The sequence below is a fragment of the Maricaulis sp. CAU 1757 genome, assembly GCF_054482675.1.
The window spans coordinates 117,503-173,745 of record NZ_JBTLRI010000005.1; the positions used below are offsets into that span (position 1 = coordinate 117,503).

General features: G+C 66.8%; 49 protein-coding genes and 1 tRNA gene (1 of these 50 cut by a window edge). 27 read left to right on the forward strand and 23 right to left on the reverse strand.

Annotation, left to right across the window (positions count from 1 at the left end; translation table 11 throughout):
* Positions 1-104 precede the first annotated feature (104 nt).
* A complete protein-coding gene (locus ACXYMR_RS13165; protein WP_458943351.1) occupies positions 105-548 on the forward strand; it encodes a YybH family protein in 444 nt (147 codons plus the stop codon).
* A gap of 6 nt (positions 549-554) precedes the next feature.
* On the opposite strand, the gene ACXYMR_RS13170 is transcribed toward ACXYMR_RS13165, so the two are convergent.
* Both ACXYMR_RS13170 and ACXYMR_RS13175 read right to left on the reverse strand, forming a co-directional pair.
* A complete protein-coding gene (locus ACXYMR_RS13170; RefSeq protein ID WP_458943352.1) occupies positions 555-1,550 on the reverse strand; it encodes a calcium/sodium antiporter in 996 nt (331 codons plus the stop codon).
* Between the two features lie 96 nt (positions 1,551-1,646).
* Positions 1,647-1,737 (reverse strand) — tRNA-Ser (locus ACXYMR_RS13175).
* Positions 1,738-1,879: 142 nt separating this feature from the next.
* On the opposite strand from ACXYMR_RS13175, the gene ACXYMR_RS13180 reads away from it, so the two are divergent.
* On the forward strand, positions 1,880-2,647 hold the full coding sequence (locus tag ACXYMR_RS13180) for a hypothetical protein (protein WP_458943353.1): 768 nt from the start codon (positions 1,880-1,882) through the stop codon (positions 2,645-2,647).
* 271 nt (positions 2,648-2,918) lie between these two features.
* Here the strand turns inward: ACXYMR_RS13180 and ACXYMR_RS13185 are convergent, their stop codons facing one another.
* Together ACXYMR_RS13185 and ACXYMR_RS13190 are read right to left on the reverse strand one after the other, a co-directional pair.
* On the reverse strand, positions 2,919-4,139 hold the full coding sequence (locus ACXYMR_RS13185) for an acyl-CoA dehydrogenase (protein ID WP_458943354.1): 1,221 nt from the start codon (positions 4,137-4,139) through the stop codon (positions 2,919-2,921).
* Complete coding sequence (locus tag ACXYMR_RS13190) at positions 4,136-4,945, reverse strand: enoyl-CoA hydratase/isomerase family protein (RefSeq protein WP_458943355.1); 810 nt, start codon at positions 4,943-4,945, stop codon at positions 4,136-4,138. Before ACXYMR_RS13190 ends, ACXYMR_RS13185 begins: the two co-directional genes overlap by 4 nt.
* A 117-nt stretch (positions 4,946-5,062) precedes the next feature.
* On the opposite strand from ACXYMR_RS13190, the gene ACXYMR_RS13195 reads away from it, so the two are divergent.
* From ACXYMR_RS13195 to ccmI, 6 genes are all read left to right on the forward strand, one after another.
* Positions 5,063-6,532: a sodium/proline symporter gene (locus ACXYMR_RS13195; protein ID WP_458943356.1), complete on the forward strand. Its 1,470-nt coding sequence runs from the start codon at positions 5,063-5,065 to the stop codon at positions 6,530-6,532.
* Positions 6,529-7,155 carry a peptidylprolyl isomerase gene (locus tag ACXYMR_RS13200; protein WP_458943357.1) on the forward strand — a complete coding sequence of 209 codons (627 nt, stop codon included), beginning with the start codon at positions 6,529-6,531 and terminating at the stop codon, positions 7,153-7,155. The genes ACXYMR_RS13195 and ACXYMR_RS13200 overlap by 4 nt, the downstream gene beginning before the upstream one ends.
* A 380-nt stretch (positions 7,156-7,535) precedes the next feature.
* Entirely contained in the window at positions 7,536-9,530 is a 1,995-nt protein-coding gene (locus tag ACXYMR_RS13205) for a heme lyase CcmF/NrfE family subunit (protein ID WP_458943358.1), read from the forward strand.
* Entirely contained in the window at positions 9,527-10,057 is a 531-nt protein-coding gene (locus tag ACXYMR_RS13210) for a DsbE family thiol:disulfide interchange protein (protein WP_458943359.1), read from the forward strand. Before ACXYMR_RS13205 ends, ACXYMR_RS13210 begins: the two co-directional genes overlap by 4 nt.
* A complete protein-coding gene (locus ACXYMR_RS13215) occupies positions 10,054-10,527 on the forward strand; it encodes a cytochrome c-type biogenesis protein (protein ID WP_458943361.1) in 474 nt (157 codons plus the stop codon). The genes ACXYMR_RS13210 and ACXYMR_RS13215 overlap by 4 nt, the downstream gene beginning before the upstream one ends.
* Complete coding sequence (gene ccmI / locus ACXYMR_RS13220) at positions 10,524-11,369, forward strand: c-type cytochrome biogenesis protein CcmI (RefSeq protein WP_458943363.1); 846 nt, start codon at positions 10,524-10,526, stop codon at positions 11,367-11,369. The genes ACXYMR_RS13215 and ccmI overlap by 4 nt, the downstream gene beginning before the upstream one ends.
* Positions 11,370-11,378: 9 nt before the next feature.
* On the opposite strand, the gene ACXYMR_RS13225 is transcribed toward ccmI, so the two are convergent.
* Positions 11,379-11,576 carry a hypothetical protein gene (locus ACXYMR_RS13225; RefSeq protein WP_458943366.1) on the reverse strand — a complete coding sequence of 66 codons (198 nt, stop codon included), beginning with the start codon at positions 11,574-11,576 and terminating at the stop codon, positions 11,379-11,381.
* Positions 11,577-11,851: 275 nt separating this feature from the next.
* Here ACXYMR_RS13225 and ACXYMR_RS13230 point away from each other — a divergent pair, with 275 nt between their 5' ends.
* The gene (locus tag ACXYMR_RS13230; protein ID WP_458943368.1) at positions 11,852-12,763 is read left to right on the forward strand and encodes an acyl-CoA desaturase; all 912 of its coding nucleotides are present in this window, start codon (positions 11,852-11,854) and stop codon (positions 12,761-12,763) included.
* 291 nt (positions 12,764-13,054) lie between these two features.
* On the opposite strand, the gene ACXYMR_RS13235 is transcribed toward ACXYMR_RS13230, so the two are convergent.
* Positions 13,055-13,267 (reverse strand): cold-shock protein, encoded by a 213-nt coding sequence (locus ACXYMR_RS13235; protein WP_458943369.1) that lies wholly within the window; start codon positions 13,265-13,267, stop codon positions 13,055-13,057.
* A gap of 458 nt (positions 13,268-13,725) precedes the next feature.
* Here ACXYMR_RS13235 and ACXYMR_RS13240 point away from each other — a divergent pair, with 458 nt between their 5' ends.
* The 8 genes from ACXYMR_RS13240 to ACXYMR_RS13275 are packed head-to-tail and all read left to right on the forward strand — an operon-like array spanning position 13,726 to position 22,297.
* A complete protein-coding gene (locus ACXYMR_RS13240) occupies positions 13,726-14,895 on the forward strand; it encodes an acyl-CoA dehydrogenase family protein (protein WP_458943370.1) in 1,170 nt (389 codons plus the stop codon).
* 27 nt (positions 14,896-14,922) lie between these two features.
* Positions 14,923-16,062, forward strand: coding sequence for an acyl-CoA dehydrogenase family protein (locus ACXYMR_RS13245; RefSeq protein ID WP_458943371.1), 1,140 nt, complete (start codon positions 14,923-14,925; stop codon positions 16,060-16,062).
* Between the two features lie 7 nt (positions 16,063-16,069).
* Positions 16,070-16,885: an SDR family oxidoreductase gene (locus ACXYMR_RS13250; protein WP_458943372.1), complete on the forward strand. Its 816-nt coding sequence runs from the start codon at positions 16,070-16,072 to the stop codon at positions 16,883-16,885.
* Between the two features lie 37 nt (positions 16,886-16,922).
* Positions 16,923-18,158, forward strand: coding sequence for an acyl-CoA dehydrogenase family protein (locus tag ACXYMR_RS13255; RefSeq protein WP_458943373.1), 1,236 nt, complete (start codon positions 16,923-16,925; stop codon positions 18,156-18,158).
* A complete protein-coding gene (locus ACXYMR_RS13260; RefSeq protein ID WP_458943374.1) occupies positions 18,158-19,873 on the forward strand; it encodes a class I adenylate-forming enzyme family protein in 1,716 nt (571 codons plus the stop codon). The genes ACXYMR_RS13255 and ACXYMR_RS13260 overlap by 1 nt, the downstream gene beginning before the upstream one ends.
* Positions 19,873-20,343, forward strand: coding sequence for a MaoC family dehydratase (locus ACXYMR_RS13265; RefSeq protein WP_458943375.1), 471 nt, complete (start codon positions 19,873-19,875; stop codon positions 20,341-20,343). The genes ACXYMR_RS13260 and ACXYMR_RS13265 overlap by 1 nt, the downstream gene beginning before the upstream one ends.
* A gap of 33 nt (positions 20,344-20,376) precedes the next feature.
* Complete coding sequence (locus tag ACXYMR_RS13270) at positions 20,377-21,297, forward strand: SDR family NAD(P)-dependent oxidoreductase (RefSeq protein WP_458943376.1); 921 nt, start codon at positions 20,377-20,379, stop codon at positions 21,295-21,297.
* Between the two features lie 25 nt (positions 21,298-21,322).
* On the forward strand, positions 21,323-22,297 hold the full coding sequence (locus tag ACXYMR_RS13275; RefSeq protein WP_458943377.1) for an NADPH:quinone oxidoreductase family protein: 975 nt from the start codon (positions 21,323-21,325) through the stop codon (positions 22,295-22,297).
* On the opposite strand, the gene ACXYMR_RS13280 is transcribed toward ACXYMR_RS13275, so the two are convergent.
* Complete coding sequence (locus ACXYMR_RS13280; RefSeq protein WP_458943378.1) at positions 22,294-22,737, reverse strand: DUF805 domain-containing protein; 444 nt, start codon at positions 22,735-22,737, stop codon at positions 22,294-22,296. The two genes, ACXYMR_RS13275 and ACXYMR_RS13280, sit on opposite strands and share 4 nt — an antisense overlap.
* Before the next feature lie 137 nt (positions 22,738-22,874).
* Between ACXYMR_RS13280 and ACXYMR_RS13285 the strand changes: the two genes are divergently transcribed.
* Positions 22,875-24,248 carry a M28 family metallopeptidase gene (locus ACXYMR_RS13285; RefSeq protein ID WP_458943379.1) on the forward strand — a complete coding sequence of 458 codons (1,374 nt, stop codon included), beginning with the start codon at positions 22,875-22,877 and terminating at the stop codon, positions 24,246-24,248.
* A gap of 315 nt (positions 24,249-24,563) precedes the next feature.
* On the opposite strand, the gene ACXYMR_RS13290 is transcribed toward ACXYMR_RS13285, so the two are convergent.
* From ACXYMR_RS13290 to ACXYMR_RS13315, 6 genes are all read right to left on the reverse strand, one after another.
* A complete protein-coding gene (locus ACXYMR_RS13290) occupies positions 24,564-25,049 on the reverse strand; it encodes a hypothetical protein (protein ID WP_458943380.1) in 486 nt (161 codons plus the stop codon).
* A 16-nt stretch (positions 25,050-25,065) separates the two neighbouring features.
* Positions 25,066-25,521 carry a large conductance mechanosensitive channel protein MscL gene (gene mscL, locus ACXYMR_RS13295; RefSeq protein ID WP_458943381.1) on the reverse strand — a complete coding sequence of 152 codons (456 nt, stop codon included), beginning with the start codon at positions 25,519-25,521 and terminating at the stop codon, positions 25,066-25,068.
* Positions 25,522-25,860: 339 nt separating this feature from the next.
* The gene (locus tag ACXYMR_RS13300; protein ID WP_458943382.1) at positions 25,861-26,178 is read right to left on the reverse strand and encodes a hypothetical protein; all 318 of its coding nucleotides are present in this window, start codon (positions 26,176-26,178) and stop codon (positions 25,861-25,863) included.
* Positions 26,179-26,247: 69 nt separating this feature from the next.
* Positions 26,248-27,417, reverse strand: coding sequence for an SO2930 family diheme c-type cytochrome (locus ACXYMR_RS13305; protein WP_458943383.1), 1,170 nt, complete (start codon positions 27,415-27,417; stop codon positions 26,248-26,250).
* On the reverse strand, positions 27,414-28,649 hold the full coding sequence (locus ACXYMR_RS13310) for a parallel beta-helix domain-containing protein (protein WP_458943384.1): 1,236 nt from the start codon (positions 28,647-28,649) through the stop codon (positions 27,414-27,416). Before ACXYMR_RS13310 ends, ACXYMR_RS13305 begins: the two co-directional genes overlap by 4 nt.
* A gap of 255 nt (positions 28,650-28,904) precedes the next feature.
* The gene (locus ACXYMR_RS13315) at positions 28,905-29,369 is read right to left on the reverse strand and encodes a winged helix-turn-helix transcriptional regulator (RefSeq protein WP_458943385.1); all 465 of its coding nucleotides are present in this window, start codon (positions 29,367-29,369) and stop codon (positions 28,905-28,907) included.
* Between the two features lie 272 nt (positions 29,370-29,641).
* On the opposite strand from ACXYMR_RS13315, the gene ACXYMR_RS13320 reads away from it, so the two are divergent.
* From ACXYMR_RS13320 to ACXYMR_RS13330, 3 genes are all read left to right on the forward strand, one after another.
* Entirely contained in the window at positions 29,642-30,589 is a 948-nt protein-coding gene (locus tag ACXYMR_RS13320; protein ID WP_458943386.1) for a bile acid:sodium symporter family protein, read from the forward strand.
* The gene (locus tag ACXYMR_RS13325; protein WP_458943387.1) at positions 30,558-32,351 is read left to right on the forward strand and encodes an N-acyl-D-amino-acid deacylase family protein; all 1,794 of its coding nucleotides are present in this window, start codon (positions 30,558-30,560) and stop codon (positions 32,349-32,351) included. The genes ACXYMR_RS13320 and ACXYMR_RS13325 overlap by 32 nt, the downstream gene beginning before the upstream one ends.
* A 93-nt stretch (positions 32,352-32,444) precedes the next feature.
* Positions 32,445-33,566, forward strand: coding sequence for a hemolysin family protein (locus tag ACXYMR_RS13330; protein WP_458943388.1), 1,122 nt, complete (start codon positions 32,445-32,447; stop codon positions 33,564-33,566).
* On the opposite strand, the gene ACXYMR_RS13335 is transcribed toward ACXYMR_RS13330, so the two are convergent.
* The 5 genes from ACXYMR_RS13335 to ACXYMR_RS13355 form a co-directional block, all read right to left on the reverse strand.
* Positions 33,563-35,602, reverse strand: a complete 2,040-nt coding sequence (locus ACXYMR_RS13335) for an amidohydrolase family protein (protein ID WP_458943389.1) — start codon at positions 35,600-35,602, stop codon at positions 33,563-33,565. The two genes, ACXYMR_RS13330 and ACXYMR_RS13335, sit on opposite strands and share 4 nt — an antisense overlap.
* Positions 35,603-35,704: 102 nt before the next feature.
* Positions 35,705-36,463 carry an SDR family NAD(P)-dependent oxidoreductase gene (locus ACXYMR_RS13340; RefSeq protein WP_458943390.1) on the reverse strand — a complete coding sequence of 253 codons (759 nt, stop codon included), beginning with the start codon at positions 36,461-36,463 and terminating at the stop codon, positions 35,705-35,707.
* Between the two features lie 7 nt (positions 36,464-36,470).
* The gene (locus ACXYMR_RS13345; protein ID WP_458943391.1) at positions 36,471-37,892 is read right to left on the reverse strand and encodes a coniferyl aldehyde dehydrogenase; all 1,422 of its coding nucleotides are present in this window, start codon (positions 37,890-37,892) and stop codon (positions 36,471-36,473) included.
* Positions 37,893-37,916: 24 nt separating this feature from the next.
* Positions 37,917-39,542, reverse strand: coding sequence for a GMC family oxidoreductase (locus ACXYMR_RS13350; RefSeq protein WP_458943392.1), 1,626 nt, complete (start codon positions 39,540-39,542; stop codon positions 37,917-37,919).
* A complete protein-coding gene (locus tag ACXYMR_RS13355; RefSeq protein WP_458943393.1) occupies positions 39,539-40,768 on the reverse strand; it encodes a serine hydrolase domain-containing protein in 1,230 nt (409 codons plus the stop codon). Before ACXYMR_RS13355 ends, ACXYMR_RS13350 begins: the two co-directional genes overlap by 4 nt.
* A 244-nt stretch (positions 40,769-41,012) precedes the next feature.
* On the opposite strand from ACXYMR_RS13355, the gene ACXYMR_RS13360 reads away from it, so the two are divergent.
* From ACXYMR_RS13360 to ACXYMR_RS13370, 3 genes are all read left to right on the forward strand, one after another.
* A complete protein-coding gene (locus ACXYMR_RS13360; protein WP_458943394.1) occupies positions 41,013-43,718 on the forward strand; it encodes a TonB-dependent receptor in 2,706 nt (901 codons plus the stop codon).
* Between the two features lie 78 nt (positions 43,719-43,796).
* Positions 43,797-44,222 (forward strand): hypothetical protein, encoded by a 426-nt coding sequence (locus ACXYMR_RS13365; protein WP_458943395.1) that lies wholly within the window; start codon positions 43,797-43,799, stop codon positions 44,220-44,222.
* Complete coding sequence (locus ACXYMR_RS13370) at positions 44,219-45,202, forward strand: sterol desaturase family protein (RefSeq protein ID WP_458943396.1); 984 nt, start codon at positions 44,219-44,221, stop codon at positions 45,200-45,202. The genes ACXYMR_RS13365 and ACXYMR_RS13370 overlap by 4 nt, the downstream gene beginning before the upstream one ends.
* On the opposite strand, the gene ACXYMR_RS13375 is transcribed toward ACXYMR_RS13370, so the two are convergent.
* The 3 genes from ACXYMR_RS13375 to ACXYMR_RS13385 form a co-directional block, all read right to left on the reverse strand.
* Positions 45,142-47,046 carry a tetratricopeptide repeat protein gene (locus tag ACXYMR_RS13375; RefSeq protein WP_458943397.1) on the reverse strand — a complete coding sequence of 635 codons (1,905 nt, stop codon included), beginning with the start codon at positions 47,044-47,046 and terminating at the stop codon, positions 45,142-45,144. The genes ACXYMR_RS13370 and ACXYMR_RS13375 overlap by 61 nt on opposite strands.
* Positions 47,047-47,128: 82 nt before the next feature.
* Entirely contained in the window at positions 47,129-49,027 is a 1,899-nt protein-coding gene (locus tag ACXYMR_RS13380; RefSeq protein ID WP_458943398.1) for a tetratricopeptide repeat protein, read from the reverse strand.
* A gap of 58 nt (positions 49,028-49,085) precedes the next feature.
* Positions 49,086-50,957, reverse strand: a complete 1,872-nt coding sequence (locus ACXYMR_RS13385) for a hypothetical protein (protein ID WP_458943399.1) — start codon at positions 50,955-50,957, stop codon at positions 49,086-49,088.
* Positions 50,958-51,145: 188 nt separating this feature from the next.
* Here ACXYMR_RS13385 and ACXYMR_RS13390 point away from each other — a divergent pair, with 188 nt between their 5' ends.
* The gene (locus tag ACXYMR_RS13390; RefSeq protein WP_458943400.1) at positions 51,146-52,234 is read left to right on the forward strand and encodes a ferritin-like domain-containing protein; all 1,089 of its coding nucleotides are present in this window, start codon (positions 51,146-51,148) and stop codon (positions 52,232-52,234) included.
* 22 nt (positions 52,235-52,256) lie between these two features.
* On the opposite strand, the gene ACXYMR_RS13395 is transcribed toward ACXYMR_RS13390, so the two are convergent.
* Together ACXYMR_RS13395 and ACXYMR_RS13400 are read right to left on the reverse strand one after the other, a co-directional pair.
* Positions 52,257-53,156 (reverse strand): YihY/virulence factor BrkB family protein, encoded by a 900-nt coding sequence (locus ACXYMR_RS13395; protein ID WP_458943401.1) that lies wholly within the window; start codon positions 53,154-53,156, stop codon positions 52,257-52,259.
* 80 nt (positions 53,157-53,236) lie between these two features.
* Positions 53,237-54,661: a helix-turn-helix domain-containing protein gene (locus ACXYMR_RS13400; protein ID WP_458943402.1), complete on the reverse strand. Its 1,425-nt coding sequence runs from the start codon at positions 54,659-54,661 to the stop codon at positions 53,237-53,239.
* Between the two features lie 154 nt (positions 54,662-54,815).
* On the opposite strand from ACXYMR_RS13400, the gene aceA reads away from it, so the two are divergent.
* Both aceA and aceB read left to right on the forward strand, forming a co-directional pair.
* Complete coding sequence (gene aceA / locus ACXYMR_RS13405) at positions 54,816-56,102, forward strand: isocitrate lyase (protein ID WP_458943403.1); 1,287 nt, start codon at positions 54,816-54,818, stop codon at positions 56,100-56,102.
* 60 nt (positions 56,103-56,162) lie between these two features.
* Positions 56,163-56,243, forward strand: the 5' end (the start) of a protein-coding gene (aceB, locus tag ACXYMR_RS13410) for a malate synthase A (protein ID WP_458943404.1). Its footprint extends 1,563 nt past the window's final position; 81 of the gene's 1,644 nt are visible here — the first part of the coding sequence; it begins with the start codon at positions 56,163-56,165; the stop codon falls past the right edge of the window.

The window sequence follows — 56,243 nt, forward strand, 5'->3', positions numbered from 1 at the left end:
CTCCCTTCCCCCCCCCCTGCCCCGCTACCGGGGCAGCGTGAATGCTGTCCTGTCCCGCGCCGGGCTGTGCTAGACTGGCCCCATCGAAAACGCGGGAGGATGCCGTGCCGGTTCTGGAAAAACCTCGTTACGATACCGTCGGCGAATTGCTGGACGACTGGATGGCGGCGACCCGCCGCGGTGACCTGGACGCCGTCCTTGCCTGCTATGCGCCCGATGTGCGGGCCTTCGATGCCATCGGCGAGCAGCAGTATGACGGGCTGGAGGCCTATGCGGCGCACTGGCGGCGCTGTTTCTCGATGGTGCATGGCGAGATGATCTTCGAGCCGCACGATTTGCGCACGGACAGCGCGGGCGACCTGGCGCTGGTTCATTACCTGGCCCGGTGCGGCTGCGAGGGCGCGGACGGAGCGCTGCAGGTGGGCTGGATGCGGGCGAGCGTCTGCCTGCGACGAGCGGGTGGCGAGGGCTGGCGCATCGTGCACGAGCATTATTCCATGCCGATGGATCCGGAAACCAACCAGGCCGTCATGGGCGGTCCGGAATAGCCAGCCTCATGGCCAGGTGACCCAGACATAACCGACATAGCCGGCCAGCAATATCGCGCCCTCCCAGCGGGCGATGGACAGCCGCGTCCAGGCGAAGGCCACGAGCAGCAGGGCGGCGCCGATCATGACCAGATTGTCGAAGCGCACGATTTCGGCCGGCACCGGGCTCGGGGCGATCAGGGCGGTGACGCCGCCAATGCCGAGAATGTTGTAGATGTTCGAGCCGACGATATTGCCGAAGGCCATGTCGCCCTGCCGCCGCAGCGCCGCCATCACTGACGTGACCAGTTCCGGCAAGGAGGTGCCGACGGCGACGATGGTCAGGCCGATCACGGTCTGCGAAATGCCGAAGGACCGGGCCAGCGCCACGGCGCCGTTCACCAGCAGGGTGCCGCCGGCGACGATCAGGGCGAGGCCGAGAAGCGTCAGCAGGAGTGGCGCGACGATCGGGCCGCGCGGCGCTTTGGCGTCGTCTGTGGCCGGCACGGTGGCCGGGTCGGCGGCCTGCAGGGCGAGACTCTTGTCGAGCAGGGCACCGGGGGGGCTGTCGGCCGGGCGGCGTTCCTGGCGGAAGGCCAGATAGACATAGGCCACCAGCAGCACCACGAAGCCGGCGCCGATCAGTCGGCCCATCGGCAGCAGCGCCGCGAGGGCGGCAAAGACGAGGCTGACGGCGATCATCACCAGGCCGTCGCGGCGCAGGGCCGGGGCGGTGACCAGGATCGGGCACAACAGGGCCGAGCCGCCGACAATGAGCAGCACATTGGCGATGTTGGAGCCGACGATATTGCCGAAGGCGATGCCCGGGGCGCCGATCAGGGCCGCCTGCACCGAGGTCACGAGTTCCGGGGCCGAGGTGCCGAAGCCGACCAGGGTCAGGCCGATGACCAGCGGCGACACGCCGAGCCGGCCGGCCACCTGCACGCCGCCGCGCACCAGGAGGTCGCCGCCCACGATCAGGAGAAGCAGTCCGCCGGCCAGCGGCAGCCATGTGTCAAGCATGATGCAATCCTATCCGCCAGCGCGCCTGCGGCCGGGCATGGGGCCTGCCAGCATCCACATCGCATGGGGTATTGTCACGGAATTTCAGAAGGGTAGTGGCGGAGAGGATGGGATTCGAACCCACGGTGCGCTTTTGACGCACACTCCCTTAGCAGGGGAGCGCCTTCGACCACTCGGCCACCTCTCCACCGCCGGGTTTAGAGCGGGCGGCGGGCGGCATCAAGTGCGAGTTGCGGCTGGTGGCGGTCGGGTTGCAGGTGGGCGTCCGGAAGAGGAGGGCTGCGCGGCCGCGCGCGAGCCGCTATCACCGGTGTGGGGGAGGGCGCCAAATGATTCTGCGTCGGTTGATGAAGCACGTGTCGGACCAGAACTGGTTCGCGGTCGGGCTGGACTTCCTGATCGTGGTGTTCGGTGTGGCCGCCGGCTTCCAGCTCAACGGCATGTATGCCGAAAGCCAGCGCCGCCATGCCGAGCAGGACTATCTGGCCGGCATCGCCACGGATTACGGCATCTATGAAGGCCTGCTGGTGTGCCGGACCGACCAGACCGCGCAGATCATTGCCGGTCTGGACCTGGTGATCGCGGCCATTGACGGGGCGGAGCTCGACGCGGCCGAGGCCCGGCAGGCGCGGGCGGCGCTCGACCTGGCGCAGTTCGTCTCGGCCGGCTTTCCGCTGGAGGGCAATACCAGCGCCCTGGTCGGCGGCGACCTGGTGGCGACGATCAGTGACAAGACGCTGCGTGGCCTGATCCTGGCGGCGCAGAGCCTGTCCAGCGTCAATGTGACGACGCTGGCGCAATGGGGCCAGTATGCGACGACGCTGCCGCGCTATGACCGCTTTGTCAGCCGGGTGGAGACGCCGGAGGTCGGCTTCTATACCGTGTCGCAGATCGACCTGGCGGCGATGCGGGCGGATCCGGATGTGCGCAACACGCTGATCAACTGGTCCAACCTGCACCGCGGGACGCGCAATGCGGACTTCATCCTGACGGGGGCGGTGCAGCAGGTGCTGGAGCGGCTGGTGGTGCTGGAGGTGATCGCACCGCGGACGGAGCCGGCAAGGTGTCCGTATGGGCCGGCGGCGGGCGGGGAGTAGGGGGCTAAGTTCCTGTCTCAACCTCAATGTTTTCCCCGCCTTCATGGCGGGGCCTTCAAACTTTTATCGCGGGCGAGGAGTTTCCCATTGCGGGTGCGGACGGGATTCGAGGCCCCGCCATGAAGGCGGGGAAAGCGGTGGGGTGGTGCGGGCGCGGTGCGCTGCAGGGGCGGGCGAGAGTCCTTGTGGCCCGCTTCGCGGGCGCCCCTCATCCCCCTTCGGGACCTTCTCCCCGGTTGGGGAGAAGGGGTGATTTCCTCGAGGTCGCCCCCTAGAAAAACGCCTGCAATCCCGTCTGCGCCCGTCCCAGGATGAGGGCGTGGACGTCGTGGGCGCCTTCGTAAGTGTTGACGGTTTCCAGGTTGACCATGTGGCGGATGACCTGGAATTCCTCGGAAATGCCGTTGCCGCCGTGCATGTCGCGGGACTGGCGGGCGATGTCGAGGGCCTTGCCGCAATTATTGCGCTTCATCAGCGAAATCATTTCCGGGGCGGCGGCGGCCTCGTCCATCAGGCGGCCGACGCGCAGGGAGCCCTGCAGGCCCAGCGTGATCTCGGTCTGCATGTCGGCGAGCTTCTTCTGGTAGAGCTGGGTCTGGGCCAGCGGCTTGTTGAACTGCTTGCGGTCGAGGCCGTACTGGCGGGCGGCGTGCCAGCAGAACTCGGCGGCGCCCATGACGCCCCAGGAAATGCCGTAGCGGGCCCGGTTGAGGCAGCCGAACGGGCCCTTGAGGCCGGACACGTGCGGCAGCAGGGCGTCCTCGCCGACCTCGACATTGTCCATGACGATCTCGCCGGTGATCGAGGCGCGCAGCGACAGCTTGCCGCCGATCTTGGGGGCGCTGAGGCCCTCCATGCCCTTGTCCAGGATAAAGCCGCGGATCTTGCCGTCATGCGCTTCCGACTTGGCCCAGACGACGAAGACGTCGGCGAAGGGCGAGTTGGAGATCCAGGTCTTGGAGCCGGTCAGCCTGTAGCCGCCTTCGGTCTTGACGGCGCGCGTCTTCATGCCGGCCGGGTCGGAGCCGGCGTCCGGCTCGGTCAGGCCGAAACAGCCGATATATTCGCCGCTGGCCAGCTTGGGCAGGTATTTGCGGCGCTGCTCTTCCGAGCCGTAGGCATAGATCGGGTACATGACGAGGGAGGACTGGACCGACATCATCGACCGGTAGCCGCTGTCGATGCGCTCGATCTCGCGGGCCACCAGGCCATAGGCGACATAGCCCAGGCCGGCACCGCCGTATTCTTCGGGCAGGGTGCAGCCGAGCAGGCCGTTCTCGCCCATTTCGCGGAAGATGGCCGGATCGGTCTTCTCCTCGCGATAGGCCTCGATGACGCGGGGCTGCAGCTTGTCCTGGGCATAGGCGCGGGCGCTGTCGCGGACCAGGCGCTCTTCCTCGGTGAGCTGGTCGTCGAGGCGGAAGGGATCGGCCCAGTCGAAGGAGGAGAGGTCCGGGGCGTCCTTGGCTTTCAGGGCGGGTTTGTCACTCATGATTCGGTCTTCGTCCTCGTCTGGCCCCGCGCGGTGCGGGTGAAATCCGGTGTGCGCTTGTCGAGGAAGGCCTGGTAGCCCTCCTTGAAATCGGCACTGGTGAAGGCGCCGGCAAAGCGTCTTCTGGTGTCTTCATTATCGCGATCCTGCCCGGCAAGCACGGCGGCGATCATGGCTTTTGTCAGTTCGGCCGATTGCGGCGACAGGTCAAGCAGGCCGGCGACATAAGCGTCGATCTCGGCGTCCAGCGCGTCAGGCGCGGCGAGCCGGTCGACCAGACCGCGGGCGAGGGCTTCCTCGGCTTCGACGGTGCGGGCGGAGAACAGCATGTCGCGGGCCATGGGCGCGCCGACCGTGTCGACCAGGCGCTTGGTGTCGTTGAACGGGTAGACCAGGCCCATCTTGGCCGGGGTGATGGCGAGGCGGGCCGAGTGGTCGGCGAAGCGCAGGTCGCAGGCCAGGGCGATGCCGCAGCCGCCACCGACGCAGGCCCCGCGCACGGCGGCGATGGTCGGATGGGGGAAGCCGGCGAGGGCGTCCAGGGCGTCGCTGATGAGGCCGGAATAGGCGGCGCCGCGTGCCGGCGTGGCGTAGATCTCGGCGAACTCGGAAATGTCGGCGCCAGCGGCGAAATGGTCGCCTTCACCACGCACGACGAGGACGCGGCAGGACGAGGCCAGCTCGGCCAGGAGTGCCGGCAGGTCGCGCCACATGGCCTCGGTGAGCGCATTGCGGCGCTGCGGCCGGTTGAGCACCAGCTCGGCGCGGTCGCCGTCGCGGCGGATCAGCAGGGATTGAGAGGACATCACCGGCCCGGCGACTATTGGAGAAACACGAAAAACCAGCTTAGACCTGTGGCACGGGGAATAAAGCGGGGCGCTGCAATTGGTCGCGGTGCCGGCCGCCGGACGGGGGAGCGCACCATGACGGCAAACGCAACGGGCGACACGGTGATCGTGCTGGCCACGCTGGTGGTCTACAAGCTGGTCCTGGTGGCGGTGGGGCTGTGGGCGTCGCGGCGCACGCGTACCGAGAGCGACTTCTTCATCGCCGGGCAGGGGCTGGGGGCCTGGGTGGCCGGCCTGTCCTATGCCGCCTCGACCTCGTCGGCCTGGGTGCTGCTGGGGTTCTCCGGCTTCGTCTATGTCAACGGGCTGTCGGCGCTGTGGATGGTACCGGGGATTTGGGCCGGCTATGTGGCGGTCTGGGTGTTGTTCGGACGCCAGTTGCGGCGCGAGACGCAGGCGGAAGGACACGTCACGCCGAGTGATTTCCTGACTGCCCGGCAGACACCCCGGGCCAAGGCGGTGATCGCCGGGCTGGCGGCACTGATGATCGTGTTCTGCTTCGTGTTCTACATCGCGGCCCAGTTTGGCGCCGCGGCGGCGGCCTTCGAGACCCAGTTCGGTCTCGGCCAGACCGAGGCGGTGCTGATCGGCGCCGGCGTGGTGCTGGCCTATGCGCTGCTGGGCGGGTTCTGGGCGGTCAGCGTGACCGACATGCTGCAGGGCGCTCTTATGCTGGTGGTGGCCCTGGCCCTGCCGCTGGTGACGCTGGTCGCGGCTGGCGGGCCGGGCGGCGTGATGGCGGCGCTGCAGGCGAGCGCGCCGGCGGGCTATCTGGACTGGACCGGCGGGCAGGCGGGCTTTGTGTTTGCCGGCTTCGTGCTCGGCGTATGGGGTGTCGGGCTGGGTGCTCTGGGACAGCCGCAGCTGCTGTCTCGCCTGATGGCGGTCAAGGACGAGGCGGCGCGGCGCACCGGCTTTGCCATCGCCATCGCCTGGGCAGTTGCCGTGTTTACCGGGATGGCCATCCTGGCGCTGGCCGGGCGGGCCCTGGTCGGCGGCCAGGTGGGCGGGGAGGACCTGTTCTACGTGCTGGCCGGGGATCTGCTGCCGCCGGTCCTGGCCGGGCTGGTGATCGCCGCGGTGCTGTCGGCGGTGATGTCGACGGCGGATTCCATCCTGCTCGCAGCGTCCGCCGCGGTGGCGCACGATCTCCGGCTGGCGCGGCGCTGGCCGGGGCGGGAAGTCCTGGTGTCGCGGCTGGTCATGCTGGCCATTGCCGCGGTGGCGGTGTGGATGACGCTGGCCCTGCCGTCGACGATCTTTGCCCGGGTGCTGTTCGCCTGGGCGGCGCTGGGCGCGGCCTTCGGGCCGATCGTGCTGATGCGGGTGATGGGCGTGGAGAGTTCGGCTCGGGCGACGGGTGGGGCCATGGTGACGGGGTTTGGGCTGACGGTGGTGTTCAGCGCGCTGGGCGCGCTGGATTTGGGGACGGGCGGCATGCTGGAGCCGCTGATTGGCCTGGCCCAGCTGCCCGGGGATCCGTTCGAGCGGGTGCTTCCCTGGGTGCCGGCGCTGGTCATCCTGTGGTGGGGAAGGGTGAAATGAACGGGTTTGCTCGGGTCCTGACGGGGGGCTTGCTGGTCGTCGGCCTGGTGCTGGGCGGGTGTACCGGGGCGAACGAGGCGGAGCCGGGCGTTGTCGAGGTGGTGTTGGAGACCGAAGCGGGCGTGGTCCGGGCGGAGATCAATCTCGCCGCGGCGCCGGTCACGGGCGGTGCCTTTCTCGACTGGGTGGATCGCGGCGCCTACCGGGCGGACAGCGCCGGGTTCTACCGGGCGGTGTCGCCGGCCAATGATCATGGCACGCCGCTGATCACAGTGCTGCAGGGGGGCGTCCTGCCGGTCCCGGACGAGGTCGACGGGATCGGCCATGAATCGACGGAGCAGACCGGGCTGGCGAATGTTGCCGGCACGCTGGCGCTGGCGCGCGGCGAGCTGGGCACGGGCAGTCCGGCCTATTTCTTCGTCAACCTGACGGACAATCCGGGGCTTGATGCCGGTGGCACGCGCAACCCGGACGGCGAGGGCTTCGCCGTGTTCGGACGGGTGGTCTCGGGGATGGCGGTGCTTCGGGCCATTCATGCGATGCCGGTGGAGAGCGGTGACGGGTATACCGGCGGGCAGATGCTGGCCGAGCCGGTGCGGTTTGCGGTGCGGCGGGCGGAGTGAGGGTGTTTCTGGCCGCTTCGCGGGCGCCCCTCATCACCTTTCGGGACTTTCTCCCCGGTCGGGGAGAAGGGGTTCGGCGCCCTCTGTCTTTCGTCATCCCACGGGGCCGCGCAGCGGCATCCGGGGGACCTCGGCTATCAGGTTGGCGGGAGGAGCGAAATTATTGCGGCGGACCTGTTGGGTGAGGTCCCCCGGATCCCGGCTGGCGCCGGGACCGTGGGATGACGGTGTTTAGGATTGGAAACATTGCGCTCGGCAAGAGATGAATGGGCAGGAGCGGGCGCGGTGCGTCCGCTTTGGTCTACCAGATTGCGACGCGATTGCCGCCTGCGACACCCGCGCACCTTGACCTTTGGCCCTGCGCATAAGATGTCCGCAGCATGATTGCTGAGCTCGGGCAGTTTGCCCTGATCCTGACATTGATGGTGGCACTGGTGCAGGCGGGGGCGACCGGGGTCGGCCTGCGCACCGGGGACGGGGTGATCCACGGCTGGGCGCGGGCCGGGGCGGTGGTGCAGTTTTGCCTGGTGCTGGTGTCCTTCGCGGCCCTGACCTGGGGCTTCGCGGTGTCGGACTTCTCGCTGCTCGTGGTGGCGGACAACTCGCATACCGACAAGCCCTTCCTCTACAAGCTGACCGGGGTGTGGGGCAATCACGAGGGCTCGATGCTGCTGTGGGCCCTGATCCTGACCGGCTATACGGCGGCGCTGGCGTTTTCGGCCAAGCCGGTCGAGGCGCGGCTCATCTCGCTGACCTTCGCGGTGCAGTCGGCGGTAACGGCGGCCTTCGTGGCCTTCCTGGTGTTCACCTCCAATCCGTTCGAGCGGCTGTGGCCGGCGCCGCTCAATGGCGCGGACCTCAACCCGCTGCTGCAGGACCCGGGCCTGGCCTCGCATCCGCCCATGCTCTACGCCGGCTATGTCGGCTTCTCGATCACCTTCTCCTTTGCCGTGGCGGCGCTGATCCAGGGGCGTGTCGACGCGCGCTGGGCCCGCATCGTGCGGCCCTGGGCACTGGCCGCCTGGACCTTCCTCACCATCGGTATCGCGCTGGGTGCGAGCTGGGCCTATTACGAGCTCGGCTGGGGCGGCTGGTGGGCCTGGGACCCGGTCGAGAACGCCTCGCTGATGCCGTGGCTGGCCGGCACGGCCTTCATCCACTCGCTGCGGGTGATGGAGAAGCGCGACACCTTGAAGGCGTGGACCATCCTGCTGGCACTGCTGACCTTCTCACTGTCGCTGGTGGGCACCTTCCTGGTCCGCTCGGGGGTCATCACCTCGGTGCACGCATTTGCCGTCGATCCGACGCGCGGCGTCTTCATCCTGGCCATCATGCTGGCCGTCATCGGCGGCTCGCTGGCCCTGTTCGCGTTTCGGGCCGGGCATTTGCGGCCGACCGGCGTATTCGCGGCAGTGAGCCGGGAGAGCACGCTGCTGGTGAACAATCTGGTGCTGGTCTCGGCCTGCGGCCTGGTGTTCTTCGGCACTTTCTATCCGCTTTTCATAACCACCGTGTCGGACGAGACCATCACTGTCGGCGCGCCGTTCTACAATGCCACCTTCAACCCGATGATGGGGGCGCTGCTGGTGCTGGTTCCGGTGTCCGGCATGCTGGCCTGGAAGCGCGGCAAGCTGGGTCCGCTGGCGCGCAAGCTGGCGCCGGCCGCGATGGCGGCACTGGCCGCCGGACTGATCGCGGCCTGGCTGGCCGACCGGACGATCGTGGCCGGTGCGCTGGGCGCGGCGCTGGCGGTGTGGATCGCCGCCGGTGTGCTGGTCGACCTCGCGGGTCGCATCAAGCTGGGCGAGATCGACGGGGCAGCGGTATGGGCCCGGGCCAAGCGGCTGCCGCTGGGCATCTGGGGCATGGTGGTGGCGCATCTGGGTCTCGCTGTGCTGGTCTTCGCGATCACCGGCGTGAGCGCGTGGAAACAGGAGACCAGCGCCTTCCTGATGCCGGGCCAGTCGGTCACGCTGGGCGGCTATGATGTCCAGCTCAGCGATGTGCGCCGGCTCGAGGGACCCAATTTCCGGGCCGAGGAAGGGCGTTTCGACGTCACGCGCGGCCAGCGCCAGCTCGGCGAGATGGTGGCCGAACGGCGCTTCTATAATGTGCGCGGCATGAGTACCACGGAATCGGCGATCCGGGCCCGGCCGACCGGTGATCTCTACGTGACCATCGGCGAGCCGGTCGTGGATCGCGGTTGGCCGGTGTTTGTCTACGTCTATCCATTCGCCATGTGGCTGTGGATCGGTTCGGCGATAATCGCGCTGGGCGGCGTGCTGTCGATGGCCGACCGGGGCCGCCGGCGTCTCGCCACGCCGCGCAGGGCAGCCGTGGCGAGCGAGGCGGCAGCCGGGGGCGCGGCGGAATGATGCGCTTCATCCTGTTCGTGCCGCTGGCGCTTTTCGCGGTGATGGCGGTGTATTTCGGCCTCGGACTGCGCGAGGACCCGTCTGACATTCCCAGCCAGTTGATCGACCAGCCGCTGCCTGCGTTCGACCTGCCGCCGATCGAGGGGCATGAGCGCGGCCTGTCGAGTGCCGAACTGGCCGGTGATGTGGCCCTGCTCAACGTGTTCGGATCCTGGTGCCCGCCCTGTGTCATCGAGCACCCGATGCTGATGCGGATCGCGGCCTCGGGCGTGGTGGACATCTACGGCATCGACTGGAAGGACCCGCCGGGCGCCGGCGCGGCGTGGCTCGAGCGGCATGGCAATCCCTATGTCGCCGTGGGGGATGATGCGGCCGGGCGGGTGGCCATCGACCTGGGCCTGACCGGGGCGCCGGAGACCTTTGTCATCGATGCCGAAGGGCGGGTTCGCTACCGTCATGTCGGCATTATCACCGAGGCCGACTGGAACAACACCCTGCGTCCGATGATCGAGGCATTGCGGCCATGATGCGGTTATTCTTCATCGTGCTGGCCGTCCTGATGAGCGGGTCTCTGTCCGGGCCGGGGCTGGCAGCCTCGCCGGGCCCCGACGAACGGCTGGAGGATCCGGTGCTAGAGGCCCGCGCGCGCGGTCTGTACCGCGAGCTGCGCTGCGTGGTGTGCCAGAGCCAGAGCGTCGATGAATCCAACGCGCCGCTGGCAGAAGACATGCGCGTGGTGGTGCGCGAACGCCTGCTGCTGGGCGAGAGCGATGCGGAGATCCGCGCCTACATGCAGTCACGTTATGGCGATTACGTGCTGATGATGCCGCCGCTGCAGGCCAATACGCTGGGCCTCTGGCTGGCGCCGCTGGTGCTGTTGCTTCTGGGCGCCGTGGTGCTGGTCGTGTTCGTGCGCCAGCAGGGACGGGCGGCGTTCGAGGACGAGGCCGATGCGGCCCGGGCCGCGGCGCTCGATGATGAGGAGGGGCGGCGATGATCTGGCTGCTGATCGCCGGGATGGCCAGTGTGGTGACACTGCTCCTGGTGTGGCCGGTCCTGCGCCGGCGTGATGTCGAGCTGGCGGACGGCATGGGCGCGTTCGACAGCCAGGCGGACGAATTGCAGCGCGACCGCGAACTGGGATTGCTGAGCGCCGAGGAGGCGCGCACCGCGGAACGCGAGATCGAGCGCCGCAGGGCGCAGGCCGAAGGCCAGGGAATGGCGCCGGGGACGGGGGCCGGTCAGCGTTCCGAGCGGCTGCGCGTGGGCCTTATCGCGACCAGCGCGCTGGCGGCCTTTGCTGCAGTAGCGATCTATATCGAGATCGGCCGACCGGAACTGGTCGGGGCGCGGCCGGGACATCCCGAGACGATGCCCCCCGGCATGGCCGAGGTGATGGCGGAGATCGATGCGCTGGCGGAAACCCTGATCGCCGAGCCGGATGATCCGCAGGGCTGGCAGGTGCTGGGCGAGGCCTACAACGCCCTTGGCCGGCATGAGGAGGCGGTTGTGGCGCTGCAGAATGCTGTCGAGCGCGCGCCAACGGGTGCGACCGGCAATGCCAGCGCCTGGGCCGGTCTCGCCGAGGCGCGTTTCCTGGCCGCCGGCGGCACGGTGACACCGGAGGCGCGCGAGGCGGTGGTGACGGCGCTGGAGATCGATCCGGACAATGTCCGGGCGCGCTTCTTTGCCGCGGAGTTCGTGTTCCAGGCGGGGCAGGCGGAAGCGGCAATCGCGGCCTGGCAGGAGCTGCTGGCGACGACGCCGCAGAACGCCGGCTACCGGCCGATGATCGAGGCGCGTATCGCCGCGGCCGAGGCAACGCTGGCGACGCCGTAGGTCCGGCGACTAGCGCTCGGTCTCGCGATTGAACTGCTTGCGCTGGTCCGGGTCGCGCGCCCAGGCTACGAAGGTGTCGATCTGGCGTTCCGCCGAGACATAGGCCGCTTCGGGCAGGTCGGCCCGCTCGGCGAGATCCTGGCGCAGTCCCTTGGGACAGGCGACGGCCAGCGAGGCCAGCGCCACGGCACCGACGATCAGGAACATTCCGCTTCTCATGTTTCGGCCCCCCAGCCGTGAATCGAAGGTTTGGTATCCTTACCAAAGCGTAATGGCCGGCCAGGGTCTATCGCGACAAACGATAAAAATGGCCGAAACAGGGCAGTCTATCGAACAATTTCCGGGAACAACGGGCCAGCGTATTGAGTTATGACTGGTGGCAATTGCGCGGCTCCGTACATTGGGTACACTGCCGACGCTGGCCTCCGGAAGCGATTCCCGGTCGGTTCACACACGAATTGCATTCATTGGAAGTACCCTTCATGACCCTGAATCCCCGTCTCGTCGCGCGCTCGGAAGCGATCCTGAAATCGTGGAGCAATCTGAACTGGGGCAGCGCCTTTTCGGCGATCATCTATCCGGCGCTCGGCGTGACCCTGCTGACCGTGATGCTCGTGCTCGGCCTGGCCCTGGGCGGGCTGACCCTGCACTGGTGGTATGCGCCGCTCTGCCTGGGCGCCACGGCGCTGTCGATTTTCCTGTGCAATATGGGCATCGGCCCGTTGCACCGGGTCTGGCAGCACCGCGCCGGCGAGATCAAGTGGCCGGCCCAGATCCTGATCGCGTTCAATTGCATCCTGGCCATGCAGGGCTCCCTGCGTGACTGGGTGAACTACCACTCCCAGCACCATCGCTTTGCCGACCAGCCGGGCGATCCGCACAATCCGTTCGAGTCCAAGTTCTGGGCCTGGATCGGTTGGATCCTGTGGCGCGACGAAAATGACCTCAAGCGCCCGATGCCGATGTGGCTGAAGGACAATCCGGTCGTGCGCTTTGCCGACCAGTTCCATTACTCGCTGTCCCTGGTCATGCACCTGATCGTACCGGCGGTGATCTATCTGATCGTGGCCCTGAGCGGTGGATCGCTGATCCTGACGGCGCTGCTGCACGCCAGCGTGGTCATCGGCCGGGCCATCCAGTTCCACGCAACGACGCTCGGCGTGAATGTGTTTGGCCACATGAAGACGCCGAAATGGTTCGACTATGTGCTGGCCCTGCTGACCGGTGGCGAAGCCCTGCACGACCATCACCACGATTTCCCGCGTTCCGCGCTGCACCTGCCGCGCAAGGGGATCTGGAACCGCATCGTCGATTACAACGGCACCGCGCTCCTGGTCATGCGCAAGCTGGGCCTGGCCAAGGATCTGCAGATCGCGCCGCAATTCGCCGACTGAGGCGGCTTGCGCCAGATCGTGAGGAGGCCCCGGTCGGACGATCGGGGCCTTTTTTCGTTTGGCGCGCTGTCCGGGTCGTCCGTTGATCCCGTCGTCATTTTCCAGGATCCCCGCCGTCATTCTCCGGGGGGCTCGGGCATACGGGGAGCGTGGAGCAGGTCCCTGCATCGCGACCCGGTGATGGGGCGGCGGACCGCGCCGATCGGGCCAAAAAGAAAAGGCCGGGCAGATGCCCGGCCTTTCCGATCGTCGATCCGTTCGGCTGACTGGCAGCCTTCGGGATGCTGGCGCTTAATCGGCCAGCTGGACGTTGTCAGCGGCGTTCTTGCCCGAACGCTTGTCCTGGACGATGTCGAAGGTGACCTTCTGGCCATCGTCGAGACCGCGGATGCCCGAACGCTCGAGGGCAGAGATGTGCACGAACACGTCGGTGCTGCCATCTTCCGGTTGGATGAAGCCGAAGCCTTTGGTGGTGTTGAAGAATTTAACGGTGCCTGTGGTCATGACGATTTCCTTTCAATCGGTCACGGAGTTGTAGGGCGTCCAGACCGAGTGCCTGAGAGCCCTGTGTGTCGATTTTGGAAGGGAATAAAGTCAGGAACGCGAGAGACCCGCGCCAGAAGAATTCGTCTATCAACATCGATGAGGTGCTTGTACAGGATTCTTGCGGCAAAAAAAGGGCAGAGTGCGGAAAATCCGACTGCAGGCATAAAAGTCCGCGTGGGGACGGCGTGCCGGCAAGAGATAAAGGGAGAGGCGCCGGCACTGCGCATCCCAAGTTTCCTTACCGGTCCTGCGATTGGCGGCGGTCTGCCTTGTCCCGGCGCTTTGAGCGTGCCAGCGCTGTGTGAGCCGCCGTCCCGTCTTTTTGCTGCAATCTCCCTCTGCCCCCATGGACCCGCCCGCAGATCGGCGTTAGCGTCACCTTATCGTCATACCCAATGTTCGATAAAGGGGAGAGCATGGCTGATCTGGAGGCGTTTCGCGCTGAGGTCCGTGACTGGCTGGAGGCGAATTGCCCGGCCGAGATGCGGGTGCCGATGTCCGGCGAAAGTGACATTGTGTGGGGTGGCAAACGCTTCGAGTACAAGCATCCCTCCCAGAAGCTATGGCTCGACCGGATGGCGGCGAAAGGCTGGACGGTGCCGGAGTGGCCGCGCGAATATGGTGGCGCCGGGCTTTCCAAACCGGAAGCTAAAATTCTCAAGGACGAGATGAAGCGCATCAAGGCGCGCGCGCCGCTGCAATCCTTCGGTATCTGGATGCTCGGGCCGGCGCTGCTGAAGTATGGCACGCACGAACAGAAGCTGGAGCATTTGCCGCCGATCGCGCGCGGCGAGATCCGCTGGGCCCAGGGCTATTCGGAGCCTAATGCGGGTTCCGACCTGGCCTCGCTGATGACGCGCTGCGAGGACAAGGGTGATCATTACGAGATCACCGGGCAGAAGGTGTGGACCTCCTATGCTGACCAGTCTGACTGGATTTTCGTGCTTGTGCGCACCGATTTCGAGGCGCCCAAGCATGAGGGGATTTCCTTTGTCCTCGTCGACATGGACCAGGATGGCGTGTCGACCAAGCCAATCAAGCTGATCTCCGGCAGGTCGCCGTTCTGCGAGACCTTCTTCGACCAGGCGCGGTGCGAGAAGCGCAATCTGGTGGGCGAGAAGAACAAGGGCTGGTCGGTCGCCAAATACCTGCTGACGCACGAGCGCGAGATGATCGGCGGCATGGGCTCCGGCGCCATGCGGCCGATGGGCGATGTGGCGCTGCAGATGCTGGGCCGGGACGAGCACGGAAAGCTGGCCGATCCGATGCTGCGGACCGATGTGGCGCGCGCCGAGATCGACGGGCTCGCCTTCATGGCGACCCTGGAGCGCGTGGCCGACGAGGCCAAGGCCGGCCAGGGTGTCGGCGCCAATTCCTCGATGCTGAAATACTACGGCACCGAACTCAACAAGCGGCGTCTCGAGCTGATGATGGATTCGGCGGGCCATGACGGGCTGGAATGGGGCGGCGAGGACGACGCGGCGCGTCACTGGCTGCGCTCGAAGGGCAATTCCATCGAGGGCGGCACGTCGGAAGTGCAGCTCAACATCATTGCCAAGCGCATTCTGGAACTGCCGTCGGACTAGGTCCGGCGGGGAAGGGGAGACACAGACATGGCCATGCTGCTCGACGAAGATGCCGTGATGCTGAAGGACGCCGCCAAGGGGTGGCTGGGCAAGAACGCGCCGGTGTCGCAATTGCGCGCCTTGCGCGACAGCGCGGACGAGACCGGGTTCGACCGCAAGAGCTGGGCCGAGATGGCCGAGATGGGCTGGGCCGGGGTGCTGGTGCCGGAAGAGCACGGCGGGGTGGCGATGGGCCATGTCGCCGCCGGCGTGATCGCCGAGGAAATGGGGCGCAATCTGACCGCGTCGCCCTTCCTGTCGACGGCGATTCTGGGCGCCACGGCGCTGACCCGGTCGGGATCCGAGGCGCAAAAGCAGGCCTGGCTGCCGCGCATCGCGGCCGGCGAGGCGATCACCGCGCTGGCCGTTGACGAGGGACGCAAGCACGCGCCGGCGCATGTCGAGACCCGGGCGGAGCGGGCCGGCAACGGGTTCAGGCTGTCCGGGGCCAAGGGCTTCGTGGCCGAAGGCAGTTCAGCCGACGTGCTGATCGTCTCGGCGCGTACCGGAGGCGGAATCGACGAGGTTGAGGGCGTCACGCTCTTCCTGGTGCCGCGCGAGGCCAAGGGCGTGGATGTGGAGCGCATTGACAGCGTCGACAGCCGCGGATTTGCGCGCGTCCGGTTCGGCGGCGTGGAGCTCGATGCCGATGCGGTCCTGGGCGAGGTCGACCAGGGGTTCGGGGCGCTGGGCGTCGTGCTTGATGCCGGACGGGCCGGGCTGGCGGCGGAGATCTCCGGCGCCTCGCAGCAATGCTTCGAGACCACCGTGGCCTATCTCAAGGAACGCACCCAGTTCGGGCGCATCATCGGTACCTACCAGGCACTCCAGCATCGCGCCGCGCATCTCTACTCGGAGATCGAATTGCTCAAGTCGGCGGTGCTCAAGGCGTTGCAGACGCTCGACGCGGCACCGGAGCATGCAGCGATGATGGTGGCCGCGGCCAAGGCCAAGGCCGGACAGGTCGGCCAGCTGGCGGCGCAGGAGACCCTGCAGATGCATGGCGGCATCGGCATGACCGACGAATACGATGTCGGTTTGTACATGAAACGCATCCGGGTCGCCGAAGCGATGTACGGTGATGCCAATTATCAGGCTGACGCCTTCGCCCGCCTGCGGCAGTATTGAGGCCGGGATGAGCGAGGCACGGGCGGACCAGATGGATTATTCGGGCAAGGTGGTGGCCATTACCGGTGGCGCGCGCGGCATCGGCCTGGCCATGGGCGAGGCCTTTGCGGCCCGGGGAGCCAAGGTGGCGCTGGCCGATCTGGACGGCGCCGAGGCGGCGGCGGAAAAGCTGGGTGGTTATGGCGCCCGGGTCGATGTGACGCGCGAGAGCGAGATCGAGGCCTTCCTTGCAGCCGTCGAGGCCAAGCTGGGCCCGGTAGACGTCTTCGTGTCCAATGCCGGCATCCTGCGCACCGACGAGCCGAGCTGGGATGCGGCGGGGGCCGATGACCAGGCCTGGCAGGACAGTTTCGAGGTCAATGTGATGGGCGCCGTGCGCTCGGCGCGCCAGGTTTGGCCGGGCATGAAGCGGCGCGGCGGCGGGGTGTTCGTTATCGTTGCCTCGGCGGCCGGCCTGCTGGCCCAGATCGGGGCTGCCTCCTACACCGCGACCAAGCACGCGGCGGTCTCCTTTGCGGAAAGCCTCGCCATCGCGCATGGTGACGAAGGACTGCAGGTGGTGTGCGTGTGCCCCCAGGCGGTACGCACCGACATGCTGGGCGGCTCGGAGGATGGCGGCATAGCCGGCGCCGACGGCATCGTCGAGCCGGCCGATGTCGCGGCGGCGACACTCAAGGCCATCGAGGACAAGCATTTCCTGGCCCTGCCGCATCCGAATGTGGGGCAGTACGAGCTGGCGCGCGCCTCGCAGCGTGATCGCTGGCTGGGTGGCATGCGAAAGTTTCGCCGCGGCATGGTCGCGGCTCGCGGGCGGCCGGTCTGACACGGACGGCGCCCGGCAACACGGATTGGGGAGAGACATGGACCTTGGACTGAGCGAACGCGTTAAGCCGCTGGTTGATCAGGTGCGCACCATGGTGCGCGACGAGATCATGCCGCTCGACGACGAGTATCACGCGGAGGTCGGCAAGGCTGGCAGCCGTTTCGAATTCACCAAGCGCCAGATCGAGATCCGCGAGGGCCTCAAGGCCAAGGCGCGCGAGCGCGGCCTGTGGAATTTCTGGCTCACCGGGTCCAAGCACGGCTACGGGCTGTCGACGGTGGAGTACGCCTACCTGGCCGAGGAGATGGGCTGGTCGCCGCTGGCCCCGGAAGTGTTCAACTGTGCCGCCCCGGACACCGGAAACATGGAGGTGATCGAGCGCTACGGCACCGATGAGCAGAAGGAAAAATGGCTCAAGCCGCTGCTCGAGGGCGTGATCCGCTCGGCCTATCTGATGACCGAGCCGGACGTGGCCTCGTCGGACGCCACCAATATCGCCTTCGACGCCCAGCTGGACGGCGATGAGTGGGTCCTGAACGGCGAGAAGTACTGGGCTTCGGGCGCCGGTGATCCACGCTGCTCGGTCTATGTGCTGATGGCGCGCACCGAGGATGACGAGGCGCCGCGTCACGGCCGGCACTCGCAATTCCTCATCGATGCCAATACGCCGGGCATCGAGATCCTGCGCCCGATGACGGTGTTCGGGCATGACGACGCGCCGCACGGCCACATGCATATCCGTTTCACCGATGTGCGCGTGCCGGCCGATGCGCTCATTCTCGGCCGCGGCCGCGGTTTCGAGATTTCCCAGGGCCGGCTCGGGCCGGGCCGCATCCACCATTGCATGCGGGCCATCGGGCAGTCGGAACGGGCGCTGGAATTGCTGTGCCGCCGTTCGGTGTCGCGCACCGCCTTCGGCAAGCCGCTGGCCAAGCTGGGCGCCAATTACGACATCATCGCGGAACGCCGCATGGCCATCGAGCAGGCGCGGCTGCTGTGCCTCAAGGCGGCCTGGATGATGGACCAGGGCGATGCGCGAGCGGCGGCCCCCTGGATCTCGCAGATCAAGGTGATCGCGCCCCGGGTGGCGCTCGACACCATCGACGAGGCGATGCAGATGCATGGCGGCACGGGGATCTCCCAGGACACGCCGCTGGCGGGCATGTGGGTCGGTCTGCGCACACTGCGCTTTGCCGACGGGCCCGACGCGGTGCACCGCATGGTGATCGCCCGCAAGGAATTGAAGCACTACATCAACGAGGCGCTCGATTGATGACGGCGACACGCAAACCCGCCCCGGACCGCGCCCGTATCGACGCGGTGGTCGCCCAGATCCTCCAGCACGAAGAGGTGTTCAAGGTCGGTGAGGCCGACGTGCTCGGCGTCTCCATGCCGGCTTATGTCAACGCGCCGCCTGACCTGCGCTTCCTGCTCATGAAGGCGATGGAATTCGCGGGCGAGACAGCCGTGGTGTTCGAGGACCAGCGCTGGACCTATGGCGAGCTGGTCGGCAAGTCGGTGGCGGTGGCCAATGCGCTGATCGACAAGCATGGCGTCACGCCCGGTACGAGGGTGGCGCTGGCCATGCGCAATTCGCCGGAATGGATGGCCTGCTTCCTCGGCATCATCACCGCCGGTGCCGTCGTGGTACCGCTCAATGGCTGGTGGACGTCGGAGGAAATGGCCTATGCGCTGACCGACTGCCAGGCCAAGCTGGTGATCGCCGGCTACCGCCAGATCGAGCGCATCCGGCCGCACGCGCCGGCGCTTGGGCTGACGCTGATTGCCGGGCGCGGGGACATCAACAACACCGCCGACAATTTCGACGGCCTGCTGGCCGCGGGAGCCGGCAAGGGGCCGCCGGAGCTGGACATCCCCACCGACAGCGATTTCGCCATTTTCTACACCTCCGGTTCGACCGGGCATCCCAAGGGCGTGGTGCTGACGCATCGCGGCGCGGTGTCGGCGGTGCTGTCCTACGCCCTGCTCGGGGCCGGTGTGAAGCTGGCCAATGGCGATGAGGACCTGGTCGATGGCGAGCCGGGCATTCTCCTGTGCCTGCCGCTGTTTCACTGCACCGGCTCGCACGCCATTTTCATGATGTCGCTGATGTCCGGCCGCAAGATGGTGCTGATGCGCAAGTGGGATGTCGGCGATGCCATCGACCTGATCGAGGCGGAGAAGCTGACCAGCGTGGTCGGCGTGCCGACCATGTCGCATGAGCTGGCACTGGAGATCGAGAAGCGCGGTATCGAGCTGCCGACACTGCAGGAAATGGGCACTGGCGGGGCCAAGCGGCCGGCGGCGCATGTCGACAAGCTCAATGAGGTGCTGCCGCAGGCCTGGTCCAGTTCGGGTTACGGGCTGACCGAGACCAATGCGCTGGGCACCTATAACGGGCTGGGCGATTACCAGGCGCGGCCGGGATCGTGTGGTCGGCCGGTGCCGGCAGTGACGCAGATCCGCATCATGCGCGAGGACGGCAGCGAGGCCGCGACCGGCGAGCCGGGGGAGGTGTGCTTCCGCGGTCCCATCCTGTTCCGCGAATATCTCAACCATCCGGAGGACACGGCGGCAGTGCTCGACGCCGATCGCTGGTTCAGGAGCGGTGATGTCGGGGTGCTCGACGAGGACGGCTTCCTGACCATTGTCGACCGCATCAAGGACATGGTGATCCGCGGCGGCGAAAACGTCTCCTGCCTCGAGGTCGAGGGCGCGCTGGCGCGCCATGAGGACATCATCGAGGCAGCCGTCATCGGCATACCCGACGAGCGCCTCGGCGAACGCGTCGGAGCGGCGATCCTGGTGCGTCCCGGGGCCACGTTGAGCGATGAGGCGATCACCGAATTCCTGAAACCGCACCTGGCCGCCTTCAAGCGACCGGACCATTACTGGCGCATGGACGGGCCGCTGCCGCGCGGCGGCACATCCAAGATCGACAAGCCGGCCTTGCGCAGGGCCTTGCTGGAACACGAGGGGGTAGCCTGATGCCGATGATCAAGCCGGAAGACCTGCCGGGCCGGATCGGCCAGCTGGTCGGGGTGTCCGACTGGGTCGAGATCGGCCAGGACCGCATCGACGCCTTTGCCGATGTCACCGAGGACCACCAGTTCATCCATATCGACGAGGCCCGGGCCAAGGCCGAGACGCCGTTCGGCGGCACCATTGCGCACGGCTTCCTGAGCCTGTCCATGCTGTCGCACCTGGCGGCCAATACGACGCTGGTGCTGGAAAACATCGCCATGGGCATCAATTACGGCTTCGACAAGGTGCGCTTCCTGCAGCCGGTGCGCTCCGGCTCGCGCATTCGCGGCCGCTTCGTGCTGGCCCGGGCGACCGAGCGCCGGCCGGGGCAATGGCAGCTCAGCTATGACGTCACGGTCGAGATCGAGGACAGTGACAAGCCGGCCCTGATGGCGACCTGGCTGACCCTGCAGGTGGTCGGCGGCGAGGACTGAACCCAACGAGTGTAGAGCGTAGAGGACGACGACATGGCAGATATCCGTTTTGACGGCCGGGTGGCCATCGTGACCGGGGCCGGGCACGGGCTGGGCCGCTCGCATGCGCTGGCCCTGGCGGCGCGCGGCGCCCGTGTGATGGTCAATGATCTGGGCGGGGCGGTCACCGGCGAGGGTTCCGGTTCGGCGGCCGAGGACGTGGCGCAGGAGATCCGCGACGCCGGCGGCGAGGCGATCAGCCACCGCGCCAATGTCACCAACCGCTCCGAAGTGGCCGACATGGTGGCGGCGACGATGAATGAGTGGGGCCGTATCGACATCCTGGTCAACAATGCCGGCATCCTGCGCGACAAGACCTTCGCCAAGATGGAGCTCGACGATTTCCAGGCCGTCATCGACGTGCACCTGATGGGCTCGGCCAATTGCACCAAGGCGGTGTGGCCGATCATGCGCGAGGCCGGCTATGGCCGCATCGCCATGACCACCTCGTCGTCCGGCCTGTACGGCAATTTCGGCCAGTCCAATTACGGCGCCGCCAAGCTGGGCCTGGTCGGTCTGATGAACACGCTGCACCTGGAGGGTGCCAAGTTCGATATCCGGGTCAATGCGCTGTCGCCGGTGGCCGCGACACGCATGACCGAGGATCTGATGCCGCAGGCGGCGCTCGACCTGCTGACCCCGGAGGCAGTGACCACGGGCCTGGTCTTCCTGGTCTCCGAGGACGCGCCCTCGCGCACCATCCTGTCGGCCGGCGCGGGCGGCTATGCGGTGGCCCGGATCTACGAGACCGACGGTATCTACCTGCCGCCCGAGGAGCAGACGCCGGAGAACATCCGCGCCCGTTTCGGCGACATCACCGACCCGGCCGGCCAGACCGATCCGCAAGCCGGCGGCGAGCAGTCGATCAAGTTCCTGCAGAAGGCGGCCGCCCATCTCGGCGTCAAGCTGGGCTGACCCCCGACATCCAAGGAGTGACACCATGAAAGCCCTGCTGTGCCGCGAATTTGGACCCGAGGACCGGCTCGAGGTCACGGATATCGATCCGCCCGCCCTGCCGCCGGGGCAGGTGCGCATCGCCGTCAAGGCTGGCGGGCTGAACTTCCCCGACCTGCTGTGCGTGCGCGGCGAGTACCAGTTCCGCCCGGAGCTGCCCTTCGTGCCCGGCACGGAAGGCGCCGGCGAGGTGATCGAGCTGGGCGAGGGCGTGGCCGCCTTCAAGATCGGTGACCGGGTCCTGTTCAACACCATGGTCGGGGCGTTCGCCGAGCAGGCCGTGGTGCCGGTCGAGGCGGTGACCAAGATACCCGACGCCATGCCGTTCGAGGCGGCTGCCGGGCTGACCATCGTCTACGGCACGTCCTATCACGCGCTGAAGCAGCGCGCCGGGCTCAAGGCCGGGCAGACGCTGCTGGTGCTCGGGGCGGCCGGCGGGGTCGGGCTGGCCACGGTGGAGCTGGGCAAGGCGATGGGGGCGAAGGTGATCGCGGCGGCCTCGTCGGACGAGAAACTGGCGGTGTGCAGCGAGCATGGTGCCGACGAGACGATCAATTACTCGAGCGAGGACCTCAAGGCGCGGGTCAAGGAGCTGACCGGCAAGGCCGGTGTCGACGTGATCTATGATCCGGTCGGCGGCGATTTCTCCGAACAGGCCTTCCGCGCCATCGCCTGGGGCGGCAAGCATCTGGTGATCGGGTTTGCCGCCGGCGACATTCCCAAGCTGCCCCTCAACCTGCCGCTGCTCAAGGGCGCCGACGTCGTCGGCGTGTTCTGGGGCGCCTGGGCGATGCGCGAACCGGCCGGGCACGGGCAGAACATGTCCGAGCTGTTCGACTTCTACGAGGCCGGCAAGATCAAGCCGCACATCGCCGGCGCCTACCGGCTGGAGGACTACCTGGAAGGCTTCAACCAGCTCTCGGGGCGCAAGGCGATCGGCAAGGTGGTGCTGGTGCCCTAGGCGAGCGCCCCACTCCAGGCAACCGTCTCGACATTGGGATCGGGGCCAAAGCGATTCTCGCCGTCCTCGCCTTCCAACAGCATGAAGACAATCAGGACGAGGTCGCCGAACGGAACGAATTTGATCAGATACCACCAACCGGTGCGGTTGCTGTCGTGCAGGCGGCGGATGGTCATGGACAGGTTGGGGATGAAGAACAGGAGCACGGTGCCGGCCAACAGGATGTTGGCCGCCGTCGGCAGCGCCTCCTTCGGGTTTCCCGGCGTCGCGCCGGCCTGCGCTCCGGCCCAAAAGGCAAAGATCGCAATGCCGATGGCCACGCCAAACAGCACCAGCCCGTTCGAGAACAGGTGCCACCACCAGTATTCGCTGCGCGATGCCCGGCTCTCGAAATCGTGCCAGTTGCGAAAACCGCTGGCGATTGCCTCGGTGAAGCTCATGCCGACCAGTCCTTCTCAAGAATACCTGTGATTGTATCCCGTCTGGCCCCGGCGGCAAGTCGCCGGGGGCGCTTGACCCGGTCAACGAGGCCGGAAACACTGATCCCAGCATCATTACTTCCGAGGGGAGGACGTCCATGTCCCGCAACACGATTTTCGCTGCCCTGGCGGCTGCAACCGCCCTGGTCGCACCGGCCGCCGCCCAGCAGCATGCGCCGCCGGCGGAGGTGCTGGCGGTGCATGATCATGTGGCCGCGGTCTCGGCGGACCGTATCGCATCCGACATCGAGCGGCTGGCCAATTTCGGCACGCGGCACACCCTCTCGGAGACCGAATCGGACACGCGCGGCATCGGCGCGGCGCGGCGCTGGATATTCGACGAGTTCGAGCGCATCTCGGCGGAGTGCGGCGGCTGCCTGGAGGTGATCTACGTCTCCGACACCATCGAGGGCGAGCGGCGTATTCCCGAGCCGACCGAGGTGGTCTCGGTGCTGGCCATCCAGCGCGGCACGCTGGACCCGGAGCGGATGGTCATGATGTCCGGCGATATTGACAGCCGGGTCACCGACCCACTGGACGGAACCTCCGACAGTCCGGGCGCCAATGACAATGCCTCGGGTATGGCCGGGGTGATCGAGGCGGCGCGGGTGCTGAGCCAGCACGAGTTTGCCGGCACCATTGTCTATGCCGGCCTCAGCGGCGAGGAGCAGGGCCTGTTCGGCGGCCAGATCGTGGCGCAGCATGCACTGGACGAGGGTTGGCGCATCAAGGCGGTGCTCAACAATGACATGATCGGCAATATCGCCGGCATCAATGGCGTCACCGACAACACCACGGCGCGTGTCTTCTCCGAGGGCACGCGGGCAGTCGAGACGCCGGAAGAGGCGCGCGCGCGGCGCTTCACCGGCGGCGAGGTCGACAGTCCGTCGCGCAACCTGGCCCGCTTTGTCGACCGGACGGCCGACCAGTACATCCCCAATCTCGACGTCATGATGGTCTACCGTCTCGACCGCTTCGGCCGCGGCGGTCATCACCGCCCGTTCAATGCCGTCGGTATTCCCGGCGTGCGCATCATGGAGACCAACGAACATTACGACCGCCAGCACCAGGACCTGCGGACCGAGGACGGGCGGGTCTATGGCGACACGCTGGACGGGGTGGATTTCGCGCACGCGGCCAAGCTGACGGCGCTCAATGTCGCCGTGCTGGCGCAGCTGGCCGGCGCGCCGCCGTTTCCGGCCGATGTCGAGATCGAGGGCGCGGTGGAGCCGTCAACGACGCTGCGCTGGACGATGGCCACCGGCGAGGCGGCGCAGAACCTGGCCGGCTACCGCGTGCACTGGCGCCTGACCGACCAGCCGCAATGGCAGTGGTCGCGCTTTGTCGGGATGACGGACGAGTGGACGCTCGAGAATGTGGTGATCGACAATTACTATTTCGGGGTGTCGGCGGTGGCGACGGACGGCAGCGAGACGGTGGTGGTGTTTCCGGGGGCTGCGGGGCGGTTTTGAGGGGTAGTTTAGTGGGCGCTGCGCGCCGCCCCTCATCCCCCTACGGGGACTTGCTCCCCAGTCGGGGAGAAGGGGTGACGTGACCCGCGCCAGGCGCAGAGTGGGGCATTATCTCTTGTCGGCCAGCGGGCCTCAAGGGGATGTCCAAGTCAAGGGCGGCGCAGCCGCCGCTTCGCGGTTGCACCCTTGAGTTGGACATCCCCTTGAGGCGATCTCTCGGCAAGAGATGAATGGGCCGGTGCGGGCGCATGGCTGCCCCGGTTTTTTCCACAGCGATATTCGGGCGGATGCCCGAACTGACTGGGCTGCTTGGCGTCAGCTGACCAGGGCTTGGCAGCTGGCGGCGCTGGTATCCGGATCCGTGTCGACCAGTTCGAGATGATCGGCGTCGTGCAGGCGGAGCTGGGTCTGGAAATAGTATTCACCCGTGGGCTGGCCGCCGCGGAACCAGTCGATGCGGACCTGGCGGGCCGAGCCGTAGACGAGGATGCGGCGTCCGGGCAGGAAGGCCACCGGGTCGGCGCCGAGACGGCGTTGCAGTTCGGCGCGTACGGGCAGGGGCAGCTCGACATTGAGCGAGGCGCGGCTGCGGTAGTCGGCCGCCGAGTTGAGGTAGCCGGTCGCTCCCTCCGTGCCGCTGGCGCAGACGTGCATGACGATCCATTGCGGGGCCAGTGGTCGGTGAGGCTGGGCGATCGAGTGCTCGATCGCCTCGGCCGCCCGCATGGCCGGCGCAGGATCGGCCTGACTGGTTGCGGCAGCCGTGGCGGCCAGCAGGACAAGGGCAAGGAGGGTGCGCATTCAGGAGGACCGGCGGTCAGCCCTGCGGCCCCTCCGGCGGCACGCTGCGACCTGACGCCTGCGCCTTCAGCAAATCGCGGATCTCCGTCAGCAGCTGTTCCTGCTTGGGCGGCGTCGACGGTTCGGCGGGGGAGTTTTCCTTGTCTTCGGACATCTTCTTGAGGCCGCGGATGACCAGGAAGAGGGCGAAGGCCATGATCAGGAAGGAGATCACGGCGTTGATGAAGAGGCCGTAATTGATCGTCGCGGCGCCGGCTTCCTGGGCGGCGGCGAGGCTGTCGTATTCACCGTCTCCGAGGACGATGTAGAGCTCGGTGAAGTCGACGCCGGCGAGGGCAAGGCCGATGGGCGGCATGATGATGTCGTCGACCAGGGATTTGACGATGGTCGAGAAGGCGCCGCCGAGGATGAAGCCGATCGCGAGATCGACGACATTGCCGCGCATGGCGAAATCCTTGAAGTCCTTGAGCATGGTGGTGTCCCCCTGTGTGTCTTGCCCTGAATGAGCGCGCTTCCAATCAAACGCCTGAATAGGCCGGGAGTTCATGGGTTTCGGGTACCGCGGCGCAGCGCAGGGAAAACCATTCATTCCTTGCCTGCGATGGGGCCCGAAGGGGGTCGCCACGTCAAGGGCGCCGCAGGCGCCGCTTCGCGGTCGGGACCCTTGACGTGGCGACCCCCTTCGGGCGGGCTGGCTGGCATGGAAAGTATGGCGGGGTGGGCGCCGGGGGCGCCGGCTCCCTACTGGCAATGAGAGGGGCGCCACGGACAATAGCCGGGCGCCCTGTCTGCATGATTCGGAGCGTAAGGCTCAGTCCGCGTCGCGGGCCACGATGGTGTAGGTGACGGTGATGCCGGTGGCGGCGTTGACGCCGTCCCAGCTGTCGCCGAGTTCGGCATCTTCGCGCATGGGCACGCAGCCGGCCTCGCCGGTCGAGCGGACGACGCAGATCTCGCCGTCGACGACCTCCCAGGTGCCGGAAATGCCGATACTGGTGGTGTAGGTGCCGTCGGTCTCGAAATAGGTCGTGTAGCTGCCGGCCGGACCGGAGATTTCCAGCGCGTTCTCGGTCAGGACGTCGGTCGAGACCTGGGCCAGGATGAAGGCAGCCAGTGTGGTGATGATCATGATGGTGTCCCCCTTGTACGCAAGGAGCCTAGACGCGGCATGTCGGGGTGGCCAAGCGAAATCGGCGCATCAGCCGCCGCAATCGCCACCGAGGCTGGCGATCCAGTCACGGATCAGGGCGATGCCGGCCTCGTCGCGCACGGCACGGCCGAGCTCGGGCATCATGGCGCCGGGATCATTGGTCTCCATGCGGTAGAGCAGGATGGAGTGGTCGGGTTGGCCGGGGGCGATGGCGTAGCGGCGGCCTCCCGTGCCGCCACCGGCCGCGATGGGCAGCTTGCAGAAGCCCAGCTGGGCGCCGTGCGGCGTCTCCGGACCGAGGTGGAGGCCGGAGGTGTCGGCGGGGCCGACCGGATTGTGGCAATGGGCGCAATTGATGTCGAGATAGGCGCGGGCGCGCGCCTCGAGCGGCTCGGCCGGGTCGCGGTCGTTGGCGCTGGCAAGCGTGGCCTCCGGGCCGGGCCAGCGGTCGAGCCAGCCCGCCTCGACCAGGGCGGCGAGCTGGTTGCGGTCGCCATGCGGTTCGTGGCGGTTGAGGTGGCGCGCCGCCGGGCCGATCGGCTGGATGGCGCGCGTCGTGTTGTCGGTGGCGTGGCAGCCGGCGCACTGGTTGGCATTGGGCACGGCGTAGGCAAAATCGAGCGTGGCGTTGGCAGCGGTGGTGCCGGTAAGACGGAGCAGGGCGCCGGCGCGCTGCAGCGTGGCCTCGGTCTGGGCCTCGTTCCAGATATAGGGCAGGGCGTCCCAGCCGCTCTCCCGGTGGACCAGGACGCGGGTCTCGATCAGGCGGGCCCGGGTCAGGTCGAGGCCGTTATGGCTGGCGCCACTGCCGGCGTCCAGGTCGAGCACCAGATCGCCGCCGGCAGTCTCGGGATACCAGAAGGTCTTGGTGATGACCGTGCCGACCGGCAGGTCGAGGACCGCTCCCTCGCGCCAGCCGATCTGTTCGCCCGGCGGGATCCACAGCGTGCGCAGCTTGTGAGCGTAATCGGAGAAGAGGGCGGCGTTGAGATCGTAGGGCATGACGCCGTCGGCCGGGCGCAGGCGGTCGCCCTCGAGCCGCAGCATGCCCCAGTCACCCAGGCTCTGCGGCCGTCCCTCGGCGATGAAGGTCGGTGTGCCGGCGATGGGCGCGGGGGACGTGGTCCCGGAGTGCGGCGCGGCTGCGGGTGAGGCCGGTGCATCACAGGCGACCAGCAGCGTGGTCGCGATCAGGGCGAGACAGGCCGTTCGTGTCATCGCGCCGGATCGAGCTCGACAGCGGGCAGCGGGTCGAGGCTGCAGCGGTGCTGATCGGTGGTGATGGCCGGATCGGCATAGCCGTTCGGTCCGTCGGCATTGACCAGCTCGGCCTCGCCATTGTCGAGGCAGATGACCGGCGGATCGCCGGCCGAGCGTTGCGGATTGGCATAGCCGTCCCAGAGCACGTCCGGCAGGCGGCCGAGCGGGCCGGCGACCAGGAGTTTGAGCCCCTGAAGGTCGAGCCCGTCCGGGTTGTTGCCGCCACCGGAAAAGGCGTTGCCGTGGATGTGGATGCCTTCCGGATAGGGGTCGAAATCGTCCTGCGCGGCGTAGTCGGCATAGCCGGTCGAGTGCAGCGAGGAGATGATGATGTTGGCGGTCTTGTTGTCGGCAATCTCGTTGTTGAAGATCTCAACGTCATCGTTTGAATTGATGACAATCCCCGAACCGGCCGGGATCGAGGCGACCGGCGTGCCCTCATGGCCGAAATTGCGCGTGTTGTTGCCGGTCACGACATTGTTGTAGACGCGCGTGGTGTGCCCGGGCTGGGGCAGGTTGGGCATGTTGAAGACGAGAATGCCGCCGGTGTTCGCGGTGGCGATGTTGCCGTACACGTCGGCGCCAATCGTGTTCTCGATCTCGATGCCGGCGACATTGCGCTCGGCGCGGTTGTTGCGGACCACGACATTGCGCGACTGGCCGACATAGATGCCGGCATCGGCGGCGGCAATGGCGATGGAGTTCTCGATCAGGACATTGGTGGTCTGGACGGGGTAGATGCCGTAAGCGCCGTTTCCGGTGTCCGGGCCATTGGTCCACTCGACGCGGATGCCGCGGATGATGATGTTGGTGCCTTCATTGACCTTGAGCCCGTCGCCGATCGGGTCCTCGATGGCAAGGTCCTCGATGGTGAAATCCGAGGCGGTAACCAGCAGGCCCTCGGCGCCCTGGACCTGGCCGGCGAAGGACAGGATGGTCTCGTCGGCCCCGGCACCGCGCAGGGTGACGCCGTCCACGGTGAGGCTGAGCGAGCGGTCGAAGGCGTAGCGGCCGGCGGGAATCTCGATGACGTCACCCGGCCGGGCGTCGATGAGCTGTTCGATGAGAACGAGCTGGTAGTCGGTGTCGAAGGCCGGGGCGCTGGCGCGCTCGCCGCAAGCGGTGAGGGCGAGGGTGAGGGTCACGCCGAGCGCGGCGGTGCCGTGACGTCCCGTGAGCAGGTGATGCATTGTCCAGTCTCCCCGAATCCGTTCCGGCCGCGCGGCCGACGGCCAAAGTGAACAATGTTCAGACAGGTTTGGGAAGGGGCGGATCGGCGGATTGAAGCCAGGCGCCGTGCGCAGCTTCCACCCAGAGCCGCGCCGGCTTGCAGGAGATCAATGGCGACCCGGGCGCGTTGTTGCGTCCAGGTCGCCTCGAGCGAAGAAGGCAAAGCCCGTTCGCTTTCGACAGGCTGGCGGCGCGGTCCTTGCGGCCGGGTGCGCCTAGCCCGTCTGCTTGAAACGTTCGGCCGCCTCGCGGGCAGCGATGTCCTTGTGGCTCACCGGTTCGCCGCTTTCATTGGCGACGGTGACCGGGGCGAGCTCCTCGCCGGTGCGGGCGTCGATCAGTTCGATCGGGCGGTCATCCTCGCCATAGACCCATTTGTCGCCCCATTGCTGCATTGCCATGAGGATGGGGAAGAGGGCTTCACCGCGCTCGGTCAGGACGTATTCCTGGCGCTGGCCGCGCACGCCGACTTCCTCGCGTGTCATGATGCCGTTGTCGACCAGCTTTTTCAGACGGTCGGTCAGGATGTTCTTGGCGATGCCGGTGCTCTCATGGAAGTCGGAAAAGCGGCGCGCGCCCTTCATGGCGTCGCGTACCAGCAGGAGCGTCCACCAGTCGCCGACCTGGTTCAAGGTCTGCGCGATGGCACACGGCATTTCGTCAAATCGTTTCCGGCCCATAATGTACCCCAAGTTGTGCCCACCGCGCCCAAGCGATGGTGATCAATTCCAATGCATGACAAGCTACCGAAATGAGGTCATCGACCGGAGACCCGGATGGGTCAACGACCGTGAGTAGCTTGATGTCCCCGCAAAATCCTCGCGGGCAAAAGATACAGATTTTTGTTCTCTTGGCGAGGGTTTTAGTTGAAATGAAACGCGTTCGCAAACCGCCGAAACGCCTTGCTGCGGCAGGGTTGGGTTCAATAAGCAACTGATTAAGCGAATTTTTTATGAGTGATTATGAGCTCGATGCGGCACTGGTCATAGTCGATGACCAAACGCGGTTGATTCTCGCCGCGGTGCTGATGGGGATGATGTTTACCGTCGCCCTGTCGCTTCGATTGGCCGATTTCCGCCGGGTGGCGGCGCAGCCGGGCCGGGTGGTGGGCGGCTTGTCATTGCAGATTCTCGGCCTGCCATTGCTGACGCTTGCTCTGATCTGGTTGCTGCAGCCGCCGGCCAGCCTGGCCCTCGGCATGATCGTGGTGGCCGCCTGCCCGGGCGGCAATGTGTCCAATCTGATGACCCAGTTCAGCCGGGGCAATGCGGCCTATTCGGTATCGCTGACCACGGTGTCGAGCGTGTCGGCCGCCCTGGTGACACCGGTCTCCATCCTCGCCTTCGCCTCACTCTACCCGCCGACCTCCGAGCTGGTCGGGCAGCTCGACATCGGGGCGGCGCCCTTCCTGATCCAGACCGCGACCCTGCTCGGGCTGCCGCTGGTGGCGGGGATGGCGCTGGCGTCCTGGCGACCGGGTCTGGCGGCGCGGCTGCGCGCCGTGCTGGCGCCCCTGGCGATGCTGGGCATCGCCGCTCTGGTGGCCATTGGCATGGTGCAGAACTGGGGCCTGATCCTGGCCGCGGGCACGCTGGTGGCGCCGCTGGTCCTGCTGCACAATTCGTCGGCATTCGCGCTCGGTTATGCCGGTGGCTGGGCGTTGCGGCTGGACCGGGCGCGGCGCCGGGCGCTGACCTTTGAAGTCGGGATCCAGAATGCCGGGCTGGGCCTGCTCATCCTGCTGAACCAGTTCGACGGCATCGGCGGTGCGGCGGCCTTGGTCGGGCTGTGGAGTATCTGGCACCTGGTAGCCGGATCGCTGCTGACCGGCTTGTTCCGGCGACTCGATCACCGCACACTTGGCCGGCATGCGAGGACGAGGAGGGCGACAGGTGCATGATCTGGTGATCCGCGGCGGGATGATTATAGACGGGACCGGTGCACCGGCGCGCCGGGCCGACATCGCGGTCCGTGACGGGCGCATCGCGGCGATCGGCACGGATCTAGGCGACGCCCGGGAGACACTCGACGCGGCGGACTGCGTTGTCACACCGGGATTCATCGACATCCATACCCATTACGACGGCCAGGCGACCTGGGACGATATGCTGCGGCCGTCGGTGGACCATGGTGTGACCACCGCCGTCATGGGCAACTGCGGCGTCGGCTTTGCGCCGGTGCGGGCGCATGATCATGACCGGCTGATCAAGTTGATGGAGGGGGTGGAGGACATTCCCGGTACCGCGCTGCACGAGGGGCTGAGCTGGAACTGGGAAAGCTTTCCGGACTATCTCGACGCGCTCGAGGCGCAGGCGCGCACCATTGACGTGGCGGCCATGGTGCCGCACGACCCGCTGCGCGTTTTCGTGATGGGCGACCGCGCAGTGCATTCCGAGCCGGCCAATGACCACGATATTGCCGAAATGCGGCGGCTGACCCGCGAGGCGCTGGAGGCCGGGGCCGTGGGCTTCGCCACCGGGCGATCCGACGTGCACAAGACCGCGGATGGTGACTGGACGCCGTCCTCCGAGGCGACACGGGCGGAGCTGACAGGAATCGCCGGCGCGTTTGACGGGCTGGCGCATGGCGTGGTCCAGGCCGTGTCCGACTTCAACCTGGAGCGCGGCGAGCAGGATTTCGACGAGGAATGGTCGATCATTGCCGACATGGCCCGGGCTTCGGGCCGACCGTTCTCGTTTTCGCTGATGCAGCGCGATTTTGCCCCGGACCAGTGGCGCAAGCTGATCGGGTTGAGCGAGGGGCTGAAGGCGGAGGGCGTCGATGCCCGGCTTCAGGTGGCGCCGCGGGCGATCGGCGTGTTCCTGGGCTTCAACTGCACCTTCCATCCCTTCATGGGGTATCCCAGCTACAAGGCGATCGCCGACCTGCCGCTCGACGAGCGCGTGGCCCGCATGAAGGAGCCAGACTTCAAGGCCCGGATCCTGTCGGAGACCACGGACAAGCTTTCGGGGCCCGGCTCATCGGTGCCGCCGCTGGCGGACCTGTTGATGGAGCACATCGACATGGTGGCGGAGAAATTCTTCCAGCTCGGCGATCCGCCGGACTACGAGCAACCGCCCGAGCGGTCGCTGGCGGCGCGGGCCCGGGCGCGCGGCGTGCCGCTGATGGAAATGGTCTATGACACCATGCTCGAGCGCGACGGCCACGAGCTGATCTACCTGCCGCTCTACAATTACACCGAGCTCAACTACGACAATGTGCTGACCATGCTGCGCCATCCCCAGGCGCTGTACGGGCTGAGCGATGGCGGTGCGCATGTCGGCACGGTGTGTGACGCCTCCATGCCGACCTACATGCTGACCCACTGGACGCGCGACCGGCAGCGCGGGGAGCGCCTCGACCTGCCGACCGTGGTCAACATGCTGACTGGACGCCAGGCCGACTATATGGGCATGCGCGATCGCGGCTATCTGCGGGAAGGCCTGCGGGCCGACATCAACATCATCGACATGGACCGGCTGCAGTCGGAGCCGCCGCACATGCAGCGCGACCTGCCGGCCGGCGGCCAGCGCCTGCTGCAGGGCGCGCGCGGCTATGTGGCGACGCTGGTGAAGGGCGAGGTGGTGATGCGCGAAGGCCAGCTCACGGGGGCCCGGCCGGGGCGACTGTATCGCGGGGGCTCGGCGCAGGCGGCTGAATAGGACACCATGCTCCGCGGCGACTGGGCCGACGGGGATCGAATGCCGCGCCTGACCGTTGCAGGCACAGCGCTTCATTAAACCGGAAAGGCCGACATGCTGCTTCTGAGTGCCTATCTCGCCCTCGCCCTCGTGGTGTCCTTCTTCTGTTCGATTTCCGAGGCCGTACTGCTTTCGGTGCGGCCGGCCTACATCCAGTCCCTGCGCAAGAAGCAGGGGCGCGGGGCAGAAACGCTGACCAAGCTTCAGGCCAATCTGGACCGCCCGCTGGCGGCCATCCTGACCCTCAACACGATTGCCCACACGGTCGGCGCGGCCGGCGTGGGGGCCCAGGCTGCCGTGGTCTTCGGCAGCGAGTCGGTCGGCCTGACCTCGGCTATCCTGACCTTCCTGATCCTGGTGCTGTCGGAGATCATCCCGAAGACGCTGGGCGCCGTGCACTGGCAGGCGCTGGCGCCGGTGATGGCGCCGATCATCCATGGCCTGACGCGGCTCATGGGGCCCTTCGTCTGGTTTTCCGAGAAGCTGACGCGGCTGATCGCCCGGTCCGGCGAGAGCGCCTTCACCTTCAGCCGCGACGAAATGCGCGCGATGGCCGAGATCGGGGCCGAGGAAGGGGTGATCGACAACCAGGAAATGGTCGTGGTCACAAATCTGATGCGCCTGCACCGGCTGACCGTGCGCGACATCATGACCCCGGCGCCGGTGATGTTCACAGTGTCGGATCAGCTGACGGTGGCGGAGTTCTTCGAACAGTTCGCCGACAAGCCGTTTTCCCGCATCCCGCTGCGCGGCCGGACGATGCAGGACCTCAATGGCTATGTCTTGAAGTCGGACCTTCTCCTGGCCCAGGCGCGCGATGAGTTCGATCGCAAGATCAGTGATTTCCGCCGTGATGTGCAGGCGTTGCGCGATAACATGAGCGCGTCCGTCGTGTTCGACAACCTGACCCGCTCGCGGGGCCACCTGGCGCTGGTCATTGACGAATTCGGCACGGTGCAGGGCCTGGTCACCATGGAAGACGTGGTGGAGACCCTGCTGGGCCTGGAGATCATCGACGAGGGCGACACGGTCGAGGACATGCAGGCCCTGGCGCGCTCAAAGTGGAAGTCCCGGATGGAGGCGCTGGGCCTGCATCCGGATTCGGTGCAGCCCGAGCTGGAGACGGATGGCACCGAGCCGCAGCCGGCCGGCCGGACCGGGGCGCCTTCGTCCTAGGGATCGATCGAATAGCTGCGAAATATGGCGGCGCTGTCATGGACGCGACCGCCCTGGATAACGGCCGCAATCCGCCCGAGCGCCTGGATGTCTCGCGTCGGGTCGCCGTTGACGAGAAGGATGTCCGCCATCTTGCCCACTTCCAGCGTGCCGAAATCGGCCTCCATGCCCATGGCCTCCGCAGCGCCGAGCGTGGCTACGCGGATGACTTCGGCGGGTGCCAGGCCCGCCTCGACATGGGCGGCCATCTCTTCGCGCAGCAGGCCCCAGGCGTAGGGCTGGTCGGTACCGATCAGGATCGGCACGCCGGCCTCGTGCAGCTCGGCGGTCAGGTCGAACAGATTTGCGGCGATCTGCCGGGCTGCGGTTTGAGAAAAGGGATTGTGCGGGACCGGACAGCTCTGGCAGAGCGTGCGCCCGCGCATGACATGGGCGACCGGTTCGGGGACCCGGTCGATGGTGGCGGATAGAAAGCCCGGCGGTGATTCGAAGTCGGCGAACAACATCAGCGTCGTGTCGACCGTGACGCCGTGCTCGAGCAGCGCGTCGCGCAGTCGGATGCGGTCCGGATGCCCCCGCTGCAGCGAAGCGAGGTGGACAAAATAGCTGGTCCAGTCCTCGCCGGCCGCGATCAGGTCGGCGTTCGAGCGGTCCGGGTCGAGCAGGTAGTAGAGGTGCTGCAACTCGTCATAGCCGGCCTCCATGGCGGCCACTGGGGACATTTCGAAAGGCACGTGGCCGCTGAGGCGGAGGCCGTGGGCGCGCGTTTCCTCGACGAGGGCGGGTACCAGGGCGGGCGGAAAGTCATTGTAGGTCTTGATCTGGCGGAAACCGAGCCCGGCGTAATGGCGCACGGCGGCGCGCAGCCCGGTCTCGTCGGCGACCAGGGTGCCGACGCCGTCATCCTCGCCCCCGGCGCCGTCGATCAGTCCGGCGCCGATGATGCGCGGACCGATTACCTCGCCATCGGCGACAGCGTCGCGCAGGCGCACAAGGAGCCCGGTTTCCGGACTGAGATCACGGATGGTCGTGACCCCGGATGCGAGGAATAGCGGCAATTCCTCGGCTGGACGGCTGGCGCGGGGGATCGTCACATGGCCATGCATGTCCCAGAGACCCGGCATGGCGACCCGGCCGGCACCGTCGATGATTGTCGCGCCTTCGGGGGGCTCCAGGGTGGAGGCCGGCCCGATCTCGACAATCCGCTCGCCTTCGATCAGCAGGCTCATGCCGGCCTGCAGCGCGCCGGTCCGGGTGTCCAGCAGGCGGATGTTGCGGACCAGGAGCTGCGATGGAGCCGAAGGCGGCACGAGCGTGGCCGAGCGGTCGCGCAGGAAGGCCATGCTGTCCTCGGTCATCGCGGCTCGCAGGGCCGGGAAGTGCGCTTCCCAGCCGGACCGGATCATCCATTCGGCCGCGAATGTGTCCGAATTGCCGTCCAGCCAGACATGGGTCGGAGACAGGCGCAGCCCGTCAATGGCGAACAGCCGAACGGTGATGCCCCGGGGATCCTGACCGTCGGAGAGGGTGTGCGTTGCGACGAGACGCAGGCGCGCCTCGCCCCCGGGCAGCAGCGTGATGGGAGCGCCGTCATTGTGCAGGAGAGCCCGCACGAGAATTCCCGGGTCATGAGCGGGGTAGGCGGGGACATAATAGGTCGGCCCGTCGACTTCACGGTCCGCGCGGGCGAGCGGCGTGCCCCAGCTCACCCTTGACCCCGAGCGACGGTAGAATTCGCGCCAATCCAGGCCCGGCGCGAGGCTGCCCTCAATGTCGATGTCCAGCGGCAGTCCATCCTCGCCCAGCACTAAGCGTTCTTCGCGGGTCCAGGCGAAGCGCCCAGATCGCATTCGGTAAACCAGTGACCCGTCCGCGGCCTCGCAGGCGACCCGGTCGCCGCGGCGGGTGCCGGAGGTCAGTTCGGAGAAGCGGGCGGTTTCAACGGTGTCCGGCGGGCAGGACAGGGCATCATCCGCTGCCGCCATACCGGCCCCGATCGCAAGCCCCAGCCCGAGCGCAAGAATGTTCGGCCACATCGAAGAATTCCCCCTCAGTCCGCCACACTAAGCGATGAGGCCGGAGCAGGGGAAGGTTTCTGTGGGCAGGCGGCGCGTTTCGCCGTGCTGGCGGGGGCGGCGCTAGCGCACGTAGCTCGCGCCGTTGATGTCGATGCAGGCACCGGAGGCGCTCTGGCAGGCGCCGGAGGCGAGGAAGGCGCACATGGCGGCGATTTCCTCGGGCTCGGCGATGCGGCCGATGGGGATCTCGGAAGCGGCGGCGGCCTTGTTGGCGTCGCCTTCCGGTCCCATGCGGGTATTGATCCAGCCGGGCGCCAGCGCGTAGGCGTGGATGTTGCTGCGGCCCCATTGACGGGCAATGGTCTTGGTCAGGGCCAGCACGGCGCCCTTCGAGGCGGCATAGGCCATGTGCCGGGCATCCTCGCCGCGATAGCCGGCGCGGCTGGCGATATTGATGAAAGCACCGCCGCCCGAGGCGGTCATTTCGGGGATCGCGGCGCGGCAGATGTCGGCCATGGCCATGACATTGACCTGCAGGGTGAGGGCCCATTCGGACTCCCATTCCAGGTCCGGCATTTCGATCGGCGTAGCGTTGTGGATGCCGGCATTGTTGATGACAACGTCGATCCGGCCGGACGCCAGGTGCAGGGCTTTCTCGAACAGGTCGCGACCGGCACCGGGCCGGGACAGATCGGCCTCGATGGCACCGAGGGCGGCCGGACCGATCTCCCGCACCGCCTGGTCGGCAGCGGCCATATTGGCATTGCCGTGCAGGATAACATCGCATCCCTGTTCGGCGAACAGGCGCGCGGCGGCAAGGCCGACACCGTGACTGGAACCGGTGATCAGGGCGCGCTTGCCCGCGAGTGGCTTGGACATGAAGGGCCTATTTCATCTGCTTTTTGGCGACCGCTTCGTAGAACTTCCCGTAAGGCGGGGCAAGCCAGCGCGACGGGTGCCATTTGCCGGTCTTGAACACCGAGCGCTCGTGACTGAAGGTCGCGAAGCCGGCCTCGCCATGGTAGGCGCCCTGGCCGGATGCGCCGATGCCCCCGAAGGGCAGGTCGGGCACCGAGACATGCAGGACATTGGTATTGATGCCGACGCCGCCGGACAGGGTATTGTCGAGCACGCGCTCGATCTCGGCCTTGTCTGTCGAGTAGATGTAGAGGGCGAGCGGGTGGTCGCGCTCGGCGACAAAATCGCTGGCGGCACCCATCTCGGTATAGCCGAGAATGGGCAGGACCGGACCGAAGATCTCTTCCTTCATCAGGGCGCTGTCGAGTGGCGGGTCGACGACCACGGTCGGGGGCAGCTTGCGCGCCGCCTGGGCGGCCTGCCGGTCATGGTCGGGCTGCAGGATGGTGGCACCGGCATCGCGGGCTTCCTCGATCAGCCCCTTGAGACGATCATAGTGCTTGTCGGAGATGATCGCGCTGTAGGCGTCGTCGGTGGACGCATCGGGGAACTGCTTCTGGGCGACCCCGAGAATGGCTTCGGCCATGGGGTATTCCTGGCCCTTGGGCACCATCACGTAGTCCGGCGCGACGCAGGTCTGCCCGGCATTGAAGAACTTGCCCCAGGTGATGGATTCCGCAGCGGTTTCGAGCGGGTAGTCGGGTGCCACAATGGCCGGGGACTTGCCGCCGAGCTCAAGCGTCACCGGGACCAGATTGTCGGCCGCGGCGAGGGCCACCAGGCGGCCGACATGGGTCGACCCGGTGTAGAAGAGGTGATCGAACCTGAGCTTGGAAAAGGCCTCGCCGACGGCCGGGCCGCCGGTGATCACGCACACCTGGTCCTCCTCAAAGGCCTGGGCCAGGAGCCGCTTCATCAGCTCTGCCGTGGCCGGGGTCAGCTCGGACGGCTTGATCATGGCCCGGCAGCCGGCGGCGAGGGCGGCGATCAGGGGCGCCATGGCGAGCTGGAAGGGATAGTTCCACGGCGAGATGATGCCGGCCACGCCCTTCGGCTCGCGGCGCACATAGGCCTTGCCGGGCATCAGGGTGAGCGGCAGGCCGACGCGCCGGTCGCGGGCCCAGCGGCCCAGCATCTTGCGATTGTGGTCGGCGTCCTGGATGACGAAGGCAATCTCGCCGATGACGCTCTCCGGCTTGGCTCGGACACCGAAGTCCGAATTGATCGCGGCGGCGATTTCGTCCGCATTGTCGCGGGTCAGCGCGGCGATGCGCTCAAGGTCGCCACGACGCTTGTCGAGCGGACGTCGGGGTTCGGCCCGGAACGCGGCCTTCTGCGCCGCCAGCAGGTCCTTCATGCGCTCGATCTGCTTGGCTTCCACTTCGCTCATGGCGCTCTCCTATTGTCCGTTCGGTTATGCATCGGCGTGGTCTTCGGCGATCATCGCCGCGGCCCGGGTGGCGATCATGATGGTCGGGGCATTGGTATTGCCGCCGACCAGGCGCGGCATCGCCGAGGCGTCGATGACACGCAGTGCCTGGATGCCGTGGACCCGGCAGCGCTCGTCGGTGACCGCCATCTCGCCTGATCCCATCGCACAGGTCGAGGTGGGATGATACAGCGTCTCGGCCCGGGCGCGAACATCGTCGGCGAGCTGGGACCGGCTGGTGATGGCCTCGCCGGGATAGCGTTCGGCCTTGCGATCGTGGTCGAAGGCCGGGGCCTTGAGGATGTCGCGCACCTTGGCGAGGCCGTCGGTCATGACGTCCAGGTCGAATTCCTCGGCGAGGTAGTTGGGCTGGATGGCCGGGTGCTCGGCCGGGTCGGTGGATTTGAGCCGGATCTCGCCGCGCGAGCGCGGGTAAAGCTGGCACACATGCAGGGTCACGCCGTGTCCCCAGGCCTTTTCCAGCCCGTGCGGATTGGAGATGGCCGGGATGAAGACGAGCTGCAGGTCGGGCAGGTCCCCGGCATAGGCGGACTTGATGAAGGCGCCGCCCTGGACCGGGTTGACGGTGAACGGCCCGTCCCCGCGCAGGGCCCAGCGGCCGACCATGTACATGTGGCGCGGGATGGAACGCCAGGAATTGCCGATCGAGGAGGCCGAGCGGGTCCACATCTGGGCCGTCACATCGAGATGGTCCTGCAGGTTCTTGCCGACCCCGGCGAGGTCATGTTCGACGGAAACCCCGGCTTCGCGCAGCTCATCGCCCGGGCCGATGCCGGACAGCAGCAGGGTCTGGGGCGAATTGATGGCGCCACCGGAGAGGATGACCTCGCGGGTCGCTGTCAGCGTGAAGATCTCGCCGCCGATATCGACCTCGACGCCGGTGGCGCGCTTGTCCTCGATGATCACCCGGCGCACCAGCGCGCCGGTGCGCACGGCACAGTTCTCGCGCTCGAGGGCCGGGCGCAGGAAGGCGTCGGCGGCGGAACAGCGACGACCATTCTTCTGCGTCACCTGGTAGGGGCCGAAGCCTTCCTGCCTGGGGCCGTTGAAATCCGGATTGTGAGGGTATTGCAGTTCCTCGCCCGCCTTGAGGAAGTCTTTGGTGAGCGGATGCAGCGGCTCGATGTCGGAGACCCAGAGCGGGCCGTCCGTTCCGTGCAGCTCGCTGGGCCCGCGGGTCTGGTGCTCGACCTGCTTGAAGGCGGGCAGGGCAGATTGCCAGTTCCAGCCCGCAGCGCCGTAGGTCCGCTCCCACTCGTCATAGTTTTCGGGAGCGCCACGCATGTAGTGCATGGCGTTGATCGAGGACGATCCGCCCAGGGTCTTGCCCCGCGGCCACAACAGCTTGCGGTCATTGAGCTGGGCCTGCGGCTCGGTCCAGTAGCCCCAGTTGAACTGCTCGCCGGTGACCGCGAACTGCAGCAGCATCGGGGTGCGGATGATCGGCGAATCGTCCGAGCCGCCGGCTTCCAGCACGAGGACACGGGCGGACGGGTCGCGCGACAGCCTTTCCGCCACGGTGCAGCCGGCCGAGCCGGCGCCGCAGATGATGTAGTCCCACTCGGTCTGGTCGATCAGGGCATCGGTCATGACGGCTCTCCCTCGACCGGACCGCCATAATGGGCGGCCAGGGCACGCATGGCGGCAATGCTCTCCGGCAGGCGGGCATCCCAGCCTATATCGGCCGCGGTGCGGGCGATGACGATGTCGCGGCGGGTGTCGACCCAGATGTACTGACCGTAGACGCCGGCCATGAAGTATTCGCCGTCATACCCCTCCGGGACCCAGAAATGCAGGCCGTAGCCGCGGTGGTCATAGCGCCCGTCGGGGCCGGGCTCCTGGAAGTCGGCATTGGGGCGGGTGGCCATGTCGACCCAGCCTTCCGGCAGGATGCGCTCGCCGTTCCAGACCCCGTCCTGCAGGTAGAATTGCCCGAACCGGGCATAGTCCTCCAGGGTGGCGTTGAGGCAGCAATAGCCGATCGCCATGCCGTCATCGCCGCTCACATTCTGATTCCAGGAGGCGGCAGAGGTCATGCCCAGGGGCTGCCAGATCCTGGTTTCGACGATCTCGGCGAGGGGCTGGTTGTAGATGCCGCGCAGCACCGCGGAGAGGACGTGGGTGTTGGCGCTGACATAGTGAAGGTCGGTGCCGGGATCGCGGTCGCGCTCGACCTGGCCGACCAGGCGGTCGATGTCGCGGCCGAAGATGGCGGCGCCGAGGAAGAGGCGGCGGATGTCCGAACCGGGCGCCTCGTAATCCTCCACGAAGTCGACCCCGGCAGACATCATCAGCAGGTGGCGCAACGTGGTCGCGCCATAGGCCGTGCCACCGAGCTGGGGCGCGAACATTTCCGCGGTCTGGTCGAGGCTGGATATGCGGCCCTCCTCGAGGGCGATGGCGATCAGGGTGGCGACGAAGCTCTTGCCGACCGACCATGAGGTGTGACGCGTCGTGGCATCGGCGCCGAGCAGATACTGCTCGTGCACGACGACGCCGTCGCGCATGACGATGAGGCCGGCACTGTCAGATGCAGCCAGCCAGTCGCTGACCCGGCGGGTCTCGCCGTCATGCCGGTAGGTCGGGTCGGCGGGCGCCAGGTCGCGGGGCAGGGGGCGGGTTGATTCGGCGGGAAGAATCGCCCGCGAGGGGAAAACCTCGTCCATGTTCCGAAAGGTTTCCACGAGTCGGTCCGGCGCCGTCGCGGCCTGGATGGCGGCCGGGGAGTAGCTCGACCAAGGCCGGAAATACCAGCCTGCGGCGATCAGTGCCGCGATCCCCGCAAGGGTAACCAACCCTATGATAATACGCTTCATTTTGTAAGTTTCCCCGCCGCCATGAACACTGTTCACCGCACAGCCTATCAGAGAATCCGGGCGGGAAAAGAGGGGGAGCAAACCGATAATTCGATTTTGAAGGTGAGGTATACATGCATCAGGGCGCGGCAGATTTGCCGCTCCGGCAGATAAACCGGCTGACAGCCTGCCCCGGCAGTGCTCAAATGCGCTCACATACGCGGATCGGTTGGCATAATACCGCGTGAGGAGGGGAGAACATCCTATGAAACGTTTCACCAAGGCGGCGGCCATGGGCACGACCGCTCTTGTCGCAGGCCTGTTTGTCGCATCCAGCGCCATGGCCCAGGTCGACGTCATCACGGTCACTGCACAGAAGCGCGAACAGACGCTGCAGGAGACCCCGGTTTCGGTGGCTGCCGTGACCGGCGAGCAGATCGAGCAGTCGCAGATTCGTGACGCGGCTGACCTGCAGACGCTGATTCCGTCGCTCCGGGTCGCCGAGTTCGCGACCTCGACCAATACCGAGTTCAGCCTTCGTGGAATCGGTACGTCGAGCTTCAACGTCGGCCTCGAGCCGTCGGTCGGCATTTTCGTTGACGGCGTCTACCGCCCGCGCTCCGGCTCGGCGATCAATGACCTGGTCTCGATCCAGCGCGTTGAAGTGATCCGCGGTCCGCAATCGACCCTGTTCGGTCGCAACACGCCGGCCGGCGTGGTCTCGATCATCACCCAGGAGCCGGAATACGAGTTCGGCTATGTCGGTGAAGTGACGGTCGGCAATTACGGCCAGCGCCTGGCGCGCGGCTCGATCACGGGCCCGATGAGCGACAATCTGGCCTTCCGCCTGGATGCCGGCATCCACACCAATGACGGTTATGTTGATGCCGTCGACGGGCGCGAGATCAACAATCGTGACCGCCAGACCTATCGCGGCCAGCTGCTGTGGAATCCGGGGGACAACACGGAAGTCCGCATTATCGGCGATTACGGCATCATCGACGAGAATTGCTGTGCGGCCCCGTTCGCCTTTTATGATCCGGTGGATGCGGGCGCCATTGTCGGCCTTGGCGGAACGCTGGTTCCGGCGGCCCCGAATGGCGGCGACCGCATCGCCATTGACGGCGATCTCAATACCGAGCTGACGACGCACGGCATCTCGGCCCAGATCGACCATGACTTCGAGAATTTCACGGTCACCAGCATCACCGCCCTGCGCGGTTATGACGAAGACCAGATCTTCGACGCCGACTTCTCCGATCTCGACCTGGTCAGCCGGCGCCATATCCAGCAGGAGTATTCCAGCTTCACGCAGGAATTCCGTGTCACCTCGACCGGCGCCAATTTCGTCGACTGGATGTTCGGCGGCTTCTATTACGACAACCAGCTGGATTTCCAGAACTCGACGCCTTACGGCGCTGATGCCCGCACCTTCTTTGATGCGGCTTCGGCTCCGGCTGTCGCCAGCCTGGTCTCCGCATTCGGCCTGCCGGCCGGTACGGGCGGCGTGACCCTGTTCGAATTCCTGCTCAACATGAACAATGCCGCCAATGTCGGTGCGACCGGACTGCCGTCCGGGCAGGCCGCGTTGCCGGTGGTTCCGGCCGAGGGCTTCATCCACAGCAGCCATGGCCTGATTTCCGAGCAGTATGACTACGACACCAATGCGTGGTCGGCCTTTGCCCAGCTCGATTTCAACTTCACCGACCGCTTCACCATGACGCTGGGTGGCCGCTATTCGGACGAGGACAAGGAGATGCAGACGCAGATCAACCAGGTTGGTCCGATGTCGTCCTTCGATTTCGCCGATGTCGGCCAGGACCTGCGCCTGGTCACGCCGTCGACCTGTAATCCGCTGTTCTTCCCGGTCATCGGCGGTGACGCCTGCGCCTTCCTGGTGCCGGTCATCCTGCTGCAGCAGGGTGTGACGCAGTATCCGGACGGGTCCCCGGTCAATCCGAGCGCACCGCTGCCGGGCTATCTCGCCAACACGGCGTTCAACCCGCTGATCGCGTTCCGCGATTTCCAGAACTTCCCGCCGGTCAATGCGGGCAATTTCCCGACCGAGCGCAACGACACCAACTTCTCGGGCAACATCATCCTGTCCTATGACGTGTCGGACACGCTGAATGTCTATGGCTCTTACGCCACGGGCTTCAAGCCGGGCGGTTTCAACGTCTCGACCAATGCCGCCTTCACCGGCGTCTTCGAGTTTGAGGAAGAGACCTCGACGTCCTATGAGATCGGTGCCAAGGGCTCCCTGTTCGACAATACGATGGTCTTCGCCATCGCCTATTTCGACATGGAGATCGAGGACTTCCAGTCGAACAACTTCGTCGGCAACGGCTTCGCGCTGGAGAATGCCGGTTCGATCGAGATTTCCGGTATCGAGTTCGAGAGCACCTGGGCCCCGACCGACAATTTCGTCATGACCGGTGGCTTTACCTACCTGATCGACAGCAAGTACGGCGATTACGAGTTCGCTCCGTGTCCGGACCGCTTCGGCGGCGTCGGCGTCTGGAATGCCGGCGACCCGAACTTCGCGCTGTGCGAGATCGGCAATGAGCGCACCAATGATGCCGGTGTGACGGCGCTGTTCAACGACCTGTCCGGTCGTGATCGCGGCAATTCCGAACTGGTCGGCTCGATGACCGCCACCCTGACCACCGGGGCGACGGCCAACACCGAGATCGACTGGCGCGGTGAGGCGACCTACGTGTCGGAATTCAACCACACCACGTCGCAGGATCCGCGGCCGTTCGCGATGCAGGATGATTTCACCCTGTTCAACGCCTCGGTCACCTGGCGGGCCACCGACCACAGCTGGGCATTGCAGGCCTGGACCCGCAATGCCACGGACGAGGACTACACCAAGGGTGGCTTCCCGTCGGTCGGTTATCTGGGCACCAGCTACAACGCCTATCCGGGCGACCCGCAGACCTACGGCCTGACTTTCCGCGTTCGCGGCTAGTAAACGCTGTTCGTTTTCTGCTTAGATGGCGGGCGGAGGCTGAATGTCTCCGCCCGTTGTCGTTTGTGGATCGCAATCATGCTGACCAGTGTGCTGGTATTGTTCGGATCGGCGCTCGGCATCGCCGTCATGGTGGCGCTGAATGCCCGGCTCGGCCTGTCGCGGCCGGCGCGCCTGGCGGGGCTGGACGAGGCGCTGCGTCGATTGGACGATGACGCAGTCGGCTTCGAGCCCGGCGAGGCAGTGATCGGCAAGGAAGGGCGGGCGGCGCTGGTCGAGAATGGCGAGACCGGTGGGCTGGCCCTCCTGCTGGCGCATGGTTCGGACTTCGTGATCCGCTATATTGGGCCCGGTCAGGTGCGCGCGGTGCGCCGCGACGCGGAGGGCGAGTTGGAGATCCGGCTGAAGGATTTCAGCCTGCCACGCGTGCGGATCGATCTTGGCGACGCGGATGTGGCCGAGGCCTGGGCGGGCCGCCTGGACAAGTACAAGGACGCCGCATGATGGTGCCGAGCTTCATCGAGACCTTTGACCCGATACGCTGGGCCATCCCGTTTTTCGTGGTTCTGGTGCTGGCCGAGATGCTGTATGCGCGCCAGACCGGCCAGGCGCGGTTCGAGCCGCGCGACAGCGCCGCGAGCCTGATCATGGGGCTGGGCAATTCGGTGTCGGGGATCGCGTTCGCCGGCCTGCTGACAGCCTGGTTCGCCTTCGTCCACCAGTTCGCCCTGCTGGACATCGGCTTTGCCTGGTGGGTCTGGCTGATCGCCTTCGTGCTCGACGATTTCGTGTATTACTGGTCACACCGCTGGGCCCACACCGTGCGCTGGTTCTGGGCCGACCACGTGGTCCACCATTCGTCCCAGCACTACAATCTGACGACGGCGCTGCGCCAGCCCTGGCTCAACCCGCTGACCCTGAAATTCATGTGGCTGGGCTCGATCCTGATCCTGGTCGGCTTTCATCCCCTGATGATCGGCATCGTCGGGGCCCTCAACCTGATCTACCAGTTCTGGATCCACACCGAGGTCATCAAGAAGTGCCCGGCCTGGTTCGAGGCGGTGATGAATACGCCCTCGCACCACCGTGTCCATCACGCCACCAACCCGATCTATCTCGACCGCAATTATGCCGGCGTCTTCATCATCTGGGACAAGTTGTTCGGCACCTTTCAGCCGGAGCTTGCCGAGGAGAAATGCCGCTACGGCATCGTCAAGAATCTCGGCTCGCACAACCCGCTGACCATCTCCTTCCACGAATGGAAGGGCATCGCCGACGACATGCTGTCGGCCAAATCCCCGCGCGAGGCCGCGATGTATCTACTGGCCCCGCCCGGCTGGTCGCCGGACGGCTCGCGCGCGACGTCGAAACAGATCCTGGCCCGCTGGCAGGCGCGGCAGGGTGGCGCTGTGGCTCCGATCGATCAGGGTGTCCCGGAGGCTTCCGACGCCCCCTCCGGCGGCAAGGGCAGCCCGGCGGTCTGAGCGTTTTCACGGCGGAGGCGGGCGAGATCGGCCCAGCCGGGACGGGCCCAGATCGCGTGATAGCGGGGATGGCGGCGCAGGTTCTCGGGGAATTCGAGACGGCCCGCGTGCAGGTGGAAGGGCAGGAAGTCTGCGTCCCGCGTCGCGTCGACTGCCTCGAGTGCAACGAGCGCCTCGTCTACGCGGTCAAGCTTGGCCAGGGCGAATGCCGCGAGGCCCGGGAGCGCTGAGGCCAGACGGTTGGGTGTCCATTCGGCTTCGCGGTCGGTTGGCGTCGAAAATACCACGTTCCGAACGGCCGCAAAATCCTCGCGCGCGCCGGCCAGGTCGTCCGGAGCATGCACTGCGACCCAGTCCATGAGGGCCTGCTGCATGGCCATCGCCTCGGCTTCGCTGCCGGCATGAAAGGCGGCGAGAGTGAGCGGCACGAGCGTGTCGGGTTGGCCCAGATCGCAGCATTGCGCGAACAGGTCGCGAGCCTCCTGGTAGCGCCCGGCATAGCCGAGATGCAACGCGTAATTGTAGCGGATGATGGTGTTGGCCGGGTCGAGCAGCATGGCCCGCTGATAGGCCCGGTCCGCCGCCAGCATGTCGCCCACCGTGATCAGGGCGATGCCGCGACGGAAATGGGCAAAGGCGGCGTTGGGCGCCAGGGCCAGGGCGCGTTCCGAATGGGACAGCGCCGCCACAGGGTCGTAGGCATGCATGAGGCTGTGGACGGCATAGCCGGAGTGGGCGCGGGCATTGTCCGGATCGAGTTCCAGGGCGCGGGCGAGGGCGGCCTCGGTCAGGCGGGCAATGGTGGCTTTATCCATGCCGAGATGGTCCGGATAGGTGCTCGCCAGAACCACGCCCTTGGCGGCCCAGGCGTCGGCAAAGTCCGGGGCGAGTTCCGTGGCTAGTTCGAGGGCGCGCCAGGCGGCCTGGCGCGCCTCCGGGCCGGCCGTGCGGCTGTGCCAATGACTGAGGCCACGCAGGTATTGGTCGTAGGCGCGCGGGTCGACCGCCGTACCCTCGGCGCGGCCGGCGCCGCCGCCGACGCCGAAGCGGACCTGCAGGACGCGGGAAAGCTCGCGGACTATGTCGTCCTGAATGGCAAAGACGTCGGTGAGCTCGCGCTCGTAGGTTTCCGACCAAAGGTGGAAACCGTCCTCGGCGCGGATCAGCTGGGCGGTGATGCGCAGGCGGTCGCCGGCGCGGCGCACCGAGCCTTCCAGCACGTGTGCCACGCCGAGGGCCCGGCCGACTTCGGTCAGGTCGACCTCCTCACCGCGGAAGGCGAAGGCGGAGGTGCGGGCGGCGACTTTCAGGTCCGGGAATTGCGCCAGCGCGTTGAGCAATTCCTCGGCAATGCCGTCGGCGAAATATTGCTGGTCGCCGTCGGGGGAGTAGTCGGCGAAGGGCAGGACGGCGATCGAGGCATCGGTGATCATGGGCGTGGCCGTGGCTGTAGCGTCGGTTGTGTCAGCGGTGGCGACGGCCGGCTCGCTGCGCGCGGCGGGCCGGTCGGTCAGGTACTGGACCGAGACCAGGCCGACGACGGCGAGTAGCAGGGCGATCAGGACGAGATCGGTGATGGCGAAGGGGCGGGCCGGCGTCGCAGTCGGGTCGGGGCTGGTGCGGCGCAGCCCCTCCGGCCCCATCTCGAAGGCCCAGGCGGCGGCCAGGATCACCGGCAGGCCGGCCAGCAGTACCAGCAGAACCACGCCGTCGATCCAGTCCGGCAGTGCCGCGGCACTCTCGATTACGCCTGCCACCTGCAGCACCAGCCAGGCGCCCACCAGATAGCCGGCGGCGACCCGGAAGACGCTGCGGCGTCGCAATTCGCGGACCCAGTGCATCATGCGTCGACTCCCCTGCCGGAAATCGTAGCACAAGCGGTTGCAGGCGGGGAGTTTGCGCCCTGACCAGACTTAGCGTCCCGGATCAGGGCGTCGCGGAAGCTTCCGTCGCACCGTCCGGCGGCAGCGGCAGCCCGGCGGTCTGACCGTTCTCGCGGCGCAGGCGGGCGAGGTCGGCCCAGCCGGGCCGGGCCCAGACCTCGTTATAGCGGGGGTGGCGGCGCAGGCTGTCGGGGAATTCGAGGCGGCCCGGGTGGAGATGCGCCGCGAGGGTGTCCGTTTCTTGCGAGGCGGCCACCGCTGCAAACTTCTCCGCCGCTACGTCGACTTCACCCAGCTCGGCGAGGGCACCGACGGCGAAGTAATTGTTGATCTCTCTCAGGCTTTGCATGAAGGCGGAGCGTTCGGCCGGCGGAACCGCGCCCGTGAAGACGGGGTGGATGGCGCGCATGAACGCCACGGTGTCTGTGTCCATGCCCTCCGGCGCGGAGGCATCGATGAGAGCTTCAAAGGCGGCCTCCACCTCGGTCATGGGGCCGCCCTGCAAGCAGGCGAGGTAAAGGAGCCCGGCGATGCTGACCTCGGGCAGGTCGCAGCAGGCTTCCAGGACTTCCCGGGTCCGTTCGTACTGACCGGTGAAAGCGAGCCACGCCGCATAGTTGACCGGAATGATCGTGTTGATCGGATCGAGCAATATGGCGCGGTCAAAGGACCGCATCGCCGAGTCGATGTTTCCGGTGTGAAACAGGGCGGTGCCGCGGACATAGTGCGCGAAGGCGGCATTGGGGGCCAGGGCGAGCGCCCGTTCCGAATGCGCAAGCGCCGCCACCGGATCGATAATCAGATTGTCATAGACAAATACCAGGCCGGCGTGGGCTCGGGCATTGTCCGGGTCGAGCTCGAGGGCACGCTCGAGGGCGTCGAGGGCCCGCTCACCGGCCTCGGCCCGCGACAGACCGAAGGCCGAGGGCGGGCTGGCGCCGATGACCGCGCCCTGGGCCGCCCAGGCGTCGGCGAATTGGGGCGCCAGGCCCGTGGCCAGTTCAAAGGCGCGGTAGGCTGCCACGCGCCGTTCAGGCCCTGTGGTGCGGGCGTGCCAGTGACTGAGGCCGCGCAGATACTGGTCGTAGGCGCGCGGGTCGATCTCCGCCCCCTCGGCGCGGCCGGCGCCGCCGCCGACGCCGAAGCGGACCTGCAGGACACGGGAGAGTTCGCGCACGATGTCATCCTGGATGGCGAAGATGTCGGTGAGCTCGCGTTCATAGATCTCGGACCAGAGGTGGAAACCGTCCTCGGCGCGGATCAGCTGGGCGGTGATGCGCAGGCGGTCACCAGCGCGCCGCACCGAGCCTTCCAGGACGTGTGCGACGCCGAGGGCACGGCCGACTTCGGTGAGGTCAACCTCCTCGCCGCGGAAGGCGAAGGCGGAGGTGCGGGCGGCGACTTTCAGGTCCGGGAATTGCGCCAGCGCGTTGAGCAATTCCTCGGCAATGCCGTCGGCGAAATATTGCTGGTCGCCGTCGGGGGAGTAGTCGGCGAAGGGCAGTACGGCGATCGAGGCATCGGTGATCATGGGCGTGGCCGTGGCTGTAGCGTCGGTTGTGTCAGCGGTGGCGACGGCCGGCTCGCTGCGCGCGGCGGGCCGGTCGGTCAGGTACTGGACCGAGACCAGGCCGACGACGGCGAGTAGCAGGGCGATCAGGACGACATCGGTGATGGCGAAGGGGCGGGTCGGCTTGTCGGTGGCGGCGGGCGCGGTGCGGCGCAGTCCCTCCGGCCCCATCTCGAAGGCCCAGGCGGCGGCCAGGATGACCGGCAGGCCGGCCAGCAGGACCAGCAGTACCACGCCATCGGTCCAGCCCGGCAGCGCCGCCGCGCTCTCGATCACGCCCGCCACCTGCAGCACCAGCCAGGCGCCAACCAGATAACCGGCGGCCACCCGGAAGACGCTGCGGCGTCGCAATTCGCGGACCCAGTGCATCATCGCTCGACTCCCCTGGCGGTGAGCCTAGCACAGGCGGTTGCAGGCGGGGAGATTGCGCCTATTCGGCGGTCGCCGGTGGTACCGGCTCGTCGAGCGGCAGGCCGGCGAGATGACCGCGGGCCCGGCGTTCACGCTCCAGGGCGGCCAGCCAGGTGCTGTCCCAGATCTCGTGGTAGCGCGGATGACGGCGCAGGCTTTCGGGGAATTCGAGGCGGCCGGGGCTGAGGTGGAAATAGAGGAATTGCGGGCCGACGCTTTGCTGGTCGCTGCTTGCGAGTGTTTCGAACATGTCCAGCGCGGCGGCTTCATCGCCCATTCGGGCCAGGGCGTAGACGCTGACAAAGGCCCGGTCCGGCGTAGTGCCCGCCACTCGCTCTTGGAGGGCCTCCGAGGGCCCTTCCATCATCAATTCGTGGAACAATGCCAGGGGGAGCAGGTCCGCACCGAGCGCCTCGACCTCGGCGATCAGTTGCTGATAGGCCTCCTCGATGTTTGCTGTGGTTCCGAATGACAAGGCGCCAAGATAAACGACCCATCGGGCCACCCAGTTGTCGGTCGCGCAGCAGGCCTGCATGGCATCCCGGGCATCGCGATAGGGACCGTGAATGGCGAAGTGGAAACCGGACTGGTAGCGGATGACGGCGTTCTCCGGGTCGAGCAGGAGAGCCCGGCGATAGCTGTCAGTGGCCGCCTCGCGCTCGCCCACCGCCGAGAGCGCCTGGGCCCGGACGTAGTGGGCGTAGGCGGCATTGGGCGCCAGCTGCACCGCCTGGTCGGCATGTGGCAGGGCCTGACCGGGGTCGGGGTTGAGCAGCGTGTAGTAGTGCGTGAAGCCGGCGTGGCCCCGGGCATTGTCGGGGTTGAGCGCGAGGGCGCGCTGCAAGGCCGTCCGACCTCGCTCACTGGCCTCCGCTACCTCCAGCCCGAAGGCTGCTGGCGTAGTGGCTGCAAGCGTCGTCCCGAGGGCGGCCCAGGCATCGGCGAAGTCGGGGGCCAGGTCTGTAGCCAGGCTGAAGGCCTGATGCGCGTCCCGTCGGCGGGGGCCGTGATCCCGCCCGTGCCAGTAGGCGAGACCGCGCAGGTATTGGTCGTATGCCCGCGGGTCGATCTCACTCTGCTCGGCGCGGCCGGCGCCGCCGCCGACGCCGAAGCGGACCTGCAGGACGCGGGAGAGTTCGCGGACGATGTCGTCCTGGATGGCGAACACGTCGGTGAGTTCACGCTCGTAAGTCTCTGACCACAAATGGAAGCCGTCCTCGGCGCGGATCAGCTGGGCGGTGATGCGCAGCTGGTCGCCGGCGCGCCGGACCGAGCCTTCCAGCACGTGGGCGACGCCGAGGGCGTCGCCGACTGCGCGCAAATCGGTGTCGGCGTCGCGGAAGGCGAAGGCGGAGGTGCGGGCGGCCACCTTGAGGTCCGGGAATTGCGCCAGCGCGTTGAGGAGTTCCTCGGCGATGCCGTCGGCGAAGTATTGCTGGTCGCCTTGGGGAGACAGGTCGGCGAAGGGGAGGACGGCGATCGAGACTTGGCTGGTCGCGGGGAAGCTAGGGGCGGTCGTGTCGCCCGATGTGGCTAGGACCGGGGCGCGGGCGGGGGCGAGGCTCTGGTAGCCGATCAGGGCCGCGACCAGGGCCAGCATGGCGATCAGGGCGTAGTCGGCGGTGTGCAGGCCGCGCGGTGGGCGGGCGGTCCCGCCGGTCGGGGTGCGCCGCAAGCCCTCCGGGGTGAGCTCGAAGGCCCAGGTCGCGAACAGGACCAAGGGAAAGCCGGTGATCAGGGCCACCAGGGTGAAGCCGTCGACCCAGACCGGCAGGTTAGCGGCGGTCTCAACGACGCTGGCGACCTGCAGGATGACCCAGCCGACCACCAGATAGCCGCCTGCCATCCGGAACACGTTGCGGCGGCGCATTTCCACGAGCATGTCGAGCATGTCTCTCCCCTGTCGCGCGACAGCTTACCACAAGGGGTTGAGGGCAACGAGGGCGGACTTGGCCGGGCCGGTCCCATGACACGGCCCGATTTCCCCTTGCCAAGCGCGCGGATTTGACTCACAGTATGCAAAGTGAACGGCGTTCACTTTTGGGTAATATTTTGGCTGTGGCCAGGGAGATTTGGCGCATGGGTAGCCTTCGCGAGCTTTATCCGATGCCGGACATCGACAAGAACTGGTCGGTGCCGCAGGAATTCGATGCGACCTTCGACTTCGAGTATGGCGAGGGTCGCGGCACGCTGATGCACCTCTACCAGAAGGGCAAGGACATGCAGTGGGATGCGGTCAACCGCATCGACTGGGATCTCGAGCTGGATTTCGAGAACCCGATGCAGCTGCCCGATGAAGGCATCGCGCTGCACGGCTCGCCGATGTGGGAGAAGATGACGAAGAAGGAACGCATCGAGTTTCGCCGTCACGCCCAGGCCTGGAACATCTCGCAATTCATGCAGGGCGAGCAGGCGGCCCTGATCTGTGCCGCCAAGATTGTCGAATCGGTGCCCGATCTGGACGCCAAGTTCTACGCCGCCACCCAGGTCATGGACGAGGCCCGCCACGTCGAGGCCTACCAGAAGCTGATGAAGAAGTTCGGCGTCGCCTATCCGATGACCGAACCGCTGCGCCAGCTGGTCGACCAGGCGCTGCGCGACAGTCGCTGGGACTTCACCTACCTGGCCATGCAGGTGGTGATCGAGGGACTGGCTCTGGCGGCTTTCGGCACCATTCGCGACCTGGCGCAGAACCCGCTGGCCAAGATGGTCAATGCCTATGTGATGGAAGACGAGGCGCGCCATGTCGCCTTCGGTCGCCTGTCGCTGCGCGATTACTATCCCCAGCTCACCCAGGCGGAGCGCGACGAGCGCGAGGAATTCCTGGTCGAGGCCTGCTATCACATGCGTGACCGCTTCCAGGCGCGCGAGGTCTACGAGACCATGGGCCTGCCGGTCGAGGAGTGCATTGCCTGGGCCGAGCAATCGGAAATGAACAAGCTGTTCCGCACCCTGCTGTTCCAGCGCATCGTCCCGGTGGTCAAGGATATCGGCCTGTGGGGGCCGAAGATCCAGGCCGCCTATGCCGACATGGGCGTGCTGCACTACGCCGACCAGGACCTCGACGAGCTGGCCCGCCAGGATGAGGCCGTGGCCCGTGATCTCGACGCCCGCGGCAAGGACATCCGGACCGCCTACGTGCAGGCCGTGGCCGGCGCGGCGGAGTAACCGACCCGATCCCTCAGAGTGATCAGGCCCGGCCCTCGTGCCGGGCCTGTTTCTTTGCCCCTGCGGGCCCGGCGTCGCGCACGCCGGGTTCCAGCACCGCGTTGTACACGGCGCCGAAGCAGATGATGAAGCTGGACAGCCACATCCACATCATCAGCGCGACGACGGATCCGAGGGCGCCGAAGCTGGCGTTGTAGTCGGCGATATTGGCGGCGTAGAACGAGAAGGCGAGACTGGCGATGATCCACAGGCCGGCGGCCAGAACGGCGCCCGGAGTGATCCATTTTACCGCTGGCGGCCTGCGGTGCGGTGCCCAACGGTAAAGCGCGCCCAAGGCGAGGATGAACAGGGCAATCGCTGCCAGCCAGCGTCCGGCATGGATCAGCACCTCCACCCAGACGCCCAGGCGGATGGCCTCGAGCAGGGGCGGCAGGGCGGCGATCAGGGCCAGCGACAGGACCGCGTAGACAATACCGCCGACAGTGAAGGCGAGGGCGGTGAGATTGGCCTTGATGAAGCCACGCTGATCGGTCTGGGCGTAGGCGATATTCATCGCCGCGATCATTGCCCGGGCGCCCTTGGCGGCACTCCAGAAGGAAAAGGCCAGAGCCAGAATGGCGCCGAGGGTGAGGCTTGAGCTGCGGCTCTCGGCGACGGCGACAAGCTGGGCTTCGATCAGGTCGAACGCGGCAGCGGGCATGGCCTGCCGCAGCACGGCAAGCTGGTCTGCGAGGCTCTGCGGGTCAGCGAAGAGCCCCCAGATCATGACCAGCGCGCCCAGGGCGGGAAATACGGCCAGGAAGCCGAAAAAAGCGACGCCACCCGCAACGAAAGACAAATTGTCCCTTGCGGTCTGCTGGGCGGCCCGCCTGAGGGCGGCAAAGCTGTGCACCGTGAAGGCGGCGCTGAGAGCAGAGGTCATGAAGACGGGTTCGGTGACTGCCTGAAGGCAACGCGAGGCGGGCGGGGAGGTTCCGCCGGGTGCGCCTGGACCGGGCAGGTCTAGCCCTCGGCAAGACCGAAGGGCGAGGCGCGCAGCTGGTACAGGTCGGGTGCCAGGCGGCGGTTGAGGGGCGGATAGGCCCGCTGGGCGCAATCCTCGCGGTCGCACAGACGGCAAGCGATGCCGATTGGTGTAGCCGCGATGCCGGCGAGGCCGTCGGCATGCTTGATGCGGCCGGCATTGGACCAGTCACAGCCCAGCGCGATGGCCGTGCGCACGGGCGGCTGGCCCAGCGGCGCCGGAGCGCTCTGGCCGCGGGCCAGGGAGAGGAGTTGGGTGCCGTCGGTGAGCTCCAGCTTCTCGGCGACCAGGCGGTCGGGGCGGTGCAGGGCGTCGTAGAGCGACCATTTCGGGCAGCCGCCGCCGGAGCGCGCGAAGGGCATGATGCCGCCGCCGAAACGCTTCGTGACATTGCCGGCCGGATCGACCCGGATCATGAAGAAGGGCAGGCCGCGTGCGCCGGGCTTCTGCAGTGTGGTCAGGCGGTGGCAGACCTGTTCGAAGCTGGCCTCGAAGCGGCGTTGCAAGACATCGAGATCATAGCGCGAGGTTTCGGCCGCGGCTTGGAAGGGCTGATAGGGCATGAGCACGGCGCCGGCCAGGTAGTTGGCCAGGCCAATACGGTAGAGGCGGCGGGCATCCTCGCCGGGGAAGTCCGGTTCCTCGCTCAGGCGGTCAAGCAGGTCGCCGCATTCAAGGCCGGCCAGCGCAATGGCGATGTGAAAGCTGCGTGAACCGGGACTGACCAGTTCGGACAGGAGAAGTCGCCGGCCGTGGAAGTCGAGACGGCGCCGGGCCCCGGCCATGATGTCCTCGTCAAGCACGCGCACCGTGAAGCCGTGCTCGGCCTGCAGGTATTCGGCGAGGTCGGCTTCGCGGCTGCGCGGTTTCAGCTTGGCGCGCGACACCAGGGCCTCGGCCGCCTCTTCCAGTTCCGGGAAGTAGTTCTGGCGGGCATCGAGGGCGTCGCGAACTTTCTCCAGCACGCCACCCGTCGCACCCAGCGCGCCGCCCGGCCCGCTCATCCGGGTGGCCAGGTCCGCGGTAGTGGCATTGAGGTCGCGCCAGGCCTGGAACAGGCGGGTCAGGGCTTCCGCCGCCCGCGGCTGGGCGTCGGCCAGGTCGCGCAGTTCGGTGCGGTCGAGCTGCAGGCCGGCGAGGACCGGATCACTGGCCGCATCAGTGAGGTCGGCCAGGAGCTGCCGGTCATCTTCGGAGGCAAAGGCGCGCACATCGACGTCGAAGGCGTCGGCCAGGGCGAGCAGAACGCGGGCCGTTACCGGGCGCTGATTGCGTTCCAGCAGGTTGAGATAGCTGGGTGACAGGCCGAGCGCCTCGGCCGCTTCGCCCTGGGTCAGGCCGCGCTCCCGGCGCAGGCGGCGCAGGCGGGCGCCGGCAAAGATCTTCTCGGTCGGTTCAGCCATCGGTTGTCTCAAAATTTACAAATCTACAAACATACAATGTAGTGAGATTACACCGATGCCTCTTTCCAGGAAAGAGTGTATCGACGGCGATCATTCTCTTTGACAGCTTGGGGTCAACGCATCTTGCGAGTCTTGTCAAAGAGGATACAGCGTCATGACCACATTCACCGAACTCGTTCCCAACGCCGCCGAAGACCGGTTCAACGGCATCGAGCGCCCCTATGGCGCCGAAGACGTGGTCGCCCTGCGCGGTAGTGTCACCATCCAGCAGACGCTGGCCGAGCGCGGCGCCAACAAGCTGTGGGAGCTGCTCAAGACCGAGCCCTACATCAATGCCCTGGGCGCCATGTCGGGCAATCAGGCGATGCAGCAGGTAAGGGCCGGGCTGAAGGCGATCTACCTGTCCGGCTGGCAGGTCGCGGCGGACGCCAATACCGCCGGCACGATGTATCCCGACCAGTCGCTCTACCCGGCCAATGCGGCCCCGGAACTGGCGCGCAAGATCAATCGTGCCCTGCAACGGGCTGACCAGATCGAGGTCTCCGAGAGCGGCAAGGCGACGCGCGACTGGTTCGCGCCGATCGTCGCTGATGCAGAGGCCGGGTTTGGCGGATCGCTGAACTGCTACGAGATCATGAAGGCCTTCATCGAGGCCGGTGCCGCCGGCGTGCATTTCGAGGACCAGGTGGCAGCGGAGAAGAAATGCGGCCATCTGGGCGGCAAGGTGCTGATCCCGACCAGCCAGCACGAGCGTAACCTGGCGGCCGCGCGTCTGGCCGCCGACGTCATGGGCGTGTCGACCGTGACCATTGCCCGCACCGACGCGGAATCGGCGACGCTGATCAACTCCGACATTGACGAGCGCGACCATGAATTCATCGATTTCGACGCCGGCCGCACGGCCGAAGGCTTCTATCGCCTGAAGCAGGGGGTCGGGGTCGATCACTGCATCAAGCGCGGTCTGGCATACGCCAAAATCGCCGACCTACTCTGGTGGGAGACGTCCAAGCCGAATCTCGACGAGGCTCGCCGGTTCGCCGAGGCGATCCAGGCGAAATATCCCGGCAAGATGATGGCGTACAATTGCTCGCCCTCCTTCAACTGGGAAGCCAATCTGGACCGCGACACGATCGCCGCCTACCAGCGCGAACTCGGCGCCATGGGCTACAAGTTCCAGTTCGTCACCCTGGCCGGCTTCCACAGCCTCAATCACGGCATGTTCGAACTGGCCCGCGGCTACAAGGATCGCGGCATGGCGGCCTATTCCGAGCTGCAGCAGGCGGAATTTGCCTCCGAAGCCAATGGGTACACGGCGACACGGCACCAGCGTGAGGTCGGCACCGGCTATTTCGACAAGGTGAACCTGGCCCTGTCCGGCGGCAAGGCCTCGACCACGGCGATGGGCGAGTCGACGGAGACCGCCCAGTTCGCGGCCGAGTAACGCCACAGACGGGCGGCCCTCGCACGGGTCGCCCATTCTTGTCCGAAACAGGAGAGCCCCATGACCTACATTGCCCCCAGTGGTGTCGAAATCCTCGGCCATCTCGAGCCCGGATATCGCGACATACTCGACCATGACGCC

Bases quoted from the DNA above. Each gene is read 5' to 3' on its own strand.
- ACXYMR_RS13170 (WP_458943352.1), bottom strand. From the start codon at position 1,550: ATGCTTGACACATGGCTGCCGCTGGCCGGCGGACTGCTTCTCCTGATC.
- ACXYMR_RS13180 (WP_458943353.1), top strand. From the start codon at position 1,880: ATGATTCTGCGTCGGTTGATGAAGCACGTGTCGGACCAGAACTGGTTC.
- ACXYMR_RS13185 (WP_458943354.1), bottom strand. From the start codon at position 4,139: ATGAGTGACAAACCCGCCCTGAAAGCCAAGGACGCCCCGGACCTCTCC.
- ACXYMR_RS13190 (WP_458943355.1), bottom strand. From the start codon at position 4,945: ATGTCCTCTCAATCCCTGCTGATCCGCCGCGACGGCGACCGCGCCGAG.
- ACXYMR_RS13195 (WP_458943356.1), top strand. From the start codon at position 5,063: ATGACGGCAAACGCAACGGGCGACACGGTGATCGTGCTGGCCACGCTG.
- ACXYMR_RS13200 (WP_458943357.1), top strand. From the start codon at position 6,529: ATGAACGGGTTTGCTCGGGTCCTGACGGGGGGCTTGCTGGTCGTCGGC.
- ACXYMR_RS13205 (WP_458943358.1), top strand. From the start codon at position 7,536: ATGATTGCTGAGCTCGGGCAGTTTGCCCTGATCCTGACATTGATGGTG.
- ACXYMR_RS13210 (WP_458943359.1), top strand. From the start codon at position 9,527: ATGATGCGCTTCATCCTGTTCGTGCCGCTGGCGCTTTTCGCGGTGATG.
- ACXYMR_RS13215 (WP_458943361.1), top strand. From the start codon at position 10,054: ATGATGCGGTTATTCTTCATCGTGCTGGCCGTCCTGATGAGCGGGTCT.
- ccmI (WP_458943363.1), top strand. From the start codon at position 10,524: ATGATCTGGCTGCTGATCGCCGGGATGGCCAGTGTGGTGACACTGCTC.
- ACXYMR_RS13225 (WP_458943366.1), bottom strand. From the start codon at position 11,576: ATGTTCCTGATCGTCGGTGCCGTGGCGCTGGCCTCGCTGGCCGTCGCC.
- ACXYMR_RS13230 (WP_458943368.1), top strand. From the start codon at position 11,852: ATGACCCTGAATCCCCGTCTCGTCGCGCGCTCGGAAGCGATCCTGAAA.
- ACXYMR_RS13235 (WP_458943369.1), bottom strand. From the start codon at position 13,267: ATGACCACAGGCACCGTTAAATTCTTCAACACCACCAAAGGCTTCGGC.
- ACXYMR_RS13240 (WP_458943370.1), top strand. From the start codon at position 13,726: ATGGCTGATCTGGAGGCGTTTCGCGCTGAGGTCCGTGACTGGCTGGAG.
- ACXYMR_RS13245 (WP_458943371.1), top strand. From the start codon at position 14,923: ATGGCCATGCTGCTCGACGAAGATGCCGTGATGCTGAAGGACGCCGCC.
- ACXYMR_RS13250 (WP_458943372.1), top strand. From the start codon at position 16,070: ATGAGCGAGGCACGGGCGGACCAGATGGATTATTCGGGCAAGGTGGTG.
- ACXYMR_RS13255 (WP_458943373.1), top strand. From the start codon at position 16,923: ATGGACCTTGGACTGAGCGAACGCGTTAAGCCGCTGGTTGATCAGGTG.
- ACXYMR_RS13260 (WP_458943374.1), top strand. From the start codon at position 18,158: ATGACGGCGACACGCAAACCCGCCCCGGACCGCGCCCGTATCGACGCG.
- ACXYMR_RS13265 (WP_458943375.1), top strand. From the start codon at position 19,873: ATGCCGATGATCAAGCCGGAAGACCTGCCGGGCCGGATCGGCCAGCTG.
- ACXYMR_RS13270 (WP_458943376.1), top strand. From the start codon at position 20,377: ATGGCAGATATCCGTTTTGACGGCCGGGTGGCCATCGTGACCGGGGCC.
- ACXYMR_RS13275 (WP_458943377.1), top strand. From the start codon at position 21,323: ATGAAAGCCCTGCTGTGCCGCGAATTTGGACCCGAGGACCGGCTCGAG.
- ACXYMR_RS13280 (WP_458943378.1), bottom strand. From the start codon at position 22,737: ATGAGCTTCACCGAGGCAATCGCCAGCGGTTTTCGCAACTGGCACGAT.
- ACXYMR_RS13285 (WP_458943379.1), top strand. From the start codon at position 22,875: ATGTCCCGCAACACGATTTTCGCTGCCCTGGCGGCTGCAACCGCCCTG.
- ACXYMR_RS13290 (WP_458943380.1), bottom strand. From the start codon at position 25,049: ATGCGCACCCTCCTTGCCCTTGTCCTGCTGGCCGCCACGGCTGCCGCA.
- mscL (WP_458943381.1), bottom strand. From the start codon at position 25,521: ATGCTCAAGGACTTCAAGGATTTCGCCATGCGCGGCAATGTCGTCGAT.
- ACXYMR_RS13300 (WP_458943382.1), bottom strand. From the start codon at position 26,178: ATGATCATCACCACACTGGCTGCCTTCATCCTGGCCCAGGTCTCGACC.
- ACXYMR_RS13305 (WP_458943383.1), bottom strand. From the start codon at position 27,417: ATGACACGAACGGCCTGTCTCGCCCTGATCGCGACCACGCTGCTGGTC.
- ACXYMR_RS13310 (WP_458943384.1), bottom strand. From the start codon at position 28,649: ATGCATCACCTGCTCACGGGACGTCACGGCACCGCCGCGCTCGGCGTG.
- ACXYMR_RS13315 (WP_458943385.1), bottom strand. From the start codon at position 29,369: ATGGGCCGGAAACGATTTGACGAAATGCCGTGTGCCATCGCGCAGACC.
- ACXYMR_RS13320 (WP_458943386.1), top strand. From the start codon at position 29,642: ATGAGTGATTATGAGCTCGATGCGGCACTGGTCATAGTCGATGACCAA.
- ACXYMR_RS13325 (WP_458943387.1), top strand. From the start codon at position 30,558: ATGCGAGGACGAGGAGGGCGACAGGTGCATGATCTGGTGATCCGCGGC.
- ACXYMR_RS13330 (WP_458943388.1), top strand. From the start codon at position 32,445: ATGCTGCTTCTGAGTGCCTATCTCGCCCTCGCCCTCGTGGTGTCCTTC.
- ACXYMR_RS13335 (WP_458943389.1), bottom strand. From the start codon at position 35,602: ATGTGGCCGAACATTCTTGCGCTCGGGCTGGGGCTTGCGATCGGGGCC.
- ACXYMR_RS13340 (WP_458943390.1), bottom strand. From the start codon at position 36,463: ATGTCCAAGCCACTCGCGGGCAAGCGCGCCCTGATCACCGGTTCCAGT.
- ACXYMR_RS13345 (WP_458943391.1), bottom strand. From the start codon at position 37,892: ATGAGCGAAGTGGAAGCCAAGCAGATCGAGCGCATGAAGGACCTGCTG.
- ACXYMR_RS13350 (WP_458943392.1), bottom strand. From the start codon at position 39,542: ATGACCGATGCCCTGATCGACCAGACCGAGTGGGACTACATCATCTGC.
- ACXYMR_RS13355 (WP_458943393.1), bottom strand. From the start codon at position 40,768: ATGAAGCGTATTATCATAGGGTTGGTTACCCTTGCGGGGATCGCGGCA.
- ACXYMR_RS13360 (WP_458943394.1), top strand. From the start codon at position 41,013: ATGAAACGTTTCACCAAGGCGGCGGCCATGGGCACGACCGCTCTTGTC.
- ACXYMR_RS13365 (WP_458943395.1), top strand. From the start codon at position 43,797: ATGCTGACCAGTGTGCTGGTATTGTTCGGATCGGCGCTCGGCATCGCC.
- ACXYMR_RS13370 (WP_458943396.1), top strand. From the start codon at position 44,219: ATGATGGTGCCGAGCTTCATCGAGACCTTTGACCCGATACGCTGGGCC.
- ACXYMR_RS13375 (WP_458943397.1), bottom strand. From the start codon at position 47,046: ATGATGCACTGGGTCCGCGAATTGCGACGCCGCAGCGTCTTCCGGGTC.
- ACXYMR_RS13380 (WP_458943398.1), bottom strand. From the start codon at position 49,027: ATGATGCACTGGGTCCGCGAATTGCGACGCCGCAGCGTCTTCCGGGTG.
- ACXYMR_RS13385 (WP_458943399.1), bottom strand. From the start codon at position 50,957: ATGCTCGACATGCTCGTGGAAATGCGCCGCCGCAACGTGTTCCGGATG.
- ACXYMR_RS13390 (WP_458943400.1), top strand. From the start codon at position 51,146: ATGGGTAGCCTTCGCGAGCTTTATCCGATGCCGGACATCGACAAGAAC.
- ACXYMR_RS13395 (WP_458943401.1), bottom strand. From the start codon at position 53,156: ATGACCTCTGCTCTCAGCGCCGCCTTCACGGTGCACAGCTTTGCCGCC.
- ACXYMR_RS13400 (WP_458943402.1), bottom strand. From the start codon at position 54,661: ATGGCTGAACCGACCGAGAAGATCTTTGCCGGCGCCCGCCTGCGCCGC.
- aceA (WP_458943403.1), top strand. From the start codon at position 54,816: ATGACCACATTCACCGAACTCGTTCCCAACGCCGCCGAAGACCGGTTC.